The organism is Paraburkholderia franconis, from assembly GCF_009362735.1.
In the GTDB taxonomy this organism is placed as follows: Bacteria; Pseudomonadota; Gammaproteobacteria; order Burkholderiales; family Burkholderiaceae; genus Paraburkholderia; species Paraburkholderia franconis.
In genome coordinates, this window is the sequence record NZ_WHNP01000045.1 from 1 (window position 1) to 56680 (window position 56680).

55 protein-coding genes, 3 pseudogenes and 1 riboswitch (1 of these 59 cut by a window edge) are annotated in these 56680 nt (G+C 61.7%); of the genes and pseudogenes, 25 read left to right on the forward strand and 33 right to left on the reverse strand.

Going from position 1 to position 56680, the window contains the following annotated elements:
• Positions 1–249, forward strand: a 249-nt coding sequence (gene tnpA / locus GCT13_RS32705; RefSeq protein WP_152765288.1) for an IS200/IS605 family transposase, incomplete at its 5' end; no start/stop codon positions are given.
• A 117-nt stretch (positions 250–366) separates the two neighbouring features.
• On the opposite strand, the gene GCT13_RS32710 is transcribed toward tnpA, so the two are convergent.
• Positions 367–1605: a tyrosine-type recombinase/integrase gene (locus tag GCT13_RS32710; protein WP_152765290.1), complete on the reverse strand. Its 1239-nt coding sequence runs from the start codon at positions 1603–1605 to the stop codon at positions 367–369.
• A gap of 312 nt (positions 1606–1917) precedes the next feature.
• On the opposite strand from GCT13_RS32710, the gene GCT13_RS32715 reads away from it, so the two are divergent.
• The 3 genes from GCT13_RS32715 to GCT13_RS32720 are packed head-to-tail and all read left to right on the forward strand — an operon-like array spanning position 1918 to position 4134.
• Positions 1918–3006, forward strand: coding sequence for a DNA-binding protein (locus GCT13_RS32715; protein ID WP_152765293.1), 1089 nt, complete (start codon positions 1918–1920; stop codon positions 3004–3006).
• Positions 3007–3061: 55 nt separating this feature from the next.
• Entirely contained in the window at positions 3062–3208 is a 147-nt protein-coding gene (locus tag GCT13_RS48635; RefSeq protein WP_227747120.1) for a hypothetical protein, read from the forward strand.
• A gap of 23 nt (positions 3209–3231) precedes the next feature.
• Positions 3232–4134, forward strand: coding sequence for a hypothetical protein (locus tag GCT13_RS32720; RefSeq protein ID WP_227747121.1), 903 nt, complete (start codon positions 3232–3234; stop codon positions 4132–4134).
• A gap of 22 nt (positions 4135–4156) precedes the next feature.
• Here GCT13_RS32720 and GCT13_RS32725 read toward each other — a convergent pair whose 3' ends face one another.
• Positions 4157–4384, reverse strand: a complete 228-nt coding sequence (locus GCT13_RS32725) for a hypothetical protein (RefSeq protein WP_152765300.1) — start codon at positions 4382–4384, stop codon at positions 4157–4159.
• 474 nt (positions 4385–4858) lie between these two features.
• Between GCT13_RS32725 and GCT13_RS32730 the strand changes: the two genes are divergently transcribed.
• Both GCT13_RS32730 and GCT13_RS32735 read left to right on the forward strand, forming a co-directional pair.
• The gene (locus tag GCT13_RS32730) at positions 4859–5134 is read left to right on the forward strand and encodes a helix-turn-helix domain-containing protein (RefSeq protein WP_227747122.1); all 276 of its coding nucleotides are present in this window, start codon (positions 4859–4861) and stop codon (positions 5132–5134) included.
• Positions 5131–6360, forward strand: a complete 1230-nt coding sequence (locus GCT13_RS32735; RefSeq protein ID WP_152765306.1) for a type II toxin-antitoxin system HipA family toxin — start codon at positions 5131–5133, stop codon at positions 6358–6360. The genes GCT13_RS32730 and GCT13_RS32735 overlap by 4 nt, the downstream gene beginning before the upstream one ends.
• Before the next feature lie 536 nt (positions 6361–6896).
• Here GCT13_RS32735 and GCT13_RS32740 read toward each other — a convergent pair.
• The 5 genes from GCT13_RS32740 to GCT13_RS32760 all read right to left on the reverse strand — a co-directional run bounded on the left by GCT13_RS32740 (position 6897) and on the right by GCT13_RS32760 (position 11577).
• Positions 6897–7607: an ABC transporter ATP-binding protein gene (locus tag GCT13_RS32740; protein WP_152765309.1), complete on the reverse strand. Its 711-nt coding sequence runs from the start codon at positions 7605–7607 to the stop codon at positions 6897–6899.
• A complete protein-coding gene (locus GCT13_RS32745; RefSeq protein WP_152765312.1) occupies positions 7604–8353 on the reverse strand; it encodes an ABC transporter ATP-binding protein in 750 nt (249 codons plus the stop codon). Before GCT13_RS32745 ends, GCT13_RS32740 begins: the two co-directional genes overlap by 4 nt.
• The gene (locus GCT13_RS32750) at positions 8350–9315 is read right to left on the reverse strand and encodes a branched-chain amino acid ABC transporter permease (RefSeq protein ID WP_152765315.1); all 966 of its coding nucleotides are present in this window, start codon (positions 9313–9315) and stop codon (positions 8350–8352) included. The genes GCT13_RS32745 and GCT13_RS32750 overlap by 4 nt, the downstream gene beginning before the upstream one ends.
• Positions 9312–10181, reverse strand: coding sequence for a branched-chain amino acid ABC transporter permease (locus GCT13_RS32755; protein WP_152765318.1), 870 nt, complete (start codon positions 10179–10181; stop codon positions 9312–9314). The genes GCT13_RS32750 and GCT13_RS32755 overlap by 4 nt, the downstream gene beginning before the upstream one ends.
• 133 nt (positions 10182–10314) lie before the next feature.
• Positions 10315–11577 (reverse strand): ABC transporter substrate-binding protein, encoded by a 1263-nt coding sequence (locus GCT13_RS32760; protein WP_152765319.1) that lies wholly within the window; start codon positions 11575–11577, stop codon positions 10315–10317.
• 721 nt (positions 11578–12298) lie between these two features.
• Between GCT13_RS32760 and GCT13_RS32765 the strand changes: the two genes are divergently transcribed.
• A complete protein-coding gene (locus GCT13_RS32765; protein ID WP_152765322.1) occupies positions 12299–12502 on the forward strand; it encodes a cold-shock protein in 204 nt (67 codons plus the stop codon).
• Between the two features lie 272 nt (positions 12503–12774).
• Here GCT13_RS32765 and GCT13_RS32770 read toward each other — a convergent pair.
• The 14 genes and pseudogenes from GCT13_RS32770 to GCT13_RS32830 all read right to left on the reverse strand — a co-directional run.
• Positions 12775–13632, reverse strand: a pseudogene (locus GCT13_RS32770) (hypothetical protein); the annotation flags it as partial.
• A 24-nt stretch (positions 13633–13656) separates the two neighbouring features.
• Complete coding sequence (locus tag GCT13_RS51360; protein WP_407670896.1) at positions 13657–13908, reverse strand: tyrosine-type recombinase/integrase; 252 nt, start codon at positions 13906–13908, stop codon at positions 13657–13659.
• Between the two features lie 1073 nt (positions 13909–14981).
• Positions 14982–15263 (reverse strand): annotated as a pseudogene (locus tag GCT13_RS32780) (IS66 family transposase zinc-finger binding domain-containing protein); the annotation flags it as partial.
• Between the two features lie 67 nt (positions 15264–15330).
• Complete coding sequence (locus GCT13_RS32785; protein ID WP_152765324.1) at positions 15331–16116, reverse strand: fumarylacetoacetate hydrolase family protein; 786 nt, start codon at positions 16114–16116, stop codon at positions 15331–15333.
• A 72-nt stretch (positions 16117–16188) separates the two neighbouring features.
• A complete protein-coding gene (locus tag GCT13_RS32790) occupies positions 16189–16476 on the reverse strand; it encodes a DUF4148 domain-containing protein (protein ID WP_152765326.1) in 288 nt (95 codons plus the stop codon).
• A 291-nt stretch (positions 16477–16767) separates the two neighbouring features.
• A complete protein-coding gene (locus GCT13_RS32795; protein ID WP_152765328.1) occupies positions 16768–17877 on the reverse strand; it encodes an alcohol dehydrogenase catalytic domain-containing protein in 1110 nt (369 codons plus the stop codon).
• Between the two features lie 164 nt (positions 17878–18041).
• Positions 18042–18575: a carboxymuconolactone decarboxylase family protein gene (locus GCT13_RS32800; protein ID WP_152765330.1), complete on the reverse strand. Its 534-nt coding sequence runs from the start codon at positions 18573–18575 to the stop codon at positions 18042–18044.
• A 20-nt stretch (positions 18576–18595) separates the two neighbouring features.
• Positions 18596–19603 carry a VOC family protein gene (locus GCT13_RS32805; protein ID WP_152765332.1) on the reverse strand — a complete coding sequence of 336 codons (1008 nt, stop codon included), beginning with the start codon at positions 19601–19603 and terminating at the stop codon, positions 18596–18598.
• Positions 19604–19744: 141 nt separating this feature from the next.
• Complete coding sequence (gene eno, locus GCT13_RS32810) at positions 19745–21040, reverse strand: phosphopyruvate hydratase (protein WP_152765334.1); 1296 nt, start codon at positions 21038–21040, stop codon at positions 19745–19747.
• Between the two features lie 17 nt (positions 21041–21057).
• Complete coding sequence (locus tag GCT13_RS32815; RefSeq protein WP_152765337.1) at positions 21058–21645, reverse strand: cupin domain-containing protein; 588 nt, start codon at positions 21643–21645, stop codon at positions 21058–21060.
• Positions 21646–21902: 257 nt separating this feature from the next.
• Positions 21903–22845, reverse strand: a pseudogene (locus GCT13_RS50630) (methyl-accepting chemotaxis protein).
• 117 nt (positions 22846–22962) lie between these two features.
• Positions 22963–23502 (reverse strand): PAS domain-containing protein, encoded by a 540-nt coding sequence (locus tag GCT13_RS49690; protein WP_227747124.1) that lies wholly within the window; start codon positions 23500–23502, stop codon positions 22963–22965.
• A 93-nt stretch (positions 23503–23595) separates the two neighbouring features.
• The gene (locus GCT13_RS32825; protein WP_152765339.1) at positions 23596–24621 is read right to left on the reverse strand and encodes a phosphotransferase family protein; all 1026 of its coding nucleotides are present in this window, start codon (positions 24619–24621) and stop codon (positions 23596–23598) included.
• A 39-nt stretch (positions 24622–24660) separates the two neighbouring features.
• Positions 24661–25614, reverse strand: a complete 954-nt coding sequence (locus GCT13_RS32830) for a C-terminal binding protein (protein WP_152765341.1) — start codon at positions 25612–25614, stop codon at positions 24661–24663.
• Between the two features lie 452 nt (positions 25615–26066).
• Here GCT13_RS32830 and GCT13_RS32835 point away from each other — a divergent pair, with 452 nt between their 5' ends.
• The gene (locus GCT13_RS32835) at positions 26067–27236 is read left to right on the forward strand and encodes a porin (protein ID WP_152765350.1); all 1170 of its coding nucleotides are present in this window, start codon (positions 26067–26069) and stop codon (positions 27234–27236) included.
• 41 nt (positions 27237–27277) lie between these two features.
• Here GCT13_RS32835 and GCT13_RS32840 read toward each other — a convergent pair whose 3' ends face one another.
• Complete coding sequence (locus GCT13_RS32840) at positions 27278–28234, reverse strand: LysR family transcriptional regulator (RefSeq protein WP_152765352.1); 957 nt, start codon at positions 28232–28234, stop codon at positions 27278–27280.
• A 131-nt stretch (positions 28235–28365) separates the two neighbouring features.
• Here GCT13_RS32840 and GCT13_RS32845 point away from each other — a divergent pair, with 131 nt between their 5' ends.
• From GCT13_RS32845 to GCT13_RS32870, 6 genes are all read left to right on the forward strand, one after another.
• Positions 28366–29553: an acyl-CoA dehydrogenase gene (locus GCT13_RS32845; protein ID WP_152765355.1), complete on the forward strand. Its 1188-nt coding sequence runs from the start codon at positions 28366–28368 to the stop codon at positions 29551–29553.
• 6 nt (positions 29554–29559) lie between these two features.
• Entirely contained in the window at positions 29560–30798 is a 1239-nt protein-coding gene (locus GCT13_RS32850; RefSeq protein WP_152765358.1) for a CaiB/BaiF CoA transferase family protein, read from the forward strand.
• Between the two features lie 69 nt (positions 30799–30867).
• On the forward strand, positions 30868–32529 hold the full coding sequence (locus GCT13_RS32855) for an electron transfer flavoprotein-ubiquinone oxidoreductase (RefSeq protein ID WP_152765362.1): 1662 nt from the start codon (positions 30868–30870) through the stop codon (positions 32527–32529).
• Between the two features lie 12 nt (positions 32530–32541).
• Entirely contained in the window at positions 32542–33384 is an 843-nt protein-coding gene (locus GCT13_RS32860) for a 3-hydroxybutyryl-CoA dehydrogenase (protein ID WP_152765365.1), read from the forward strand.
• A gap of 83 nt (positions 33385–33467) precedes the next feature.
• On the forward strand, positions 33468–34217 hold the full coding sequence (locus tag GCT13_RS32865; RefSeq protein ID WP_152765368.1) for an electron transfer flavoprotein subunit beta/FixA family protein: 750 nt from the start codon (positions 33468–33470) through the stop codon (positions 34215–34217).
• A 27-nt stretch (positions 34218–34244) separates the two neighbouring features.
• Positions 34245–35186 carry an electron transfer flavoprotein subunit alpha/FixB family protein gene (locus GCT13_RS32870; RefSeq protein WP_152765371.1) on the forward strand — a complete coding sequence of 314 codons (942 nt, stop codon included), beginning with the start codon at positions 34245–34247 and terminating at the stop codon, positions 35184–35186.
• 51 nt (positions 35187–35237) lie between these two features.
• On the opposite strand, the gene GCT13_RS32875 is transcribed toward GCT13_RS32870, so the two are convergent.
• Positions 35238–36290 (reverse strand): LacI family DNA-binding transcriptional regulator, encoded by a 1053-nt coding sequence (locus GCT13_RS32875; RefSeq protein ID WP_152765374.1) that lies wholly within the window; start codon positions 36288–36290, stop codon positions 35238–35240.
• Between the two features lie 636 nt (positions 36291–36926).
• Here GCT13_RS32875 and GCT13_RS32885 point away from each other — a divergent pair.
• The 4 genes from GCT13_RS32885 (at position 36927) to GCT13_RS32900 (ending at position 40284) form a co-directional block, all read left to right on the forward strand.
• On the forward strand, positions 36927–38213 hold the full coding sequence (locus GCT13_RS32885) for an MFS transporter (RefSeq protein WP_152765379.1): 1287 nt from the start codon (positions 36927–36929) through the stop codon (positions 38211–38213).
• Positions 38214–38401: 188 nt separating this feature from the next.
• Entirely contained in the window at positions 38402–39226 is an 825-nt protein-coding gene (locus GCT13_RS32890) for a fumarylacetoacetate hydrolase family protein (protein WP_227747125.1), read from the forward strand.
• A 141-nt stretch (positions 39227–39367) separates the two neighbouring features.
• A complete protein-coding gene (locus GCT13_RS32895; protein WP_227747126.1) occupies positions 39368–39688 on the forward strand; it encodes a hypothetical protein in 321 nt (106 codons plus the stop codon).
• Positions 39689–39720: 32 nt separating this feature from the next.
• The gene (locus tag GCT13_RS32900; protein ID WP_152765438.1) at positions 39721–40284 is read left to right on the forward strand and encodes a cytochrome b; all 564 of its coding nucleotides are present in this window, start codon (positions 39721–39723) and stop codon (positions 40282–40284) included.
• A 1275-nt stretch (positions 40285–41559) separates the two neighbouring features.
• Here the strand turns inward: GCT13_RS32900 and GCT13_RS32905 are convergent.
• The 10 genes from GCT13_RS32905 to GCT13_RS32950 all read right to left on the reverse strand — a co-directional run bounded on the left by GCT13_RS32905 (position 41560) and on the right by GCT13_RS32950 (position 51505).
• Complete coding sequence (locus tag GCT13_RS32905; RefSeq protein WP_152765388.1) at positions 41560–42783, reverse strand: S53 family peptidase; 1224 nt, start codon at positions 42781–42783, stop codon at positions 41560–41562.
• An 825-nt stretch (positions 42784–43608) separates the two neighbouring features.
• Positions 43609–43848: a GlcG/HbpS family heme-binding protein gene (locus GCT13_RS32910; protein ID WP_321574782.1), complete on the reverse strand. Its 240-nt coding sequence runs from the start codon at positions 43846–43848 to the stop codon at positions 43609–43611.
• A 422-nt stretch (positions 43849–44270) separates the two neighbouring features.
• Positions 44271–44690: an ExbD/TolR family protein gene (locus GCT13_RS32915; RefSeq protein ID WP_152765391.1), complete on the reverse strand. Its 420-nt coding sequence runs from the start codon at positions 44688–44690 to the stop codon at positions 44271–44273.
• Between the two features lie 15 nt (positions 44691–44705).
• Positions 44706–45437, reverse strand: a complete 732-nt coding sequence (locus GCT13_RS32920) for a MotA/TolQ/ExbB proton channel family protein (protein ID WP_152765394.1) — start codon at positions 45435–45437, stop codon at positions 44706–44708.
• Between the two features lie 38 nt (positions 45438–45475).
• On the reverse strand, positions 45476–46216 hold the full coding sequence (locus GCT13_RS32925) for an energy transducer TonB (protein ID WP_152765397.1): 741 nt from the start codon (positions 46214–46216) through the stop codon (positions 45476–45478).
• An 86-nt stretch (positions 46217–46302) separates the two neighbouring features.
• The gene (locus GCT13_RS32930; RefSeq protein ID WP_152765400.1) at positions 46303–46749 is read right to left on the reverse strand and encodes a copper chaperone PCu(A)C; all 447 of its coding nucleotides are present in this window, start codon (positions 46747–46749) and stop codon (positions 46303–46305) included.
• Positions 46750–46784: 35 nt separating this feature from the next.
• Positions 46785–48275 (reverse strand): PepSY-associated TM helix domain-containing protein, encoded by a 1491-nt coding sequence (locus GCT13_RS32935; RefSeq protein WP_152765403.1) that lies wholly within the window; start codon positions 48273–48275, stop codon positions 46785–46787.
• Positions 48276–48287: 12 nt separating this feature from the next.
• Positions 48288–50627, reverse strand: coding sequence for a TonB-dependent receptor (locus GCT13_RS32940; RefSeq protein ID WP_152765441.1), 2340 nt, complete (start codon positions 50625–50627; stop codon positions 48288–48290).
• Between the two features lie 144 nt (positions 50628–50771).
• Positions 50772–51131 carry a DUF2946 domain-containing protein gene (locus tag GCT13_RS32945; RefSeq protein WP_152765406.1) on the reverse strand — a complete coding sequence of 120 codons (360 nt, stop codon included), beginning with the start codon at positions 51129–51131 and terminating at the stop codon, positions 50772–50774.
• Positions 51132–51160: 29 nt separating this feature from the next.
• Positions 51161–51505: a hypothetical protein gene (locus tag GCT13_RS32950; RefSeq protein ID WP_152765410.1), complete on the reverse strand. Its 345-nt coding sequence runs from the start codon at positions 51503–51505 to the stop codon at positions 51161–51163.
• Positions 51506–51960: 455 nt separating this feature from the next.
• Between GCT13_RS32950 and GCT13_RS48640 the strand changes: the two genes are divergently transcribed.
• The 7 genes from GCT13_RS48640 to GCT13_RS32980 all read left to right on the forward strand — a co-directional run.
• Positions 51961–52113 carry a hypothetical protein gene (locus GCT13_RS48640; RefSeq protein WP_193727813.1) on the forward strand — a complete coding sequence of 51 codons (153 nt, stop codon included), beginning with the start codon at positions 51961–51963 and terminating at the stop codon, positions 52111–52113.
• A gap of 38 nt (positions 52114–52151) precedes the next feature.
• Positions 52152–52340, forward strand: a riboswitch (cobalamin riboswitch).
• 60 nt (positions 52341–52400) lie between these two features.
• Entirely contained in the window at positions 52401–53462 is a 1062-nt protein-coding gene (locus tag GCT13_RS32955) for a HoxN/HupN/NixA family nickel/cobalt transporter (RefSeq protein WP_152765413.1), read from the forward strand.
• A 149-nt stretch (positions 53463–53611) separates the two neighbouring features.
• The gene (locus GCT13_RS32960) at positions 53612–53935 is read left to right on the forward strand and encodes a DUF2946 domain-containing protein (RefSeq protein WP_407670897.1); all 324 of its coding nucleotides are present in this window, start codon (positions 53612–53614) and stop codon (positions 53933–53935) included.
• A gap of 106 nt (positions 53936–54041) precedes the next feature.
• On the forward strand, positions 54042–54974 hold the full coding sequence (locus GCT13_RS32965; RefSeq protein WP_193727814.1) for a hypothetical protein: 933 nt from the start codon (positions 54042–54044) through the stop codon (positions 54972–54974).
• A 2-nt stretch (positions 54975–54976) separates the two neighbouring features.
• Complete coding sequence (locus GCT13_RS32970; RefSeq protein ID WP_152765419.1) at positions 54977–55351, forward strand: copper resistance CopC family protein; 375 nt, start codon at positions 54977–54979, stop codon at positions 55349–55351.
• Between the two features lie 14 nt (positions 55352–55365).
• A complete protein-coding gene (locus GCT13_RS50975; RefSeq protein ID WP_193727815.1) occupies positions 55366–56265 on the forward strand; it encodes a CopD family protein in 900 nt (299 codons plus the stop codon).
• Positions 56266–56571: 306 nt separating this feature from the next.
• On the forward strand, positions 56572–56680 hold the 5' end (the start) of the coding sequence (locus tag GCT13_RS32980; protein ID WP_152765424.1) for a BufA1 family periplasmic bufferin-type metallophore. Its footprint extends 146 nt past the window's final position; only the first 109 of its 255 coding nucleotides appear in the window; it begins with the start codon at positions 56572–56574; its stop codon lies beyond the right edge, outside the window.

The following is a 56680-nucleotide window of genomic DNA, read 5'->3' on the forward strand; positions in this document are numbered from 1 at the left end:
CACATGTGTTTGAGCATTCCGCCGAAGTATGCGGTATCGAATGTGGTCGGGTACATCAAGGGCAAAAGCGCAATTCAGATAGCCCGGAAGTACGGAGCACGGCAGCGAAATTTTACCGGCGAGCACTTTTGGGCCCGAGGCTACTTCGTTTCTACGGTGGGGCTGGATGAGCACATGGTGCGAGCGTACATCCGCAATCAGGAAGAAGAGGATGAGCGATACGACCAGATGAAGCTGGTCATGGAGTAAGCCGCCACCGGCGGCTCACGGTTTTATGGGCGCCTTTGAGGCGCTCACAATTTCAAGCCACCGGCTTTGCCGGTGGTATTTGACTGACCGGATTTCAGCCCGGGACCGTCACCGGTCTCACCAGTCGATGCGATGTTTCTCGTCGGTCTCGTGATGCCGGCGATCATCATCGGCATGCAGATAGAGACTGGTGGTGCTGAGGGACACGTGGCCGAGATTGTCGCGAACGAGCCGCAAATCGACCTGCTGGTCGGCCATGTGCGAACCCGCGGTGTGTCGCAACCAGTGCGCTGACGCCTGCTCGAGCAGCGCGGCGCGGGCCTCGAATTCCGCGCCGCGCTCGCGCAGCTGGCGGGCGGCGCCCGCAAACACGCGCTTGACGATCGTATGCAGCGCCGCCCGCGTAAGGGGCAGGGGCCGGTGTGAGGGCTTCGCATCCTGGTCCCGGGACGTTTCCGAAGTTGATCCTATCGGCAGCACGAGTGGCGTGGTTTCATGCGGGGACGGCAGCGCGGTCATCCCCAGCGACTGCCGATACCGCGCGAGCTCCGTCATCAGTTCACGCGTCGCGGGCACGAGCCGTTCCCTGTCCCCCTTGCCGTGCACGGTCAGCCACCAGCGCATCGTGCCGTCGGTGTCGCGCCGCACGAAAAACTGGCCCATCGTGTTGCTGCCGGCCTCGGCGATGCGCAGGCCGCCCAGATACAACAGCGTGAACAGCCACCGCACCCGGTGATAGTGGGCGCGCGCCCGCGCGGTGTCCTGCGGCATCGATGCAATGAAGTCCTTCACCGCCTGCCACAGGCCCGGTTCGAGATAGCGGGTGATGCGCGGCGCGGTTTTCCGGGTGCGCTGCCGCGACAGCGCGAGCGGGTTGCCGGCCAGGTAGCCTGCCTGCACGAGCCACGAGAACAGCGCGTTGAGGATCACCATCGCCTGGCGCGCGCTGGCCGCGGAGAGTGGCCCGTAGAACGGGCGCCAGCGCGCATCGCCGCGCGGATGCTTGCGGCCGCCGCCGGCCACCCAGACCGCGGCGGGCTGCGGATCGGAGAGGAAGCGCTGGTAGCGCAGGCAGTCCTCGTGGGTGAGCGACGACAGTGGTTTGCCCAGTTCGACCAGCGACCAGAGCAGCAGCCGTTCCGCTTCCTTGCGGTAGTTCTCGAAGGTCGTCGGGGTGTCGGCGAAGCGCCCGAGCCACGCGCGGATCGCGTCGAGGTCGTTCGCCGCGGCGACCTGCGCGTGGCCGTCCGTCGCGCGGTTAGTGCCGGCGTGACCGTCGAGCGCGGCGGGAATCGCGAGCGTCTCGAGCGGGGCGGGCTGCAGCGCGACGAGGCTGTTCTTCGGCGGGTTCGACATGAAGGTGAGCCTTTCCGGGGAGGGTGAGCTTTTCCGGGAGTGGGTTTGATGAATCTGCCCCTTAAATCGTTGGTTTGCATAATTTTGTTCCCGTGAGACCGCGGTGAAACAACCGCAGCGGGGGCAGCGAGAACAAAATTGCGCAGAAAACGGGAACAGCATCATGCAACCCAACGTGTCGCGCGGACAGAACCGACGATTCAGTCATTATTCGCACATTATGCGGATAATGTCAAATGATTGCCTTCGCATGGTTGGATATAGTGGGTTTTACGTTGTATTATCGACGTCTCACGCCACGTTTTCTGCTCCATGTCCGACGCTCCTGCCGACCTCCCGTCCGATGACGCGCGCCTCGCGGCCGAGATCGCCTACCTGAAGGTGGCGTTCCCGAAGACCCGTGAGCTGTACCGCGAGGTCTGTGCCCTCTTGTTCTTCCGTTTCGGGCAGACGCCGACCGCGAACCGCCTGTACCAGCTGGTGAGGCGCGGCAGCATGGGCACCCCCGCCGCGGTGCTCGGCGAGTTCTGGGCCGAGCTGCGCGAGAAGAGCCGCGTGCGCATCGAGCACCCGGACCTGCCCACCGATCTGCGTGACGCGGCCGGGGAACTGGTCGCGACGCTGTGGACGCGCGCGACGGCGTCGGCGCAGGCGGAACTCGACGCGCTGCGCGCGGACGTGGAAGGCGAGCGTACGGCCGCGGAGCAGCGCATCGCGGCGGCACGCGCCGAACTCGAACGCACGGAAACGGCGCTCGAGCAGCGCACCGCGGCGCTGCTGGCCGCGCAGGTCGAGGTCCGCGAACTGGAGAAGGCGCAGGCCGAGGGCCACGCGGCGCGGCAGGCGATGGAAGCCGAAATCGTGCGCCTGAAAAGCGAGGCGCTCGCGCGCGACCGCGAACTGGAGCAGGTGCGTGACGGCTTCTCGCGCGATCTGGAGAAGCTGCGCGAGACGGCGGCGCAGTCCGACGAGCGCCTGCGCGCGACGGAAAAGCGCGCGCTGCTCGAGATCGACCGCGAGCGGGGCGCGGCCGCCAAGCTGCAAAAGGAACTCGATGAGGCGAACCGGCGCGCTGACCGGCGCGACGCGGAGCATCGCCGCGCAGTCGAGGCGATGCAGGCACAGCTTGGTGACGCGCGCCATCAGACCGGCGTGCTGCAGGGGCGCCTGGATGCCGTGCAGGCGACAAACGTGACGCTGCAGCAGCAAGTCGCAGCCCTGCGCCGGGTGGACACGCGCGAGGCCGGGCCCGCCCGGCCGGGCCGTGCCAAGGGCGCGCCTGCCGGTACCACCCAGGTGCGCCCCGTCGCGACCCGCCCGTCGCGTGCGGCGCGCGCCGCGTCCGCGCCCGCCAGCAAGACCGCGGTGCGCCGCAAGCGGGGCAAGAGCGATGACAGGTAGCCCCCGCCCGCGCAGGAGACGCAAGGCCCCCGCCTGCCCGCCGATCGGGGCGCTGATGCGCTACGGCGAGCGGACCGTGCGCGTGATCGCCGAGGCGAGTGGCCAGCGCGTAATCATCGAATCCGTGGACGAGGACGGTCGCACCTTCCGCAGCACGGTCAAATGGGCTAGTCTGGCCGCTCTTGAAGAGCAGCTTTTCTGAGGGCGATGACGATGCGGCCGACCATGCAGCAGCTCGATATCTTTGCCGACAGCCGTGATGTGATGTTGCGCAACGATGTCCTGGAACCACTGCAGCGGCGTGAGGCGGCGGCCGCGCGCACGGCCCTCGAACGGCTGGCGGGCGACTACCCGGACGACGCTGCGTTGCCCGCGATGAGCGTGCTGGTTGGCGAACTCGAAGACGCATCGACGGCACCCTTTGCCGATCACGCTTCACTGGCCATCGCCCGCCGTCATCTGGAGGACGAGGTGGTGCCCGCAGCGAGGCGGGTGCTGCCCGCGCAGACGGTTCAGTCCTGGCTCGCCCCGAGCTGGCGCGCGCTCGCCCGGCGGGCCGCGTCACTGCCGTTTCGCGGGGCCGACGCGGGTGATCATACCGGGAGCCATGCCGCGCCGCTGTGGCTGCTGGCGGGAGACGCAGCAGCCGCGTGTACTGCGGTCGAGGGCATCGAATCGTGGTGGCGCATCCCGACGCCGCTTGCGTGGATGACCGAGGTGCGCTACCGGACGGGCGGGCTGGATGCCGCGTGGCCCCTGCTCGCGGAGCTGGCGTGGCTGGCGCCCGCACGGTTCGCGATGTTGCTGCCCGTGCTGGGGGACGCTTCGCTCGACGCGCTGCGTCGGCGCTTCGATGCCGAGTTCCCCGGCACCGGCGAAGTCGACGATTACGCCTGGTTCGCCGCGTGGTTGCTGCTTGTCAAGCCGGCGCTGGCGGGCCGGCTCGGTGATGCACGCGTGCGGCGCGACCTGGCGGCCTCGCGCGCGACGGCTCTGCTGGGCGAGATCCTGCGCCGGGAGCACGAGGGCGACCAGCATGAACTGGTGGGCCTGCGTCAGGAACTCAGCCGGTTGCATGCGGGTCTGTTCGACGCGTACATGGTGACGCGGAAGGTGCAGCACCGGTGAGGCGATCTCCACGCAAACCGGATCACGGACGCGAATACTGGTTCTGATGCGGCGAATGGCGCGTTGTATGGTGATGATGGTGCTGCTGCCTGCGGCTCGGCTCGGCCCCGGCAAGTGGCGGCGACGACGTGACGCGCCCGCGTTGCGGCGCGCCCTGGCCTTCGCCGAAGTAAAACGTCTGCGAGGTTTGCGCGTGACTGGCAGCGGACAGCAACAACGCCACCAGTGACAGACATTTCGAAAGCTTCATGTGTGCTCCTTTTTAACGGGAGCGTCAGGATAACGCAACGCGTTGCCCTCGCGTCCGAGTGGCAGTGGATTCGCGCTGCACTGGGTAACCTTTGCCGACCGGCGGGCATCGATCGACGCCGCGATCGCCTCGCTGGGCAACAGCATCCAATCGGCCCTCGCGCTTACCGCGACCGGCGCATAGCGCAGTGATCGCCGTGCTACGGTAGCCTACCTCCGATCCGGCGGATTGCGCGCCTGCGTCTTCAGTCGTCCGAGAACCGCTCTGAAATAATCCAGTGATTTTCGGAGAAGTGGCGCGAACAGGCGATGACCGGGCGATCGAAGCGGACTCAGACCTCGTCCCAATTGGTCAACGAACCGGTGCTGACCGTCGCGGATGAAAGGCTGAAAATGCGCCGAATTTTGCACAGACGAAACGCCATACTGCGCATGATTGCGCGCAAACTATCTTGATGATAGCCTAATGTGCATTATGATGCGCAAAAAGACCGATCCTCCCATCAGCAATGTCGAACGCCTTGCGGCCAATCTCCGCGCGACGCGGCGCGAGCGCAAACTGACGCAGGAGGCGCTCTCGGAGCGTGCCGGCCTCGCGCGGCGCACGGTGACCAACGCCGAGAGCGCGCAGAACGTCGGCATAAAGGAATTCTGCCACCTCGCGAACGCCCTGGGTTTTGAACTGGTGCTGCGGCCCATGGACACCGTCGTGCTGGAAGACCTGCCCAACATCTTCGGGGAAGACGAATGATTGAGCTGTCGCTGGACGTTGAGCGTCTCTACCGGCAAATACGCACGCTTGAGGTACACACGCCTCAAGGTAAGAGCGGCCTGCTGGCGAAGGAAAGCCGGTACGTCTACAACTATGGGGCGGTGCCCGACACAGCGGCAGTCTCCCTGACCATGCCGGTTCGCCATCAAAGCTACGCCAGCGGTGATCTGATGGGCGTATTCGCGATGAACCGTCCCGAAGGCTACTTGCGGTATGTCATTGAGGAGCGCCTCGCGCGCTTCGGCACGCCAAGTGACATGTTTCTGTTGTTTCTCGCGGGGCGTAACCAGATTGGCCGTCTGACATATTCTTTCCCCGGCGAGCGCGTGCCGGAGACCGAAGCGGAGCACCTCGAGGAACTCCTGTCGTCGCCGTCCGGACAGCTCTTCAGGCGTCTGGTCGACCGGTATGCGCTCGGCTCCGGCATATCCGGAGTGCAACCAAAGACGGTCGTGCCGATTGCAGACCACAGCGACGCCTCGCCCGACGAACGGGTCGCATTACCGCTGAAGACGGTAATCGTCAAAGCTGAAGGCGACGATTTTCCGGGCGTCGCCCGGAACGAGTTCTTCTGCATGACGGTTGCAAAGGAGGCCGGACTCGATGTGCCGCGATTCTGGCTGTCGGATGACGGGAAACTCTTTGTGATGGCACGCTTTGACCGGCGTGACGACGGCACGCCGGTGGGCTTCGAGGACATGAGTGTGCTCACTGGCAAGGGCAAGTACGAAGGCAGCTATGAGATGATCGCGAAGGCCGTCGATATCTACACGCGCTCCGATCATATGCAGAAGCACCGGCTCTTTGAGCGCGTCGCGCTTTCCTGCCTGCTTCGCGACGGCGACGCGCACATGAAGAACCTGGGTATCATCTACGACGACCCAACTGGTGAGCGTCGGCTCGCGCCGGTATTTGACGTTGTGTGCACGGACATTTATCCGGATCTGGACGGCAAGATGGCGTTGAATCTCAGCAGGTCCAAGACGTTCCCGGTGCTCGATGCACTCATCGCCTATGGGGCCCGTCTGGGGCTACATGCCGATGAAAGCGAGGCGATCCTGACGCGCCTTCGGCAAGCTTATGAGACCGTTGCGGGGCGGTTCGCCGAGGATCGTCGATATCAGGCTGACGACCTTCTGCGCAACATCCGGCACGCCATCGAGCGTGAGGGCGTCCGCCCGGTCTCGCGACCAAAGTTCCGGTAACGTGCTGCTGTCCCAACGCACTATTCGTCTGCAGTGCTATCGGAACCTGCCGGATGCCCGATAGAAGCAACTCGCCATAGCCGACATTGGGCGGGCTGAGGTCTACGTCAGCTATGTGGCTGCTTGCCGACAGTGGCAGTGTTGTGCAGCCGAACGGCAGCTTCCTGCATTGGCGAACTCACACTCCCGACCCACTTCGGTCTTTCACTGGGAAGCTAATTCAAGGCAGATATCTGATGCAGATTCAACCGGTGGATGAGGTGGATGCAACACACCAAGAGACTGAATGAGCAGCAGGATCAACCGTGCCCGGCTCATCTTCGGCCATCGTCCAGCTGCGTGCACCATCAGATCAGCGCAATTTCATTGGTTCGTTTGGACAAGGAACCGGCGGGTCCATGAGGCCAGTCGCGTCGCAGATTCCGCGTGTGCCGGGATCGCTCATCGTGTTCCTTCGGTCGATGCGGAATTGACGCCCTGAGACGCGACGTATGCCGCTTGTGTCGTATCCGGCATGCCAGCGACATGGGCACTTTTCAGCCCTCCGCACTGGCACCCGTCAACGCGCGAACACGGCTTTCATCGGCGGCGAGGTCGCGTGAACTGCCTGCATAGACGATGTCGCCGTCGTCGAGCACATAAGCATGATCGGCGATCTCAAGCCCCATGTGCGCGTTCTGCTCGACAAGCAGAACCGAAATCCCTTCGTCGCGCATCTGCGACACGACGCGAAACACCTCGCGCACGATCAGCGGAGCCAGGCCCTGAGAGGGTTCATCGAGAATCAGCAGCCGGGGATTGAGCAGCAGCGCGCGGGCAATTGACAGCATCTCCTGTTCGCCGCCGGAAAGCTGACGTCCGCGGCTTTCCTTGCGTTCGGCAAGCCGTGGAAACAGCTCGTAAATTCGCGCGATCGTCCAAGGCCCGCTGCGCGCAAGCGGCACGCGCAGATTTTCTTCGACACTGAGATTGGCGAAGATTCTTCGTCCTTCGGGAACATAGCCCACGCCGTTCGCGGCGATCCGGAACGTCGGCCAGCGCGTCGTATCCGCGCCGAAGATCGTCACGCGCCCCTGGCGGGCGGGTGTCAGACCCATAAGGGTGCGCAGCGTCGTGGTCTTGCCCGCGCCGTTGCGGCCAAGCAATGCTGTGATCCGACCTTCCTCGACCGCAAGGCTTACGCCGTGCAGGATGTGGCTCTTGCCGTAGTAGGTGTGAAGTTCCTCGGCGGTGAGCGCTGCGTTCATGTCACATCACCCAGGTACGCCGCCTGCACGGCCTCGTTCGCCGCGATCTCCGCTGGCGCGCCCTCGGCGAGGAGCGTGCCCCGGTCAAGCACCGTGATCCGGTCGGCCAGATGGAACACCACGCGCATGTCGTGCTCGATCAGCACGATTGTGAATTTGCCGCCGCTGCGCAGACGGCGAATGAGCTGCGTAATCTCGTCGGTCTCCTCGTCGCCCATGCCGGCGGTGGGTTCGTCGAGCAGCAGCAGACGAGGCCGCAAGGCCAGTGCCATGGCGATTTCTGCAACGCGCTGGTCGCCGTGCGAGAGCTCGCCGGTCAGTCGGTCGCGTTTCGCGGCTAGCCCGGTGAGTTCCAGCGTTTCTTCGACACGCTCGCGCACCCGTGCTTTTTCGGTGCGTCCGACCCACGGCCGCAAGCGGAATCCAGCCGTAACCTCCGCGCTGATGCGAACGTTTTCGAACACCGTGAGTGCCGGAAAGATCTCGGTAATCTGGAACGTGCGGGCGATGCCCGTCGCGACGCGCCGATGCGCCGGGAAGGCCGTGATGTCCTGCTCGTCGAACACGATCGTTCCCGTGGTCGGCGGGAAAAAGCCGCTGATGAGATTGAAGAAGGTGGTCTTGCCGGCGCCGTTCGGTCCGATGATGGCGCGCAACTCGCCTTCGTCGACGGCGAGCGAGACATCGCGTACGGCAGTGAGGCTGCCGAAGCGCTTGCTCACGCGCGCCACTTCGAGAACGCTCATGAATCGCTCCTGCGCCGGATAAAGCCGAGCAGACCCCGCGGGAAGAACAGCACGATCGCGATGAACAGCATGCCGACGAACGACATCCAGTTGACCGTGATACTCGACAGATAGTCCTGCAGCACGACGAATACCGCCGCGCCGAGAAGCGGTCCCCACAGGCTGCGCATGCCGCCCATCACAGCCATCATCACGAAGTCGCCGGACTGGCTGAAATGCAGTCCGCGAGGATCGGCGAAATTGTTCAGAAGGGCATAGAGCGCACCGGCAAACCCCATGAAAAGGCAGGAGAGCGTGAATGCGATCCAGATATGGAAGTCGACGGGAATGCCCAGATAGCGCGCGCGCCGTTCATTTTCGCGGATCGCGATCATCGTGTGCCCGAACGGCGAGCGCAGGATGAAACCCATCAGACCGACGGCCAGAGCGAGGCAAAACAGGACAAAGTAATAGAACGCATCGGCATTCGACAGGATGTCGATGGTTGCGAAGCCGAGGTGAAGCGGTACGCGCGTGAACCCGCGCAAGCCGTCATCGCCGCCCGTCAACGAGCTCCATTGGAATGCGATGTAGTAAAAGACCTGTCCGAAGGCGATGGTGACCATCGCGAAGTACACGCCTCGCCGCCTTACGCAAAACGCACCGAGCACCGCACCGGCGATCCCGCCGAGCAGCGTTCCGCACAGAAGAGCGAGCGGCGTGCTCGGCGCAAGGAATTTCAGCGCGAGGCCAGCGCCATACGCGCCCAGCCCGAAATACGCGGCATGACCGAAGGACAACACGCCGGTGAAGCCGAGCAGAAAATTCACTGACATCGCGGCGAGACCCAGCACGAGCACGCGTGTGCCGAGCGCGGTATAGCCGCCGAGCGACGGCATCCAGTACGGAGCCAGCAGCAACACGGCCCAGATCGCCGCGAGCGTCAGCAGCCTGCGGTGCCTCGGCTGTCGCGCTTCGCTCATGTCAGCATGCCCTCCTCGCCGAGCAGGCCGTGTGGGCGCAGCAGCAGCACGATGGCCATCAGCACGTAGATGATCGCTTCGCTTGCTGCGGGCAGGAACACAGCGGTGACGCCGGAGGCGACGCCGATCAGCAAGCCGCCGAGCAGCGTGCCCGTGAGGCTGCCAACTCCGCCGACGATGATCGCTATGAAGCTCGGCATCAGGAGCCCCGTTCCCATCGTCGGCTCCAGACCAAGCTGGCCGGCGGCGAGCACCCCGCTCAGACCCGCGAGAAAGGCGCCGAGGGCGAAATTGAACGAACGCAGCCTGCCCACGTTGATGCCGAGTGCCGCCACTGTTTCGAGGTCGAGGGTGCCGGCGCGGATACGGATGCCGAGCCGGCTATAGCGCAGCAGGATGAAAAGCAGCGCCACTGTCACCGCCACCGTGGCCACCATGAAGAGGCGATAGCCGGTGATGAAGAAGAACGTGTTGCTCAGAGGCTGGGCTAGCACGGATGGAATGGTCACCGGTTTGCCTTGCGCGCCCCAGATGAAACGGGTGCCGTCCTCGAAGATAAACGCAAGACCGAACGTCAGGAGCAAGCTGTAGAGCGGGTCGCGCCCGTAGACTCGCCGGATGAGCACCCGTTCAAGGACGTAGCCGATCAGCGCCGTGCCCGGCGGTGCGATCAGCAGCGCGCCCCAGAAGCCTACGTAGGGCGTGATCGTATATGCAAAGTATCCGCCAGCGACAAGGAAGCCGCCGTGAGCGAAGTTGATGACATTGCTCAGGTTGAGAATGAGCGATAACCCGAGAGCCATCAGCACGTAAAACGCGCCGATGATCAGCCCGTTGGTGACGTTGAAGAGCAGCAGTTGAGTCATCGCTCACCATTCTTGTTACGGCGCCTGTGCTTCGCTCGACGGCTGGTGCCGCAGTTCGACCACATACGGCCACATACGTTCCACTTACGCGATGAGAACGGCGCCCGGCGAACCTGCCCGGGCGTTTGCGCTATCAGGAAGGCCACTGCACCTTGCAGCCGGTTTCGCTCTCGGGCGGTGCGGTCTTGTCACCCGCGACCACGCGTTCTACGCGGAACAGGTCTTCCGGGTCGCCCGCCGGCTGGGATAACGCTTCGCCCACGAACGACGACGTCATCAGCTGGTGATCCCCCTTTCGGTAGTAGCACTTGTTCGGCTGCAGCTTGACATCGTCTGCCAATTCGAAGCCGCCGAGCGCCTCGGCGAGCTTTCTGGCGTCGAGCGTCTTCTCCTTGTTGGCGATGGCAGCAAGGGTATGCACGGATGTATAGCCGAACCAGTGACGCGCGGTGGGGACCTTGCCGCCGTTCACCTTACGGATGTCGGCAACGAACTTCTCGACTCCCGGCACGCCCGGCTGCTTCCAGTACCACTCGAACATCCAGAAGCCAACGCGCGCCTCCGGCGGCATTGCCTCGAGCGATTCGAGCTCCTGCTGCAGCCCGGCGACGTGAATAGTCTTGCCGATGCCGAACTGTGCAATCTGCTTCAGGCAGTTGACCATGTCGGAGCCTTGCGGCAGCACAAGCAGGACGTCGGGATTCGCCGCGCGCGCCTTGATCAGATAGGCGGAGAAGTCAGTCGTGCCGAGCGGGGTGAGTTCGTTGCCCGTCATCGTGCCACCGAGCTTCTGCAGATCGGCGGCCGCGGCTTTCTGCAGCGTGTGGCCGAACGCGTAGTCCGGTGTGATGAAATGCCACTTCTTGCCGTACTTGGTGAACAGCAGGTTCGCGACGGCGTTCGCCTCCATGCTGGTCGTGTTGCAGACGCGATAGACGTTCCACTTGCAGTCGACGCCCGTGATCGTATCGGTGTGGCCGCCCGAAACGACATGCAGCACCTTCTTCTCGTTGCTGACCTGAGAAATGGCCTGGGCGATGCCGGAGTTCACGTCGCCGATGAGGAACGTGACCTGATCGCGTTCGATCAGCTTGCGCGCCTTCTGCACGCCGGTGCCAACGTCGTTTGCCGAGTCTTCAACCATGAGCTCCACGGGCCGACCCAGAATGCCGCCTTGGGCATTGATTTGCTGAACGGCAAGCCTCGCGCCCGTCACTTCATTCTGTGCAACTGCAGCATAAACGCCTGTCAACGGATCGACCATGCCGATCCGCAGCGGAGCCTCGCCGCGTGCCTTGATGATGAAGGGCGGCACCAACTGCAGTGCGGCTGCCGCAGCAGTCGCCTTGAGTACGGTGCGCCGACTGAAAGCAGGGATACGACTTGGTGTTGTCATAGGGTTCTCCCTCACCGTCATGTCGAATCTTTCGAGCCGCTGGATGGTTCGTCTGCGCTTGCGAAACGCCGCAATTCGATCTTGAACGCGTTCAAGGGAATCCACAAGACCCCATTTTCGCGCTGACAGACGCGCGACGGTGCTTAGCCCATCAAGAGGCTTTGTCCGGACAACGGCAAATCGGCGAGCGATCATCGATACTGTTAGCAATGCTATATATAGCAATTCGAAGATTACGCTTGGTGTGAGCCCTTTGACGGGAAACGGGATGCGTGTACAACGAGTTCCTTAAGACGTGGCGTCCGGAAAGCGACGTGTAGGCGCCTCACCAAAGCCGGTACTCGAATGACAGCAATGGCCGATCAGCGGACTTACCGAGGGGCAGGAGAGGGCACTTCGGGCGAGTCCAGCGGAGTCGTTTGACATAAAAACCGGTGTATCTCACGTCTTTTGATGGCAGCCATGGTATCTGTTGTCGCCGTCAGTTTCTGGCGCAGTTTGCGAAACCGACGCGCCGGTTGATATGCAATCTGCATCGCGATTGACCATAACTTGGCGACGAAAGCGGGTAGAGAAAAACGACCCTGGTGGCCTGGCGCCGCGCGATATGTTCGGTGCGCCACGTTCGTGATTTTGAGCGGAGCAGAAGTCATGATAAAAGAGCCGTTCGCGTCAGGCAGAGCGCCGTTGACGCGTAACATCAAACCAGGACATTCACGAAATGGCAACAGGGATTGTGAAGTGGTTCAATGACGCAAAGGGATTTGGCTTTATCACGCCGGACGGCGGCGGGGAAGATCTGTTTGCACATTTCTCGGAAATCCAGTCGAGCGGCTTCAAGTCGCTTCAGGAAAACCAGAAGGTGTCGTTCGAAGTCAAGCAAGGCCCGAAGGGCAAGCAGGCAGCGAACATCCAGCCGCAATAAGGGCTTCAGGTTGCGCGGCGAAACAAATGGCCTGTTTAGGCCATTTGTTTTTTGAATGCCGCCGATGATCGGTACCGAAAAGGCAGTTGCAGCGACGATCCGGCTTGCAGGGGCCGGGCATGGGTCTGCGCCGCGAGTCGACGCTTCTCCGAAATGAAAGTATCAAGCGGTTCAGGGTGCGTCCTGCCCACCCAAAGAGGGCCCGGTTGCAACCCCTGAGTCCCAGGCGATTTTCGTGGCCAGTGCGCGGACCCGTGAGCGCTAACAGCTTGTCACAAGAGGACCGCTTGCTGCAGAAGCTCCAGGGCCTTGAGTTCGTCCAGTCGCCCCGTGCGTGCTTTACCTGCCAGCGTCTTGAGCAATGCTTCCGCGATCGGCCCTATGCCATGAAGATTCTCCAGGCTCGTCACGGGAGCAAAGGCAAGTGGTGCAGGCATTTGCTGAGGCATTCCTGAAACGGGAGGCGACTCAGGGTTCGCCGGTGCATCTGCCGTGGCCACGGCACCATTTGCTTCAAGTGAGTGACCAGCGTGGTCGCCGGGCATGGCATATACCGGCTGTTGCGGGCGGACGACGATCGTCTCGTTCCCGTTTGCCGTATCGGTCTGCAACGGATCATCTGGAACGCGCGGGACGTTCGCCTGTGCATCCAGCTTCGTATCGGCCGCGAGCGGCTCATCTTCCTTAGCGGGCACACGACCACGCGGAGCAGGCGCAAGCATATGCGATACCGATTCTGGAATTTCGCCTTCGGAGCGTGGTGTATCCAGCCACCCGGTCGGCAAACCGAGCCGCTGGGTGAACCGGTTTGCTTCGACAGCGTCCATGCGCTTCTTGCCATGTAGCCGATCGGCGATGTTGAACCCACTCATCTCCATGACCACGCCAAGTCGCACCTTCGATCCGTTGCGACCGGTGAGAAGGCGGAGGTTAGCGCGTCGGATGTTCTCCGCCTCGGCGCTGTCGCTCAATGCCAGCGGTTGCTGTTGCGGTGTTTTAACAGACGCTTTCAGACGCGAAGCCTTCAGCGGTTCAGGCATTTCGCTTCGACTATTCTTGACGGCTCTCGACGAACCGCCAGTTGCTTTCTTTGGCATTTGCTCTTCCTTGGACGAACTATCCGAGGGCTGGCGCGCCGGGCGCATCGCATCCGTTCACCAGTCGATGCGATGCTTCTCTCCCGTCTCACGATGCCGGCGGTCGTCGTCGACGTGCAGGTACAAGCTGGTCGTGGTCGGGGACGCGTGGCCGAGATTGTCGCGCAGGGTGCGCAGGTCGACGCCGCCGTAGGCCTGGTGGGAGCCCGCCGCGTCCCGCAGCCAGTGCGCAGACGCGCGTCCGAGTTCATCGGCGCGATCGGTGAAGGCCGGCCCCGCGCGAACGGAGCCAGTCCGCGGCGCCGGCAAAGATCGCCTTGATCGCGTCGTACACCGCGGATTGGGACAGCGTTCGTGGCCGGAACGGCAGCAGCAGCGGCAGCTCGTCGGCGCGCCCCGGCAGGGCGCTCAGGCCGTGCGCGAGCCGGTAGCGGGCGGTTCCTGCAAAAGCTCACCGGACACGGGTACCGTGCGCGCCTTGTCGCCGTGGCGCACGGGCCGTCCTCCGTTATGTGAAAGCGAAAACCGACCTGCATAGCGTCGGGCTAGTCGTACAGGCCCTACTCCGTAGCGACGAACACTTCGTTCCTAAAGCGTAGCCTGGGCCAGGCATAAGGGGACAACTTGAACGGCAATATCAAACAACCAGTTTTGCATGGCTGAGAGCTCTCCCGTGCCGTGCTCACAGCTATGCCATAGCATGACAAACCGACGACGCGTCAAGTGTTCGCTTTGCCGGGCTCGCGCCCGCGCTTGACGCGTGACACCTTAGTGGAGAATCACACCCGCACAGGTTTTGCGAAGATTCTCAAAGCGATGACGAAATAGGTTGAACCAGCACTCTGAAGCCTGTCTTTCGTGCCGGCTGCCGTTTCCGGCAAGCCGGGATTTTGCTAAGGACGGGGTGGGCGGATCTCATCGAGGCTGCGGGCGTGCGTTCGGCAAGCGCCCACGGGCAAGCCGGGGATACATGCGTGCAGACCGTTTCGACATCACGAACACGAAGCTTGCAAAAAGGTGTCGAGTCCATACAAGCACCAAAAAGACGATTACCCTTGCTCTGACCACGCTTATTGAAAGTCACACGTCCGTCGGTGACACACTGAAACTTGCTCGACAGCGCAACATCGCCAGCCATCGAAAAGGACATCGCGGATCGTGTTCGCAAAAGCCGAATTCGTGCTCGCCAGTGCTTATTTTGGAGCGCAATCCGGGAGGGTTGATGGCAACTCGGTTACGCGCCGAGTGCTAACCAGTTCGAAACCTCTATTGCCGGCGCAATGGATGCATACCCACGAACGATTCGCTGATCATATGAGGGCGAGAGGAGGCAGGTCCCAACCCGCAACGGGCATCTGGTTCTGGGAGACCGACTGCCGCTAAAGCGGCACGTGATCTGCGAACTTCGAGACCAGCACGGGCGCCAGCAGTCCCGGACCGGCGAGGGCGCGTTCGATGGGGCGGCTCGGTACAGGCGCCCGGGAGATGTGGTCGCAACACACGAACGCAAACTTCGGGCGCACATGACAAATCGCCCGGAAGCTGGCCGGTACGTAGTCAAGTTGTTCGGCGACGTCTTCGCCCAGCGACTTCATCAGGCCACCGCACTGCGTGCACTTCCCGTCGGATTCGGGTATGTGCCTTGGGATCTCGCGTGGCAGATGAATCGCTTTCGTGATCGAGCCCAGATCGAGTCGCATCACCGTCGTCCTCCTTTAGAGGAAACGATCGTCAGGGCGTTACGTCTGTGGCTGAGAGCACTTTGTTGCGAAGCACGCCAATACCTTCGATCTCGACCTCGATCGTGTCGCCGGGTTTGATGGGGCCGACTCCCGCTGGCGTTCCCGTCATGATGTGGTCGCCGGGAAGCAGCGTCATGTACTTGCTGAGATAGGCGATCAGCGCGGATACGCCATACACCAGGTCTGCCGTGTTTCCGTTCTGGCGCACTTCGCCGTTGACGCGCGTGATCAGATGAAGGTTGGATGGATCGAGTTCCGTCTCGACCACGGGCCCGATGGGCGCAAACGTATCGTAGCCCTTGCCGACGAGCAGGCAGCCGAACTCGCTTTCACGACGCTGAAACACCCGGTCGCTGACGTCGTTTCCGCACGTGTAGCCGAACACGTAATCGAGTGCATCGGCTTCGGAAACATGACGCGCCTCCTTGCCGATGATCACGGTGAGCTCTCCTTCGAAGTGAACATTCTCCCCGTCGGGCGGATAGACAATGCTTTCCTCGTGGCCGATCACCGTAGTGCTGGGCTTCATGAAGAGCACGGGAAGCGTCGGCGTGCTCTTGCCGACTTCCTGTGAGTGCGCGCGGTAGTTGTACCCGAGGCCGAACACACGCGGCCGGTACAACGGGCTTAGAACGCGAGCAGAGCCGAGATGGTCGACGTAGCCGGCAGGCTGAAGTCCTTCGAGTGGCGAGCCCTTGAGCCTTTCGATATTGCCGTCGCGTCCAAGGATGCCGTAATAAGAACTTCCGTTGATTGAATATCGGAGGATCTTCATGGGATTGAACCAGTAAGAAATCGTCGTATTGCAAACGTTAGCATTACGCAGCTGATGAGTCAATTGCGATGCTTATCGCGCTCCTGAATTTGACGTTCCGGTGATCGTGCTGCCGTAGCCCGATTGCACCGCGCGGCGCCTCGCGGTCGCATCCTGCTGGGCGGCGAGTTTGGCTTCGGCCGACTTGAGATTGCCCGGATAGTCCAGATCGCTGCCTGCGATGTCGTAGCCGGCTTTCTCCAGTTCTGACAGGTCCGATTTCACCTGAGCGCGGGTGACAGATGTAGCCTGCTGCGCGAACGAGACGATGGGAAGTGCGGCGACAGAAGCGATGATCACAGTGTTAGCAAGCATTTTCATGGGAAGCCTCGACTCGACATTGATTAGAAAAACTTGATTGCTGCATCGCAATCGTCGAGTCGATTATATGCCGTCAATTGCACTAAGGGAATACGCTAATTGACAAAAATGATCATCAAAATACCGTTTCGTTATGCCAGGCAATTGATCTAAGAAGAATGCGATTAACGTCTAACGCATCGTTAACTGCAATGACGCGCAACCGGCCAGAAAGCCGGACGCGTCCCAGTTCCGCGTGGACGGGATTGCTACCGTGATGCAAATGCAATCCCGCGCACACAGCGCTGCTAATCAGGGAAGGACGACATAGTTGCTAAATCCTCCGTCGCGATCTTTCAGCCCGGAAATGGCTTCGTTGACGCGTTCAAGCGGGAACCTGCGATGCTCCAGATATGAAAGATCAATCGCGCCGGTACTTACCATATCGGCCATTTCCTGGCCCTGCGCAGTCGTGAACCAGTTCGAGCCGATGATCTGCACCTGTTCGTCCATCAACCACTTCACGTCGATGGGCAGGTCTTCCGCCACGCCGCCCACGTTGACCACCCGCCCGCCGCGTCGAACTCCCTTCATCGAATCCAGCATCGTTGCGGCAGGTGCTTTCGCGCCGAGGGCGCTGATCACGAAGTCCGCACCTTCACCACCTGTCAGGGATTTCGCCCATTCGCCGGCCGATCCCTCGCCCAATTGCATGACTTCGATGCGCTCCGGAGCGAGCGCCTTGACGCGTTTGAGCAGCGCCTCGTCGCGCCCCGTGCCGAGAATGCGCGAAAGGCCCATTGCAAGGCCAAGCACCGTTGCGGCCACGCCGAGCGTGCCCGTGATACCGTCGATCAGCGCCACCTGGCCGGGACCCGCGGCGGCATTTTTCAGGGCGCCGTATGACGTACCCATGTATCCGAACCGTCCTGCCTGTTCGAAGGTCATGTTCGCGGGGAGATTGACGATGGCATACTCGGGGGCGGTCATGTATTCGCTAAAGCCGCCATAGGGGTACAGATCGAAGATGCGTTGACCGTCTCGGCTCGTGCTGAAGTAGCCGTTCAGCGTGTAGTAGCGGCATTCGCTGCGCCGGCCGGCCCGGCATGCCTTGCATGATCCGCATGAGCGCAAGGGGCTCACGTAGACGCGATCGCCTGGCTTCACGTTGATCACCGCTTCGCCGACTTCTTCCACGACGCCAGCGGGATCGAGACCAAAAATGGCGGGGAACTTCGGCAGCGGTTGATGCGGAAACCAGCTCGGCCAGTTGTTGATGACGTTTGCCATGTTCGGCACGATGCCGCATGCCTTGACCCGCACGAGAACATCGGTCGGCCTCGGCTTCGGAACCGGGATCGTATCGAGCGTCATTGGGGTGTGGAGAGCATGCAGCCGTGCTGCAACCATCGTTCGTTCCATACATTCCTCTTTCTCGGTGAAAACCTTCCGCCGTTACCCGCCAGGTAACGGCGAAGGTCATGCGCATTGCAAGCATTGCATTTGCAAGCAGCCAGGCGGTGTTCGCCAGGCCTGTTCGTCAAGATCGATCCGGAACGCAGTCGTCGATCCGGATGGGCGGTTCATCAGCGATAGCTCTCCTCGAGTTCAATTCCGAGTGCGCCCATGATGCGCACGCCGGAGTTGTACCAGGCGATGTTGAGCGCCAGTTCGACCCGTTGCTGATCATTCAGGAACGGGATGATCCTGTTCCAGGTTGCATCACTCACATCGACCTTCAGGGTCGACTCTTTGGCAACGGCCATCACCGCACGTTCCTCTTCGTCGAAGAGCGGCGACAGTTCGAAGTTGGGAATGGCTTTCAGCTGTTCCGGACTGATGCCCGCCTTCAAACCATGCGACTGATGATGGGCGATTTCGTATTCGGAGCCGGTGCAATGCCCAACCGTCAGGATCGCGAGTTCACGCAGTTTCGGGCTCATCGACGAAGCCCTGATCGCATTGGCGTAGGACAGGAACTGCTCGAGGATGTCCGGTGCGTGCGCGAGCGCGCGGAAGATGTTGGCGGTGGGTACCTTGCGTTCACGTTCGAGCCGGTCGAACAGCGCGTCGTTTGCGCGCGCGACGTCGGAACGTTGAAGATATTTGACGCGTGCCATATGCGTTATTCCTTCCGTTATCAGCTTTTTGAAAGCCGGTTCTGAATGTAGGTTTCGAGTGTGGTGGGGCGCGGCTTGTTGGCGGTCTCGGTCAGTTCAGCGCCTTCGAACCGCGAGGCCTCGAAGTACCAGCGGTGCTCCGCCGGCAGTCCCCAACGCACGCTCGTATTGAGCGAGGCGGCATCCCAGCGGACGGGTTCGATCTCGATGTCGATGGTCTGATAGTGGCCATCGCACAACTCGACGCGGTGACCATCGGGGTCGCGCAGATAGACGAACAGCATGCCGCCCGGGCCGTGGCGGCCTGGGCCGCGCTCGACTTCGTGCGCGTAGCCGTAGATGCCGGCGAGGTCGCACGCGGTGAATATGTTGTGCGATTCGGGCACGATGTACGCGAAGTGGTGCATGCACGGGCCGTCGTTTTCAACGATAGCCAGATCGAGGCATGTGCCTTTGCGATACATGAATGCGCCGAGCAGCCGATCGCCATGCGCGAGGTATTCGGAGTTGCGGAAACCAAGTCTGCTGTAGAACACGCACGATTGAAACGTGTCCGGCGAGAAGATCTGAAAGTGATCGATTCGCTGCGCGTGCGCGCCCTTGAACAGGTTTCGCTCCAGATAGAGGCGAGGGCGCGTTTCCATTTGCGCGCACAATTCGATCTTCGTGCCGAATGGATCGGATACGTGCAGGGTTCTTCCCTGATGCGCAACTTCTGCCCATTCAGCGGGAAGCCCTTCCTCCTTGAAGAACTGGTATGCGAGATCCAGATCTTCTTCGAGGAAGACCCGGAAGCCAATGCGTTTGCAGGCGGCAGCGCCCTTGTCGGCCTGCACCAGAACCAGGCTATGGTGGCATGCTTCGGACAGACCGCGCAGATAGCAGGTGTCGGCGGTTTCTTCCGTTACGACGAGGCCGACGATGTCGACATAGAACGCGCGGCTTTTCGCCAGGTCGGCGACGGTCAGGACGATGTGGCTCGCGCGTGTGATGTTGAAGGGCGGCCGGTGATTGACAGCAGGCAACATGATTACCTCTCGATTGTAGGTGGCGAGCAAGCGGGCATGCCAGTTCGAACGTTGCGGCGTGCATCGGGGCGGCACGCACAACTCAGCCGGTCTTGCTCGGGGAAAGTCATTCGATATCCTTTTGCGGCGACGCGTGACGGCCTACCAAGGCTGATGGGTGAACGGCAGCGCTGACCACCCGCTGAATTGCGCCCGCGATCCCAGCGCTTCTTCGATTCGCAATACTTCGTTCCACTTGGCCATTCGCTCGGAGCGCGAGAACGAACCGACCTTGAGCTGACCCGCGTCCCAGCCAACGGACAGATGGGCGATGGTGACGTCTTCCGTCTCGCCGGATCGTGCCGACACGATCGTGCCGAATCCGGCCGCCTTGCCTGCCTGAAGCGCCGCATGAGCTTCCGTCACCGTGCCGGCCTGGTTGGGCTTGATGAGCACCGCGTTCAACGTGCGTTGCGATGCCGCTGCTCTCACGCGGTCCGCGTTGGTGACGAGGAAATCGTCGCCGATGACCTGGCAGCGCGCGCCATACAATTGCGTGAAGTGCCTGAAGCCTTCCACGTCGTCCTCAGCAAGCGGATCTTCAATCGACAGGATCGGGTAGGTGTCGAGCCAGCGTCCCAGCATGCCGATCATCTGATCGGTGTCGAGCGTCTGGCCATCGAGCGCCAGCATGTAGCGCCCGTCGCGGCCGAATTCGGACGCGGCGATATCGAGCGAAATGCCGACCTGCTTGCCCGGCTGCAGTCCCGTATCGATGATGGCCTGCATCAAGGTGTCGAGCGCGTCCTCGTTGCAGTCGAAGGCGGGCCAGTAGCCGCCTTCGTCCGCCACACCCTGGAGCTTGCCCGCGTTCTTCATCAACGAGCCCGCCGCGCGATATACCTCTGCCGTCCACTCGAGTGCTTCAGTGAAACTGCCTGCGGCTGGGCACATGATCATGAAGTCCTGCACATCGACGCGGCGCGCGGCATGCGCTCCACCTCCGAAGATCTGGATCTCCGGCAACGGCAGACGCACGGCACGGTCCCCTGCGAGATAGCGCCATAGCGGCTGCCGGCTGGCCGCCGCGGCGGCGTGCAGGACCGCCATCGATGTTGCGACGATCGCGTTGCCGCCAAGACGGCTGCGGTTGGGCGTTCCGTCGAGAGCGACCAGGCTCGCGTCGATGGCGGCCTGATCGTTTGCATCGCGTCTTTCGAGCGCACGCGCGATTTCGCCATTGACCTTCGACAGTGCCTTGGTCACGTCGAGACCGCCGAATGCGGTCCCGCTGTCGCGCAGATCCAGTGCTTCCCCGCTGCCCGTCGAAGCGCCGGCGGGTGCGATGGCGCGGCCGCTCATGCCGCCGTGCAACGTGACCTCGACTTCCACCGTCGGTCGGCCGCGCGAGTCCCAGACGCGTCGGCCGCGTATCTGGGCGATCGTTGAATCAGTCATATCGATTGTCTACCTTGTCATTGGGTAATGGATGCCGGAGCCTTGCGTGCTCCGATCAGCACGAAGGCCAGCGTCGCTGGTTGGTTGCTCTTGTTTCGCCACGCGTGGCGGGTTCCGTTCTGCACGACGACGTCGTGTTTGTGCAGGAGCTCAGCGCGTCCTTCATCGAGCTCCAGCCAGATTTCACCTTCGAGCACGATGCCGTAATCGACGGTCGGCGTAGCGTGCATGCCGTCGGCCTCGAAGAGTTCGGCGAGGCCCGGACTGATCGCGAAGTTTTCGGCGACCGCCGCCTGCGAATCGAAACCGGGCGAACAGAAAACGCTGTCGGGCGGAAACGTCACGACGAGAAAGCGCGTGCCTGAAACGGGAGGGACAAAGCTCGTGACGCCCGGGGTCGGGTCTTTGCCGTCAAAAGGAACGGCTTGCGCGGGTTCCGTCGACCACACCAGGCGGGACACCATGCCCGGGATGTGCTGGTACGCGTCGGAGCGGGGCGGTGAGGAATCGAAGGCGACTGTCGAGACGCCGCTCGCGTCCTGGCCGGTGACGATGCGGCGAAGCGCGACGGGCACCTCGCCTGTGACCGAAGTATCAGAGGCCATGCTCAATGTCTCCTGCAGGATTGAACAGGCGCCGTGCAGTGTCGTCTGCTTTCATGATGCCTCCTGTTTTGCTAACGTTCGCATAGATTGTGGCAAACGCTGATCTTTGTTGTCAATAGCGGATTTACGGAAGATTTGTCGTTCTCAAAGTGGCTGCTCTCCGCGTGCGGCTGCTGTTAGATGCCTAGAAAGGGCGAACGTTAGCAGGCCTGCGAGGAGAGGGCGCCGATGCGCGACGGCGGCGGCCGTGGTTGAAGCTACCGTTCGTCCAACGCGTCTCGCGCCTGCCAGCTGGCGTTCAAAAGCCGAAATGACCCGACGAGCTCTGCGAGCTTGAGCGTCTGAGTGCGCATCACGCGCGACTCGTTTTCGGCATGTTCAGCAAGACACGCATTCTGAGTCGTCATTGCTTCCATTTGCTTCACTGCATCATTGACCTGCCCTATCCCGAGGCTTTGCTCCTGGCTCGCCATCGAAATATCGCGCATAAACGCGATGACACGCTCGACCGATGCGACGATGTCCGTAATCGTCGTGCTGGCAGCGTCGACGAGCTTGCCGCCCGCCTCAACGCTGGCCACGGAATTGCCGATGAGCGTCGCGATTTCCTTCGGCGTTTGCGGAACGGCGCGCGAGATTGCGCACCTCGCTGGCGACGACTGCGAATCCACGTCCCTGTTCGCCTGCGCGTGCCGCTTCCACTGCCGCGTTAAGCGCCAGAATATTGGTCTGGAACGCGATACTGTCGATCACGGCGATGATGTTGACGATCTTGCAGGAACTGTCCTTGATCGAGCGCATCGTGCCAATGACTTCGCTGACGGCACGCCTGCCGTCGCTGGCGATTTCGGAGGCCGCCGTCGAAAGCGCGTTTGCCTGCCGGGCGTTTTCCGCGTTTGCCGTGACCGCGTCGATCAGTTCGCGCATGGATGCCGTGACCTGTTCGAGCGATGCGGCTTGCGCTTCGGTGCGCGCGAAAAGGTCCGCGTTGCCTGTGGCGATCGTCGTCGCGCCGTCTTTGACAAGATCGGTGGTTTCCTGAATCTGCGACACCAGAAGCTTGAGGTTGATCTGAAGAATACGTAGTGCGTGCAGTACCTGAGTGACTTCACCGCTGCGATGCGTCTCGATGATGTTGGACAGGTTGCCTTCACCCATGTCGTCGATATGACGTTTGAGTTGCGCGAGCGGCTTCGTCATTCCGCGATGCAGCACCAAAGGGAAAGTCAGGGAGACTGCGATGCCGATTGCGCAAGACGCGGGCTCGCAGATGCGAGGCGGGCCGCTGCCGAACGCGAATGTGGCAAGATTGGCTGCTTAGATTGAAATGGCGAGCGCCGCCAGCGCATGCATTCTCGCTGTGTACGAGAGCTTCGTGAAAACCTTCAATACCCGAAAGGCGGGCCGTTTCACGATTCGCCCTTCGTCGAGTTCGAGGTCCTTGCGGCCGTCGCGCATCGCCGCATACGCCTGCTCCGCTTCGCCGATCATCTCGGGCGTTGCCTTGCTGCGTATCGTGATGAATCCGGCAATTCTGTGTTCCTTGAAGATCGGTGCAGCGGTCATGTGCACCCAGAAGTAATCGCCGTTCTTGCGGCGACCCTTGGTAACGCCAGTCCATGTGCGGTTTCCTTTGACTGTCCGAAGGAAGTCCTCGAATACCTCGCTGGGTGTTTGACCATCGGCGAGGATGCTTTGCGGCGCGCCAAGCACCTCGTCCTCGTTGTATCCGCTCACCTTGACGAAATCCCGGTTGACGTAGGTGATCTTGCCGTCGAGATCGCCCTTCGAAATCATTGCAATGGAATCGTCGAGTACATATTCGACATTGGTGGTGATCCGCCGCTCTGGCCACATCGTTGCCGGTCTCCATGACTTTATTGTTCGCCGCCGTCACCAATGGCCCGCCGTGCACCGGTGACGGCGTGCGGAGTCGCGACCCGCTATGCGTCAGCCCTGTCGCGACGAGATCTGCTGCCTGAATGCCTCTGCCACCTGATACAGGTACTCGACCGGCTGCAGCAGCAATCGGCTGGCGACCGCGCGAACGTGATCGCGTTGCGCCTCGTCGGTCAGATACTCCACCGGTGATTTACCGTCGACCCGCGCGAGGAGCAACGCGGGCAAGAGTTCTGCCGTGCGCGCTTCGAGCGTGGCGCGCAACTCCCAGTCCGCTTTGTCGAAATAGGCTTCCGTCAACGCCTTGAATGATGCGATGAGCGCGTCCTGCCGGTCCGGACGAACCAGGCATTTGAGCAGCAAATGATTGAGGCAGAATGCCAGGTCGAAAGCGGGATCGCCGAACCATACGCATTCGGCATCGAGCAATACGGGTCCCTTCGGACCGGCCAGGATGTTCTTCGGGCTGACGTCGCCGTGCACGAGTGCAGTCCGTATGATTGCCGTTCGCTGCGCCAGATGCTGAAGCCTCGATGCGAGCACCGGATGGCGTTTCGACGTGGCGATCAGATAGGGCTCGAGACGTAAAGCCTGAAAGTTCTCGAGCGTGTCGAAGCGCTCCCTAAGCTCCCCGTCATCGGCGCTGACTGCGTGCAGATGGCCGATCAGGCGTCCTACTGCGCGAGCCGTTTCGGGCTCGACATGGCCGGCCATCAGTTGCTGCTTCCATACGGGGTGCGCGGCCGGCGCAAGAAACGACATCGCGAATACGCCGAGCCTGTCGTCGTGTGCGAGAGGAGCCGGCACGTTGTCGGGGCAGTGCCGTGCCGCGAATTCCATCCAGGCCCATTCATCTGCGTTGCGTGATATGGGCGCCTCCCAACATGCCGATACCCTGAGCGTGGACAGTGCGCGCTTCACGCATAGCGAGCCTGCTGAAAGATCGACGCGCCAGATGTCGGACGAAACGCCGCCCGTCAGTGGATGCCAGGTGACTATTTCGTCCCTGCGCGCGAGATCGTGGTCAACGAGAAATGCGTCGAGTTGCGGGTCAGGGCTATTTGATTGCGTCATCATGGGTGCTTTGAAGTAGAACAGTTGAATCCGGTTACGCTGTCACAGGTTGCAGGGATTGCGTGGTGCTTCGCCGCGCAATACCCGCACCACTTCTTCAGCCGCCCGCCTGCGAAGCTCCAGCAACGATGCGTCTGAAGAGAATGCGACGTGCGGCGTCAACATGGCGCCTCGCTCACGCAGCAGTTCAGCCGGCACCAGGGGCTCGGATTCAAGTACATCCAGTGCTGCCGCCGACAGCTGGCCGCTTTGCAGCGCCTCGATGACGGCAAGGGTATCGACGATGCCGCCGCGGCTGACGTTGATCAGCAGGCTGCCGTGACGCATGCGCGCGATCCGCTCGCGGTTGATCAGATGTTGCGTTCCTTTCGTGAGTGGCGCGTGCACGATCACGATGTCGCTATTCGTCAGAAGTTCATCAAGTTCAACGGCGTGCACGCCTGGCACGTCCGCTTGCAGGAAGGGATCGTAAGCGAGGAGCCGGCAGCCGAAGGCGCCGAGCTTGCGGGCCGTTGCGCGAGCAATGCGACCGAAACCGACGAGCCCGCAAGTTAGCGTGCCCAGGCGGCGCAGTCTGGCATCGGCGGGAGACCAGCATCCAGCGCGCACCTCACGATCAAAAAGCACCAGCCCGCGTGTCCATGCGAGCGCAAAACCGACGGCATGATCGGAGACTTCTTCGACACAGTAGTCCGGCACGTTCGTGACGAGGATACCGCATGCGGTGGCGGCGTCCACGGCGATGTTATCCAGGCCCACGCCAAGCCTTGCAACGATCCGCAGCCGCGATGAGGCCTCGATGGCTTTGGCCGACACGGGCGCCCAGCAGGTGAGGATGGCAGAAGGGCGATGCTCTTGCACCATCGCTTCGATGTCGGACGCGGGCAGAGGTGCAGCCGGCCCGCTTATTAGCCGCATGCCGGCGCTCTCGATGATCTCTCGCTCAACGCTGTCGTCGGGCCATGCGTAGTCGGTCAGGAAGACGGTATCGATCATTGGATTGAACCTGATGTTGGAAGGAAGTGCTGCTGCTACGTGCGCAATCGCGTGCCGTATTTGCACTAACGTTAGCACGACATATGCGCAATGCCAAGCTGACGATCGCCCGGGATTTCCCGGTTGATATGAAGTGACCTCACTAAGACGCCTGATTGATGGGCCGAAAACCTGATTGACACGTAAAAAATCGGCAACTAGACTCCGCATCGTCAATGCTAACGTTCGCGCTAAAAGAAATCGTGTCAGGGCTTGATTTGCCCGCCGGGAAGAGTCCTGTGGCGAGACTCGAACGATTGGTACGACAGGAACGGAAGGGAAGCAGCAGCGGACCAGAGAAATATCCGTTGAACGTCATGTGTCGTTGCTGTGCGGTGCTCGATGCCGCGCCCCGAAGGTGTAGCGCGATGTAAGAACAAACCTGAATATGACGACTGGCAGGAGACAAAGGAATGAAGAGGCTTCTTGTACCCGCGATTTGTGGCTGCATCGGCGTAGCGGCGCACGCGCAGAGTTCGGTCACCCTTTATGGGCTGATCGATAACGGCGTGTCATACGTGAGCAATCAGCGCACGGCAACTGGCGCGGGTCACAGCAATGTATTTGCTTCGTCGGGCAACATCGTTGGCAATCGTTGGGGGGTGACGGGTAGCGAGGATCTGGGCGGCGGGCTGCAGGCGATCTTCAAGCTCGAGAACGGCTTTACCGGTACCAACGGTGGTCTTCAGCAAGGCGGGCGTCTGTTTGGCCGCCAGGCATGGGTCGGCATGTCCAGTTCATATGGCGCGGTCACGCTGGGTCGACAGTACGATTCGGTCGTCGACTATCTTGCGCCGCGAAGTCTCGCGCAAAGCTTTGTCGGTGGGCTCGAATTCATGCATCCGATGGACAACGATAACTTCGGCGATTTCTTCCGGCTCGACAATGCCGTCAAATATGCGAGCGCCGATATCGATGGGCTCAAGTTCGGCGGCTTGTACGCCTTCTCGAACAAGGCGGGCGATTTCGCGGACAATCGCGCGTTCAGTGCGGGGGCGACCTATAACCACGGTCCCTTCACGCTGAGCGCGGCGTATATGCGCATCGACAATCCGGGGGACGGCGCAGCGGGCGCGCTCGACGGCTCATCGACCTCGGGAGATGCGACGTTTCATGCGGCGCGCCAGCAGGTGTGGGGCGTCGGCGCCGCGTATGTGATCGGTCCGGCGACGCTAGGGCTGGTGTGGAGTCACTCGCGTTACGACGATACGACAGCCGTGTATCGCGGCAGCACGCTTGCTCCGGCGCCCACTGGATCGCCCACTGACCTGACCTTCGACAACTACGAAGCGAACGTTCGCTATCTGATCACGCCTGCGTGGGTAGTGGCCGCGTCGTACACCTTCACGGACGGCTCGTATTCGAACGCCTCGCTGCATGCGAAGCCGCGCTGGAACCAGTTCAATCTGATGACATCGTATTCGTTGTCCAAACGCACGGACGTCTATCTGATGGCTGAATATCAGCATGTGACAGGGGCGGCGGGGACGATTTTCAGCGGCGCGTTTATCGGCGGCAGCGGCGGTCCGTCGTCGACCAGCAAGCAGTTCCTGACAAGCGCCGGCTTGCGCGTGAAGTTCTGACGTCGTGAACGCGGGCGGGTGGTGTTCTTGCTTTGCATGACTCACCCGTCGCGGAAACCGTCGACCTGAAAGGCTGGCGCAACCGCTCCGCCGAGTCCCATGGGCGGGCAGTATTGCTGCGCCTGGGCGGTGATCCAGGCCCGGAATACCGTCAATGCCGCATTATCGGCCTTGCGCTCCGGATAGATGAGGTAGTAGGACCGATTGCTCGGACACTCGTGAGCCGCCGCCTGGATCAATGCGCCGCGCTGCAGTTCGTCCTCGATAAGCAGGCGCGGAATAAGCGCGATGCCCATACCGTGAATCGCCGCCTCGGCGAGCATCGAAAACAGTTCCAATCTCGGCCCCGACATATCGCCTTCAACCTGCATGTCGCGCGACGCAAACCAGTCCCGCCATGCATATGGGCGCGTACTCTGTTGCAGGAGCGGGTAGCGCCGCCAGTCCGCCGCAGTCAGCCTGACGCGTGGTGCGATCAGCTTTGGGCTGCATACGGCGATCAGGCTTTCACGCATCAGGAAGGTGCCTTCCGTTCCCGGCCATATCGTCGCGCCAGCGTGAATCGCCGCGTCGAACTCCGTGTCCTCGAACAGGAATGGCCGCGTGCGAACCGTAAGATTGATGTTGATGTCCGGACATGTTGCATTGAGATCGGGGATTCGCGGCAACAGCCACTTTGTCGCGAACGTCGGGACGACGGCGAGTTCCAGCGATCCGCCATGGCCGCCCTTGGCCATGAGCTCCAGCGTGTCGCGTTCCACTTCGTCCAGTCGCGATGCGACCTTGCGGCTATAGATCACACCCGCCTCCGTGAGGCTGACGCCGCGCCGGTCGCGCCTGAACAGCTTCACGCCGAGAAAATCCTCCAGCGAGCCGATCTGGCGGCATATCGCGCTTTGGGTCACAGCGAGTTCGTCCGCCGCCTTGGTGAAACTCTGATGGCGAGCGGCCGTTTCGAATGCCGATAGCGCCGCCGTCGAAGGAATCTTTCTGCGCATGCTCGTTACTCGCATGGTGATGGATTGACTGACCTGTGCGATTTTCGCACAGGTCAGTGCGAACAAATCGTTTGAGATCGCGAAAACATGCCTGTAAATTCACTTCGACCCAATCTTGTATAGAGTACGAAATGAGTGCACAGCAAAAATCGTCGTCGTTTCAATGGGACGATCCGTTGCTGCTGGATCAGCAGTTGACGGAGGAGGAGCGCCTCGTGCGCGAATCGGCTCATGCGTATTGTCAGGAGCGTCTTGCGCCGCGCGTGCTCGAGGCCTTCCGACGTGAACACATCGACATCGACATCTTTCGCGAGATGGGGGAGCTTGGCCTGCTGGGCGCAACGATCCCCGAGAGCTACGGCGGTGCAGGTCTGAACTACGTTTGCTACGGCCTCGTCGCGCGCGAAGTTGAACGGGTCGATTCCGGATACCGCTCGATGATGAGCGTGCAGTCGTCTCTCGTCATGGTGCCGATCAACGCGTTCGGCAATGAAGCGACGCGGCAGAAGTATCTGCCCCGACTCGCACGAGGTGAATGGATCGGCTGCTTTGGCTTGACCGAACCGAATCACGGTTCCGATCCGGGCGGCATGATCACGCGTGCAAAGAGGGTCGATGGCGGCTATCTGCTGGCGGGCAACAAGATGTGGATCACGAACAGTCCGATCGCCGATGTGTTCGTCGTCTGGGCCAAGGACGACGAAGGCGCGATCCGGGGTTTCGTACTCGAGAAGGGATGGAAGGGACTTTCCGTGCCCGCGATACATGGCAAGGTCGGCTTGCGCGCGTCGATCACGGGTGAGATCGTGATGGATGATGTGTTCTGCCCGGAAGAGAACGCGTTTCCGGATATCCGTGGTTTGAAGGGGCCCTTTACCTGTCTGAACAGTGCGCGGTATGGGATCGCTTGGGGCGCATTGGGTGCGGCGGAAGACTGCTGGCATCGGGCGCGTCAGTATGTTCTCGATCGCAAGCAGTTCGGCAAGCCGCTCGCGGCGAACCAGCTGATCCAGAAGAAGCTGGCCGACATGCAGACGGAAATCGCGCTTGGGCTGCAGGGCTGTCTGCGGCTCGGGCGCATGAAGGACGAGGGCACGGCCGCCGTCGAGATTACATCGATCATGAAACGCAACTCGTGCGGCAAGGCACTCGATATCGCCCGTGTTGCGCGCGACATGCTCGGCGGCAACGGGATCAGCGACGAGTTCGGCATTGCGCGGCATCTGGTGAATCTGGAAGTGGTCAACACATACGAAGGCACACACGATGTTCACGCGCTCATTCTTGGCCGGGCGATCACCGGCATTGCAGCGTTCTGATCGGCCATGAACGCAACTTCGAATCAAGGGGCGCTCGACGGTCTGCGCGTACTCGATCTTTCGCGCGTGCTGGCCGGTCCGTGGGCCAGCCAGTTGCTGGCCGATCTCGGCGCCGATGTCGTCAAGATCGAACGGCCTGGTGCCGGCGACGACACGCGTGCATGGGGACCGCCGTGGCTGAACGATGCCGATGGCGAGCCGACTGGCGAGTCCGCTTACTATCTGTGCGCCAACCGCAACAAGCGGTCGGTGGCGATCGATCTGAGCCAGCCGGATGGGCAACGCCTCGTGAAAGAACTGGTCAGCAAGGCAGACGTGCTGATCGAGAATTTCAAGGTCGGCGGACTCAGTCAGTATGGACTCGATTACGCGAGCCTCAAGGAACTGAATCCGCGCCTTGTCTACTGCTCGATTACGGGATTCGGACAGACCGGTCCTTATGCTTCACGCGCCGGCTACGACTTCCTGATTCAGGGCATGGGCGGGCTCATGAGTGTGACGGGTCGCGCGGATGGCACGGAAGGAGAAGGTCCGTTGAAGGCCGGTGTTGCGCTGACGGACATCACGACAGGACTGTATGCGACAGTGGCGATCCTCGCCGCACTCGCTCGTCGCGAGCGCTCGGGCGTGGGGCAGCACATCGATCTCGCATTGCTTGACGTGCAGGTTGCCTGTCTTGCCAATCAGGCGACGAATTATCTCGTGGGCGGCGTGGTGCCGCGTCGTATCGGGAATGCGCATCCGAATATCGTGCCCTATCAGGACTTTCCGACCGCCGATGGCCACATGATCATCGCGGTCGGCAACGACGGTCAGTTCGCAAGTCTCTGCATGGCACTGGGTGAGCCGGAATGGACCAGGGACGCACGCTTTGCCGGCAACGCGCAGCGCGTGAAGTACCGGGACGAGCTGATCGCGATGATTCGCAGCGTTACGGTATCGCGCGCGACGGGTGAATGGATCGCCTTGATGGAGGCGGCGGGCGTGCCGTGTGGCCCGATCAACGATCTGAGCCAGGTGTTCGAGGACCCGCAGGTGCGGTCGCGCAACGTGCGCATCGAGATGCAGCACCCGTTGGCCACGCATGTGGCGCTGGTTGCAAATCCGATCCGTATGTCGGAGTCGCCGGTGCAATACCGTCATTCGCCGCCGACGTTGGGTCAGCATATGACGGAGGTCCTTCGGGACTGGCTCGATATGGATGCGGCGGACGCTGACGAATCGCGAGTTAAAGAACGGCTGTAGACGGTCGCGTATCGCGACGTTGCACGATGTTGAATGCGCATGCGCTGTATCAGACTGGAATCCTGATAGATGAATTTCCCCGAAACTGGTGGCCCGCGCGAGTCGATGGAATATGACGTGGTGATCGTCGGCGGCGGCCCGGCGGGCCTGTCGGCGGCCATTCGCCTGAAGCAGCGTGCCGCGGAACAAGGCGTCGAAATCGGCGTCTGCGTGCTCGAAAAAGGCTCGGAAATCGGGGCGCATATCCTCTCGGGCGCGGTGATGGACCCGCGCGCGCTCAATGAGCTGATCCCGGACTGGAAAGAAAAGGGCGCGCCTTTAAATGTCGAGGTCACGGAAGACCGCTTCCTGTTTTTGAACGAAACGGGCGCGAAATCGGTGCCGAACTGGGCATTGCCCGACAACTTCAAGAATCACGGCAACTACGTGATCAGCCTCGCGAACGTCACGCGCTGGCTCGGCGAGCAGGCCGAGGCGCTGGGCGTGGAGATTTTCCCGGGCTTTCCGGCGGCTGAAGTGCTGTACAACGACGACGGCTCGGTCAAGGGCGTCGCCACGGGCAACCTCGGCATCGGCAAGGACGGCGAGCCGACCGGGAACTTCCAGCTCGGCATGGAACTGCACGCGAAGTACACGCTGTTCTGCGAAGGCACGCGCGGGCATCTGGGCCGTCAGCTGTCGGACAGGTTCAGGCTGCGCGACGGCGCCGATCCGCAGGTGTACGGCATCGGCATCAAGGAGCTGTGGGAGATCGATCCGTCGAAGCACAAGCCGGGTCTGGTGATCCACACCGCCGGCTGGCCACTCGATACGCAGACCTACGGCGGCTCGTTTCTCTATCACACGGACAACAACCAGGTGATGGTGGGCTTTGTCGTTGGCCTTGGCTATTCGAATCCGTATCTGTCGCCGTTCGAAGAGTTTCAGCGCTACAAGACGCACCTAGAAATCCGCAAGTTCCTCGAAGGCGGCAAGCGTGTGTCATATGGCGCGCGCGCGATCACGGCGGGCGGGCTGATGTCGCTGCCGAAGCTCGTGTTTCCGGGCGGCGCGCTCGTCGGCGACGATGCGGGCTTCCTGAACGCCTCGCGGATCAAGGGTTCGCACGCGGCGATCAAGACGGGCATGCTCGCCGCCGACGCCGCATTCGATGCCGTCCAGACTGGCCGCCAAAACGATGAACTCACCGCCTACCCGGAGTCGTTCAAGACGTCGTGGCTGCACAACGAACTGTACCGGGCACGCAATTTCAAGCAGTGGATGAGCAAGGGCCTGTACCTGGGCACGCTGATGGTCGGCATCGAGCAGAAGCTGCTGGGCGGCAACGTGCCGTGGACGCTGCATCACCAGCACTGGGATCACGAGATGCTCAGGCCCGCATCGCAGTGCACGCCGATCGAGTATCCGAACCCGGACGGCAAGCTGACGTTCGATCGTCTTTCATCGGTGTTCATTTCGAACACGAACCACGAAGAGAACCAGCCTGCGCACCTGACGCTGAAAGACACGTCGTTGCCGGTGAAGGTGAATCTGCAGACCTACGCTGGCCCGGAAGCACGTTTCTGTCCGGCCGGCGTGTATGAATTCGTCAGGGAAAACGAGGAAGACCGCCTGCAGATCAACGCGCAGAACTGCGTGCACTGCAAGACGTGCGACATCAAGGACCCGACGCAGAACATCGTGTGGGTCACGCCGGAAGGCGGCGGCGGTCCGAACTATCCGAACATGTGATTCAAGGCTGATATGAAAACGATTGGAATCATTGGGGCAGGGCAGATGGGCCGCGGCATCGCGTTGGTTTGCGCTGTGGCCGACTTGAACGTGATTCTCATTGACCTCGATGAGCAAGCGGCCGCGCGCGGTATCGAAAGCATCGCGGGGAATCTTGCGCGGATGGTGTCGAAAGGAAAATCGACTTCGGACGAAGCAAAGGCCGCGCTGCAAAGAATACGGGCGAGCGCAGTGCTGGCTGAACTCGTTGAAGCGGATGTAGTGATCGAAGCAGCGACCGAAAACGTTCAGATCAAGGAAGATCTTCTGAGGAAGCTGGATGACATCGTCCGCCCGGGAGCGGTCATCGCAACCAACACATCGTCGGTGTCCGTGACCCGATTGGGTGCAACGCTCGCGGACCCGACACGCTTCATCGGGATGCACTTCTTCAATCCCGTTCCTGTGATGGCATTGGTTGAAGTCATCCGCGGTCTTCGCACCAGCGATGCCACGTTCGATGCAACCGTCGACCTTGCGAAACGCATCGGCAAACAGCCCATTTGCGTGAAGAACTCGCCGGGATTCGTGGTCAATCGCATCCTGATACCGATGATCAACGAAGCGATCTTCGTTCTTGAGCAGGATCTCGCGAGCGCCGCGGAGATCGATGCGGGCATGAAGCTCGGCGCGAATCATCCGATCGGGCCGTTGGCGTTGGCGGACCTGATCGGACTCGATACGATGCTCGCGATCATGAACGTGCTGTATCGCGATTTCAACGATTCAAAGTATCGCCCGGCGCCGTTGCTCAGGGAAATGGTGGACGCTGGCTATCTCGGGCGAAAGAGTGGTCAAGGTTTTTTCAGCTATTGACCGCTTCGGTGCGGAGCCGATTGCGTGGTCATCCCGAGGCCATGTTCTATCGATGAAGAGTTCAATATTGAGGAAGAGACAGCTTGAAGATCATTGTTCCAGTCAAAAGAGTGGTTGACTACAACGTGAAGGTCCGCGTGAAGTCGGACAACACGGGCGTCGATCTCGCGAACGTGAAGATGTCGATGAATCCGTTCGACGAGATTGCTGTTGAAGAGGCCGTGCGTTTGAAGGAAGCGGGCGTGGCTAGCGAAGTGATCGCGGTGTCGGCAGGCGTCACGCAGTGCCAGGAAACGCTGCGCACGGCGCTGGCGATCGGCGCGGACCGCGCGATCCTGATCGAATCGAATGAAGACCTGCAGCCGCTGGCTGTCGCCAAGCTGCTGAAGGCGCTGGTCGACAAGGAACAGCCTTCGCTGGTGATCCTGGGCAAGCAGGCGATCGACGACGATTCCAACCAGACGGGCCAGATGCTCGCCGCGCTGGCGGGCCTGCCGCAGGCTACTTTCGCATCGAAGGTCGTCGTGGCTGATGGCAAGGCGACGGTGTCGCGGGAAGTGGATGGTGGTGCGGAAACGCTGTCGCTGAAACTGCCCGCTGTCATAACGACCGATCTGCGCCTGAACGAGCCGCGCTATGTGACGCTGCCCAACATCATGAAGGCGAAGAAAAAGCCGCTTGAAACCGTGAAGCCCGAAGAGCTGGGCGTCGATGTGACGCCGCGTCTGAAGACGCTGAAAGTCAGCGAGCCGCCGAAGCGCTCGGCTGGCGTCAAGGTGCCGGACGTGAAGACGCTGGTCGACAAGCTCAAGACCGAAGCGAAGGTGCCTTGATCGACGGACATTGCGGAGACGAATGAAATGACGATTCTGGTAATTGCTGAACACGACAATGCGTCGATCAAGGCCGCGACGCTGAACACGGTGGCCGCTGCACAGAAGATCGGCGGCGACATTCACGTGCTGGTCGCAGGACACAACGCACAGGCGGCTGCGGATGCGGCTGCGAAGATTGCGAGCGTCGCAAAGGTACTGCTCGCCGATGCGCCCCAACTGGCGGAAGGCCTCGCGGAAAACGTCGAGACGACGGTACTGAACATCGCGAAGGACTATTCGCACATCCTCGCGCCCGCGACGGCTTACGGCAAGAACATCGCGCCGCGCATCGCCGCGAAACTCGACGTCGCGCAGATCAGCGACATTACGGCCGTCGATAGCGCGGACACGTTCGAGCGGCCGATCTACGCAGGCAATGCGATTGCGATCGTGCAATCGGCCGATCCGATCAAGGTCATCACGGTGCGTGCGACGGGTTTCGACCCGGTGGCGGCGGAAGGCGGCGGCGCCTCGGTCGAGAAGATCGAAGCTGCAGCCGATGCCGGCATCTCGCAGTTCGTGAGCCGCGAAGTGACGAAGCTGGACCGTCCGGAACTGACGTCGGCGAACATCATCGTATCGGGCGGCCGGGGTCTGGGCAGCGGCGAGAACTACACGAAAGTGCTTGAACCACTCGCCGACAAACTCGGCGCCGCGATGGGCGCATCGCGCGCAGCCGTCGATGCGGGCTACGTGCCGAACGACTATCAGGTCGGCCAGACGGGCAAGATCGTCGCGCCGCAGCTGTACATCGCGGTCGGCATCTCGGGGGCGATTCAGCACCTTGCGGGCATGAAGGACTCGAAGGTGATCGTCGCGATCAACAAGGACGAAGAGGCGCCGATTTTCAGCGTCGCGGATTACGGTCTTGTTGGCGATCTGTTCAGTGTCGTGCCCGAACTCGTCGAACATCTGGCCGACGACTAGCGTTAGATGCATGAAGGTGCTGCCGGCACAACGACGACACAGGATGACGCCTTAAACCGTTGCTCCACGTACCGAAGCGCGCACCGAGGTCTTTGCGGCCGGTCCGTGCTTGCGGGTACTGCCTCGCAAGATGAGTGTGGCGGGCGAGATCGACGTATACGGTGCGGCGCTGGCCGAACGCTGGCGGATTTGATGTACGAACCAGAGCCCGCACGCGGTGGCTAGCTCGTGGACGGGAAGTCCGACCGTAGTCAGTCCCGGGCCCCACCAGCGGAATCCAAGCTCATCGCCGAATCCGACGACCGATAGGTCATCTGGAGCCCGCATGCCTTGTGCCGTCAGTTCTTCGAGGATGCCCTGAGTCATCTGGACCGAACCGGCGACGATGGCCGTCGGACGTTTCGGCAGTGCAAGCAGTCGGCGCGTTGCATTGAGGCCGAAGTCCGCATCGCCCGGCGCACCGAGCTGAACGAGGGCGGGGTCCGCCGATTCCCCTCCCGGCAGTGCCTTGTGATAACCCTTCAAACGTGCCGAACCCGTAGGCAGATCGTCGGTGCCACCGATATAGCCGATCCTTCGATGGCCCAATTGCACGAGATGACTGGTCGCCTCGAAGATTGCCTGTGTATCGTCAATGCCGAACCACTGGTCGCCGATCGCGGCATGTTTGCGCAGCAACTGGACATGCGGCGACAGCTTGAGCAACCGGACTGTTTCACGGTGAGGCTTTGCGGTCGGCACGATGATGATTCCCGCGACATTCGCGCTGGCGAGTTCACGGATGCTCTGCAACTCGACCATCCGGTCGTCGTCGGTTTCCGACAGGGCCAGCTGATATCTCGCGCCCTGCAGGCACTTCGACAGCGCATGGGCGATGGTCGCGTAAAAACCATTGCGGATGTCCGGCAGAACGAGGCCGATGAGGTTGCTCGACACGCCTCTCATCATGCGCGCGGCCAGGTTGGCCACATAACCCATCTCTTCCGCCACCTCGCTCACCTTCTGTTTCGTGGCTGCGCTGATGCGAGGGTCGTCCGCAAGCGCACGTCCTACTGTGGAAGGCGAAACCTGCAGACGCGCGGCGATGTCTTTGATCGTGACCATAAGATGTCCATGGAAGGCTTTTTTATAACGATAGCACAACGCTTCCGGGTATTGCCGGCCCCGGTACTGGCTCGCTTTGATAGACGAATGCGCCGCCGCGGCTTCGGGCGGGCAGTTGTCGGCAGGGAGCGCTGCAGCCAACTTTGTCGGTCGAATAGCTCCCCGAAATTCTCCACCTTCAAATGCTAACGTATGCGCTAATAGATAGCCATATTAATTTGACTGTCCTTGTTTCTGCGATTAACATAGTGCTAACGTTAGCGCATGAAAAACGCGAGCGCCGCGGCGATCCGGCGGGTTGCCTGCCGAGAGGAGACGAAGCGATGGTTGACGAAGGTTCCTTGCGGTTCCATGTCGAGAAGTGGTTTGGACGAAATGCCATTTCCTCGCTGGAGGTCAGTCGCGTATGGCCGGCGAGGCTCGGACGGAGCCGGTGTGTGCGGGTCGTATCGCCGGCGTCGGTTTGCCCCTTCACGATTTTCTTCTTTCAGCACGGCGACGGCAGATGGAGCGTTTCGCCACCGGAAATCAGACACGCGAAATCGACGCTTTCCAATCGGTAGCGTCGAGGGTGGTCGCCTCGACAGCGTCGCCCTGAACCACGACTCAATAGATGCAATACAAGGAGACAGCACAATGAATGCCCCTCGACACGACGTCGGCTACGAGCGCAGAACACTCGCGCTCCTCGGTATAGGGTTTGGACTGGTGGGCTTTGATCGATGGCTGCTCGCGCCGCTTTTCCCTCATATCATGCGCGATCTGGGGCTGAACTATTCGCAGCTGGGCAGCCTCGTGGGAATACTCGGCGTCGCCTGGGGGCTGTGGTCGATCGCGATGGGGCCGCTTGCGGACCGCATCGGTCGCAAGAAGATACTGGTGACGACGATGATCGCGTTCTCTCTGTTGTCGAGTCTTTCCGGGTTCGCGACGGGCTTTATCAGTCTGCTGCTGTTGCGGGCGGCGATGGGAATTGCCGAAGGCGCATTTACGCCAGCGAGTATCGCCGCGAACAGCGAGGCGTCGCTGCCCGCCCGCCGCGGACTGAATCAGGGCATTCAGATCAGCATGATTCCGCTGATGGGTCTCGGCTTTGCGCCTATCGTCGCCACGCAGCTGCTTCAGATCGTACCTAACTGGCATTGGGTGTTCACGCTGTCGGCGGTGCCTGGTCTGATCGTTGCGGCATTGATCTGGCGTTGCGTGCGCGATCGCGATGCGTCCGCGATCAGCATTTCGCGCGAACCCGTCGAACGTCCGCGCTGGACTGCGCTCTTTGCCAGCCGCAACGTCACCATCGCAACCGTCGCGATTCTGTGCGCGATGAGCGGGATCTTCGTGATCGGCGCGATGGTGCCGACCTATCTGGTTTCCGTCGTTCATCTCGACATGCGGAGCATGGGATTTGTCGCATCGGCGGTCGGTTTCGGCGGTTTCATCGGGTGCTTCGCGCTTGCGGGCTTGTCGGACTTCATCGGTCGCCGGCCGACGGCCTTGATCGGATTCGTCTGTGCAGCGGTCCTTCTCTATCTGTTTTCGTGTACGGGTCCCAATCCGGTTCTGCTGTTCGTTTTGCTGTTTGGTGTCGCGCTGTTTTCGATGGGGCTGTTGAGTCTGTTGAGCGGCCCTGTCGCGACAGAGGCGGCGCCCGCCGGGCTCATCGCTTCGACGATCGGTTTCGTGTCCGGCGTGGGTGAGACGTTTGGCGGCGGGGTCGCGCCCGTCATCGCCGGGTTCATCGCGCAGCATTTCGGACTTGCGTGCACGCTCGATTTCGCGCTGTATAGCCTGGCCGCAGGCGCTGCCGTTGCGTTCTTCCTCATTGAAACCGCACCGCGCAAGCGCCGCGATGAGGCGCAGGCGCAGGTACAGTCCACGCCGGACCGTGTCGGTACCGTCATCGCGCGCAACGGCGACGCATGATCCGATCCAGCGAAACGACCACTGCCATGCTGCCCGTTCTCGTCAACGTTTCAATTGCGCATTGCCGTCCGTTCCCCGCACTGTCGATCGACACGCGTGCACTTGCGTTGACCCACTGGGCGCAGCTGGGCTTGCGCGGGGCGGATTGCATCGAGCGCTTCATGCGCGAGTGGGAGGCGAACTCGGCTTTGCTCAAGGCGATCTGCACCGACCCTGCGACCGCCGATGCAATTGGGACGCAGGGTGTGCCGCTCGCGAGCTTTCGAATGCACGCGCCCGTCGCGCCGCGACAGGTGTATTGCACGATCGGCAACTACCGAAGCCAGCTTCTGCAAGCCGCCCTCGATGCCGACGATGGTCCGCAGGGTCCGGGCGCCGCCGCGCGCCGGGACGCATTGCTAAACGCCATCGAGGCGCGGCGTCGCGATGGTGCGCCTTACATCTGCCTCAAAGGTCCGGCGTGCGTATCGGGTCCTGACGATCCGCTGGTGATTTCGCCCGACGTCAAGACACTCGACTGGGAAGTGGAGATCGGGGTCGTGATCGGCAAGAGTGTGGCGCATGTCGCGCCAGAAGATGCGCTCGATTGCATTGCGGGCTATTGCATTGTCAACGACCTCACGCTGCGCGATCGCGTCTTTCGACAGGATGTCCCCGCGCTCGCTACCGACTGGCTGCAATCGAAATCGCGTCCTGGGTGGCTTCCGGTCGGACCCCGGATGGTCCCCGCATGGGGGATCGCCGACGTGTCGGCCCTCGGGTTATGGCTGCGTCTGAACGGCGCCGTGATGCAGGACGGGGTTGCCGGCGACATGATTTTTACCATCGGCGAGCAGATTGCCTGGCTCTCGAACTCGATACGGCTGGAGCCCGGGGACCTGATATGCACCGGCACGCCGGCCGGGCTCGGCAGCCACTACGGGCGCTACCTGTGTCCGGGCGACGTTGTGGAAGCGGGCATCGACGGATTGGGCGTCCAGCGTGTGAAATGCGTTGCGCCATCAGGCGGCTGATTGCCGTGTGGTTGAAGGAACAGGCTCGGCGTTATCACGGGTCTGGAATTTGTAGTGGGCAGAAATCTACAACATTTCACAGAGGAGATCATGGTGCAGAAAGGTTCACGACGTTGGGTCGCAGCATTGCTCGTATCCGTCATGCCGTTCGCGGCGCAGGCGCAGGCTGAGCTCGCAAGCGCGCCTGTGCAACGCACGCCGGATACCGCGGCGGTAGCGGCGTCTGCGAGCAAGGCCGAGAGCAAAGCCGACAGCAAGGCCCAGAAGCAGGCACTCAAGGCGCAGAGACAGGCCGAGCGAAAGCAGGCCCGGCAGGTCAGGAACACCGAACTGAAGAAACTGCAGCGAAATGGCTATGGGCCACAGGCAGCGCCTGAGCAGTATCCCGAGAATCTCCTCAATGCCGAGCGCAAGTCCGCGCCTCAGAAAGCGACTCCCGCAGTGCCTGCGTCGTCGAATTGAATCACGCCCGGTTGAACCATCAAGGAGTAGAAATGGAAAGGAGACAATACACGTCCATTGCGAAGGCGCTTCACTGGACGATGGCCGTCGTGATTATCTGCGCATGGATCGCGGGGTACTATTCCAGCACCCTGAGCCTGCCGCAGAAGATCCGGAGTGACAGCATCATGCTGCACAAGTCGATCGCGACGATCACGCTGTTTTTGCTGGCCGCGCGGATTCCGTGGCGGCTTGTGCACGGCGCGCCCGAGGCGTCGTGCGGTGTTCCAACGCTGGAGCGTGCCGCGGCACGTTTTGGACACTTGTTGCTTTATGTCTGCATGCTTGCACTACCGTTGTCGGGATGGCTCTGGAGTTCGGCGGCCGGGTTCAAGATTCCCGTTGCCGGACTGTTCTTCTTGCCGCCATTGATGGACAAGACCCCCGCGCTTGCGCCAATCTTCAAGCAGATGCATATCTATCTGGCTTATGCGATTGCCATTCTGGTCTGCGGCCACGTGTTGATGGCGCTCAAGCATTACTTCATCGACCGTAGCGACTCCCTTGAATCGATGTTGCCTTCGGGGCGAGGGGGACGCAGGGCGGACGAACGGTAGTAGCTGTCTTCCACGGGTTGGTCTGCATCCACAAGCTGTTGCCCGTGCGAGATCAAAATATCAGTGCTCCATCCGTTCGCGCGCCGCGAGCTTTCGCCTGGCATTCGCTGGGCGTTTTTTCTTTTGCCGGATAATGCATAACACTCTTTTACCGTGAGAGCGCTGTAAGTGTCTTCGCATGCGTCCCGAAATGTTGAAGTCTATGCGGTTGACTTGACATAGAGCGAAACTAGCAACGTTCTGACCTAATACTAAGTAGTGCATATCGTGCGCTGACGGGTTTCGAAAGTCTACGAGCGTGAAATTACAAGCTGGTGTCGCGCTACGGGCCCATCGGCAATCAGAATCCGGTCACACGTTGGTGTTTTGGACTCCCTGACGGAACCCGGCCCCGCCGCTGTGTCGATCGTGGTGAGGTTCTTGCCAAAAATTGTCTGTTGAGGAGTATTCCTCACGTCGCAATCGTGCTTGCCGACATGCACCGCAATTGCGTTGCGTTGCGCGTCTTCGAATCAGTGATTCCCCTTCAGACGTGAAGCATATCGAAGCCGTTGCCCCCTTAAACGGGTGTGCCCATCTCGTCTGCAACTAACCGTCAGCCGCATGCTTCTTCGTACCCGGCTGCGCCAGCAATACGTCGGCAGAGAATGCGGACTACGACGGAACCACCATCCAAACTTTTTACCTGGCGGGGTCAATCGCGGCAACTGCGGGGCGATCGTCAGTGCCTGCGACGCGACGCACGGTTTCGGATCGCTATGGGACAGTTAGGTGAGGAACCCCCGCTGTGGCGATCAAAAGCGTAGTTCAATAACAGCGTTACAAGACCATTCGCCGCCGTCCAAGCCTTCGTTCACCGAGGAGCAAGCCGACACAACGCTTTACGGGCAGTGCGACAGACGCGTGACGACCCCAAAGCTGACCGTCAACGCGTCACGCGGGAGATGACGGCTATCAAAGGCAAAGCGGCCGTTACCTGGGATCGGAACAGCGGCTTTACGCCATACAGCGTCGACGCGGCCGACCGTCTCGACGGTCGTGCCAGTCGATGCCTCACTTCAGGGGCGAGACCGAGAGGGATACCGCGTCGAACCGAGGCGAATTGGTGAATAACGCTTCGCCTCGTTCTCGCGTGATGGCAGCGAAACTCGCCCGAATGGCGCATCCCGCCCGGAAGTGGTTGGCTGGTCACGGAGCCCCGAGAGGTTCGCGCCCAGGTTTCGGGGGGCACCTCAATGTGACGGGAACCAGATTGATAGACACGGCGCAGACGGATCACGGTTGGTTAGCGAGTGCCTGAACCAAATTCAGTGCTTGTGAAGAGCCCAGGCCCGTCACATAGTCGTATCCGCCACTAGCGTTGCAGACCGCACCGCAGGTGCCGTTGTTGCCAGTCGTCACGTCGTGGTAGTCGCCCCCATACTCCGATTGTCCGGCCGTATAGAGCCGGTTGTACGTACTGTCGAGGTGCGATTTGCCCGCCGCCGCACGCATCGAATTGGCGATGGCGAACAGTGCTGCCCATTGCGGTGCGCCGGCACTGGTGCCACCGAGCTGGAACCAGCCTGATTGACCTTGATAGGTGACCGAGTCGTAAACCGCAAATCCCGAATACGGATTGCCGTTGTAGCTCACGTCGGGAATGCCACGGTGGCCCGCATACGGAACAGGCCATGCTGCCTGCCCGGACGGCTCCGGCTCGTAGGCGCTCACCCCGCCACCACTGCCACTCCAGGCGGTTTCACCGACGTAGTTGCCATACGCGTCGGAGGATAGTGTTGTGCCGCCAACTGACACGACGTACGGCGACGCCGCCGGGTATTCCACACCATTGCCGCTGTCGCCCGACGATGCGACGAAGGTGACGCCTGAACTCGCGCTGAAATGGCCGTCGAAGCTCCCTTCCGAGCTGAACTCAACGCCGCCGAAGCTCATCGAGACAACGGACGCACCATTTTTGACGGCAACGTCGACGGCCTTCATCAAGTCGCTGAAACTGTTCGATGCGGCCTCGACCAGGATGATCTTCGCGTTCGGCGCGATCGCGTGCGCCCATTCGACATCGAGCGATATTTCAAGCGACCAGCCCGAATCGGTTCTAAGCCTGCTGCTGCTCGCGTAGATCTTCTTGAAGCAGCCGTTCGCGGTGGTACAGGGAGGCAGTGAGAAGGTCGAGTTGAATACACCCAGATCCGACTCGATCTTCGGGTCGTCGTACGCGTCGACAATCGCGATCACCATGCCGTCGCCCTGGTTCGCGATAGTGTCGAAGCCGTACGCGTGCCGTATCGACGTCGGCGTCATTCCAACAACGGACGTGGCGGAGGCACGATGTGCCTTGTTGACGTGAAAAGGCGGGCGCGCAAAGCCCTTCGGCACACGGGTGCCTTCGACGTACGATGAAGATTGTCCGTCGCCCTGGGCGAGCGCAAAAGTGGACACGAAGGCGGGTATGCACACGGTCGTTATCAACATCGACGACAACAAACGGTTCTTCATCCTTTGATCTCCTCGCTAATCAAGTCGTCAACGCAGCACCATCAGTTATAACGGCTTTTGCCGCTCCAACTTTAGAGCCGGCCACCTGAGGGCAGCGGTGGTGAGAACGGGGTTGTCATCAGCCGCCGCACTCACAGAAGTCGCAAAGTTGTCACCGTCCTCGCGTAGTCCCTTGTGATGTCGATCCTCCTGCGATCGAATCCGTGCAGTGGCAATCTTACGGATGACGGTGCGCTCGAGGGTGTGTGATAGCGCGCACTTCGCGCCCGTGACTCGTCCCGCCTTGTCCAAACGGGAGAGACGCGGTGCATGTGTCGACAGAAATAAGTAGGCACCCAAGTCCGCGTTGCCTTTCAAAGGCTCGCCTGGCAAGGCTGGCTCAAACGCGTGTGGTACTTGGAAATTGACGGGTGCGGCGTTTGCAGGATCCGTTGTCACTTGCATGACCGCGTACGAAGTTCGTCAGTGTTGCTTTGAGCCCGACCAGATTCCTGGTACGGCACAATCACTTTCATATCGGTTTGCGGGTTACCTGACCGATGAGCGCATCGGGATGGCGCTCGTCAGAACAGCGGAGTGACCGGCGCGCGAACGACGGCCTGCAGCCGGGCAGCCAACATTCCCACTCATCATGTTGCGGCATAGAGCCCCCGCTTTGACGCGGTTTCAATAAACAGCGGCCCATCCGGCTGGATGGGCCGACGCATCCGAGGTTCCACAAATGCGAATGCGACCCTGAACCGCCGCTTGAGCCGCCACAGCTTCAACGGCAGGTATCGAAGTGATCCGGTCATCCGCGCCGGCGCCTCATGGGTAGCACACGGTTTATTGCAGAAACCCTGCGTTACGCAGTGCTTCCTCAGCGGCCTCATGATCTTGAACGGATGTTCCGCCGGAAACACCGATGCCCCCGACCAGACGCCCTTCGTGAAAGATGGGTACGCCGCCGCCGACCGGCATCAGCCGCGGATGGTGCGCCAGCGGGGCAACGGTAGGTTCGGCCATGTACTGATTCCATTGGTGCGTGGCCATGCCGAATGACGCGGCAGTCCATGCCTTGTCGATGGCGACGTCGGGGTGCCGTCAATAAAAGGATTTTTTCGTACGCTAGGCGCTCAGGGCGTGGGCCGCGAGCGTCGCTGATCGACCCATCTCTGTCACTCACGCCGCGACAGAGAATGACTGGTCTGGGTTCAATATCGGGCAGTCGATATTCGATGTGTGCGAATGGCGCAATGCACGCGCGTTACGACAGGTACACGAGGCCCGTACATCGAAACGACGAAAGCGCGCTCGTCGAGAGGATGGTGCAGCCTACGTACCGTGATTCGAGTTTGGAGCGGAGCGCGCGTCTCGGGATATCGATGACTTCGATAAAGCGATATTGACGACCCTTCTCGCCATAAGTCCGCCCGCTCCCAGCACAACATTTTTCAAGCCTGTTCACGCGACGTGCTAGAGGACGACTAGTCCACATTTCGTAGCGGTCATCTCTGCATGGGGACGGTGACGAAGCCCATTTTCGTCAGACCGCCCGCCTGGGCCGCCGACATCACGTCCGCCACCTTCTCGTATGCAACCTTGCGGTCCGCGCTCAGATGCAGCTCCGGCTGCGGATTCTGCTGCGCAGCCGCGGCGATCTTCGCCTGCAGCGCGTCGTCGGAGATTTTCTGGTCGTCCCACAGCACGTTGCCGTCGGCGTCGATCGACACCGTCACCTGCGCCGGCTTCGTGTCTTCCTTCTGGCTGCTCGCGTGCGGCAGGTCGATCTTCACCGCGTGGCGGATCACCGGGATCGTCACCATGAAGACGATCAGGAGAACCAACATGACGTCGACGAGCGGCGTCATGTTGATTTCGTTCATGAGGCCGTCGTCATCGTCGCCGGCGAAGGGGCTCATTGCCATCGCTATGCCTCCTGCTTAGTTGGCGCGGGACGCGAGCCGAAGACCGTCTCCGCGCTTCGTCGACGACAGGCGCGCGCCCGTCACGAAGAACGCATGAAGGCCGTGAGCGAAGCGGCTCAGCTTGCTGACGAGTGCCTTGTTGGCGCGCGTGAGCGCGTTGTAGCCGAGCACGGCGGGAATCGCGACGAAGAGACCGAAGGCCGTCATGATGAGCGCCTCACCGACGGGGCCCGCGACCTGATCGATCGACGACTGGCCCGTCGCGCCGATGGTCAGGAGCGCGTGATAGATGCCCCACACCGTGCCGAACAGGCCGACGAACGGCGCGGTGCTGCCGATCGACGCGAGAATCGCGAGGCCGCTCTGCATGCGCGCGATGCTGTCGTCCATCGTGTCCTTCAGGCAGCGCGTGACCCAGTCCGACACATCCATGCGGTCGTGCAGATGCGGTTGCGTCTGATGATGATGGTCGGCGGCTTCCTGGCCCGACAGCGCGAGCGCGAGGAATGGGTTTTCAGCCGGCGACAACGTATCGCTGCCGAGCTTCTTCACGCCGTCATTGAAGTCGTCCGAATGCCAGAACGCCTGTTCGGCGTCTTTCGTCAGGCGCTTGAGACGCATGACGTTCCAGCTCTTGATGACGATCACGCTCCACGACAGCACCGACATGATCAGCAGTGCCATCGCGATGCCGCGCGTGACGAAATCCCCTTGTGCCCAGACATGGGCAATACCGTAGGTCTGCATGGCAATTCCTTGTCTTCGTTGAAACCCGTCGCAGCCGATCAGTTCAGGTTGAAGTTGAACGGCTGCGTGTATGCGGCCCGGATCGGCTCGCCGTTTTCGAGATACGGCTTGCACGAGCTGGAATGCATTGCGTCGAGCGCGGCCTGGTCGAGGCGATCGTAGCCGCTGCTCCTTTTCAGTTCGATGTTCTCGATCCTGCCCGTCAGCCCAACGACGAAGTGGATCATGGCCGTCCCCGTCTCGCCGCGTCGGCGCGAAAGGGGGGGATAGTCGGGCTGGACGATGCTGCAGTCGAGGTGCGACACGTCCTTCGGTGCGGACAGCGCCATCGTCGGCTTGCCGACGGCAGGCGCGCCGGGTTCCTCAGGAGCGGGTGCAGCCGGCGCTGGAGGAGCTGGTGGCGCGGGTTGGGGCGCGGCGATCGCGCGCTGCGGCGACGCCTGCGCAACAGGCAAAGGCGTCGGCAGGGGCTTCGGCGTTGGGCGCGGCTGCACCTTCGGCTTGACCTTCTGCGCGGGCACGGGCTTCGGCGGAAGCGGCGTCGGAATCGACTGGATCGCGGCGGGCACGGCGACGGGCGCGGGTCTGATGAGTTCGGCGGTAATCGTGCGCGATTCGATAGGCCGCACGGGCACGTCCTCGTGCATCGTGAACGCGACGGCGAGTGCGACAACATGGCTTACCGCGACGAGCGCAGCGACGACCGCAATCCGTCGTTTCACACGCGAAGCATTATCAATGTTGCGCCAGTACGGTATTGCACTCACTACGATCCCCATCGATTGCCTGCAACCGTGCGACATGAAGCGGATTCGACAGCACGTCTCAAACAGGTGCCTCGATGCCGCGTCGTTCTGAGTTGCATTCAGTGCCCCATCGCGGTCGCACTCTTTGTCTCGCATTCGGCACTGACCTGCTCGCCGTCGCTGAACACAAATGTGAACGGAATCGACATCCCGACCTTGAGCGGCGTTTTCGGCTGTTCGAGCATCACGTGATATCCGCCGGGCGTAAACGCCAGCGTGCCGTGCGCCGGCACGGTCACCTTGTCGACCATCACCATGTTCGACGTGCTGCCGTTGCTCCGGGTCTGGTGAAGCATCGCCGTACCGTAAGCGTCAGTTCGGACGCCGGTCAGATCGACGGGTTGTGCACCCATGTTCATCACGCTGAAATAGCCGCCCGATGGAAGATTGCCCGGCAACAGCCGGATCCAGCAGCCGGACACCTTCACGGATGCGGGCGCCGCCGCAGTGGTTCCCGCGCAACCGCATAGCACGGCTAGCAGAATTGCTCTGAGAGGAGTCTTCATGTTGGTTTCTCCTGAAAAGGAAATGGGCGGTGGCGTCAGGATGCGACCGTCTGCGACGGGCGGCCGAAGATCATCCGGTCGGCGCACCAGACCGCGATGAGCGTGACGCCCATCAGTGGAAAGATCAGACCGAGCAGCACGAGGCCGAGCTTCCAGCCGCGCATCGGTGGACCGGTACGTTCGCGGGCGGGTGCGCCGAGTGCGCCGGCCGGCCGGCGTTTCCACCACATCACGCAGCCGGTGACGGCAAGCGCAGCGAGTCCGAGCGAAAGCGCCGTGCAGACCAGCTGGTTCGCGAGGCCGAAGTAACGGCCCATGTGCAGCGACGTGCCATACGACACGGCCTTTCCTATAGCGCCGTAATCCCCGTAGCGGATGTCTTTCAGAACTGAGCCGCTGTACTGGTCGATGTAGAGCGTGCGTTCGAGCTTCGGGTCCGGCGGGAAATACGACACGGTGTAGACGCCGTCCGGAGAAGCCGGCAACGCGACGTCATAGCCGTCTGTGGGGCCCAGTGCGTGCATCTGCGCGACGACGCGGCCAAGTGGCAACGCTGAAGGCCCGGCATCGTGCGACTGCGGCACCGGTGCGGCGCCGACGGCCCACGGTACCTGCGGCAGCGGCAGATCATCCATCGTCATGCCTGGCATCGCATCCATGCCCGACTCATGAGTCTCATGCGATCCATGCCGGGTTTGCCCATCAGTCGGATGAGATCGGTTGGCCGGCGTTTGCGCGCCCGGCCGTATCGAGTGCAACGGTAACCCGCCCCATGCGCCCGGCGGCGCACCGAGTGCTGCACTCGCCGACAGCGATTTGAACTGCTTGCCCCACGAACTGGTCCACGGCAAACCGGTAATGACGAACGCGAGCGCGCCCACGGCAAGCCAGATGCCGAGCGCCGCGTGCACGCTTTTCCACAGCGGCCGGCCACGCAGCGAAAAGTGCGGCACGAGCGCGCCGCGCAGCGTCGTGCCCGCGCGTGGCCACCATAGTGCGATGCCCGTGCCGATCATGACAAGCGTCCAGCACGCGACCAGTTCCATCAGCAGCTCGCCCGGCTTCCCGAGCAACAGCTTGCGGTGAATCATCCGGTCGACCTGCATCAGGCGGCTCTCGACACTTAGCGTGCCGAGCACCGCGCCGTCGTACGGATTCACGTAGACGCTCTGCCTGTCCCCATCCGGCAACCGGAAGATGAACTCCGCGCTGCGGTCCGCCCGCGACGAGATACGTACCGTCGTCGCGACCGAACCCGACGGCAGCGCGCGACGCGCATTCGCGAGCAACGTGTTCTCGTCAAGGCGCGGCACGTCGCGCGGTTCGACAACGAGCCGGTGCCGATACAGCAGTGGCTCGATCTGCGGCTGGAAGCAGTACAGCGTGCCCGTCAATGCGAGCACGACGAGAAATGGCATGACAAAGAGGCCGGCATAGAAATGCCAGCGCCACAGCGTGCGGTAACCCCGGCCCGTGGTGGTGACGGCGGCCGGTGGCGGGCGCCGGTCGATTGCGGCAGTGGACATGCGATCCCTCCGTTACAGGTGCAGCCGACCCTCGACGTAGAAGGTCCGGCCTGGGTACGGGTGATAGACGAAATAACGCGCATCGAAAATGTTGTCGACGCCTATGCCGATTTCGCTCTGCTTCGTCGGCCGGAATGTGAGCTTCGCATCGGCAACCACGTAAGTGCTGGTGCCGCCGAACACGTCGGGATTCGAATCGGTATTCGTGAGCGTGTTGTACTGGCGCCCGGAATACCGCGCGGCGAGCGTCAGCGCGGCGCGCGCGTCGAAATGGTAGATCGCGGCGACGTTCGCGCGCCACAACGGAATCCGGTAGAAGTACTTGCCCACCGTCGCGGGATTCTGCGCGTTCTCAAGAATCTTCGACTGCGTATAGGCGGCGTTTGCAATCAGGTCGAGGCCGCGCACGAACACGTCCTGCCCTTCATAGCTCGTCTCAACGCCGCGCGAGCGCACCTTGCCGATGTTCTGGAAGCTCGTCACATTCGGAATGACGGTCGTATCGGTCTGGCTGAAGATCGTGTTCTTCACGTCGTCCTGGAACAGCGTCAGGCGGAACACGCCGTTCCAGTGAGCCCATTCCGCAGACAGCTCCTTCGAGAGGTCGTCCTCGGGCTGCAGGTTCGGATTGTTGTTGATAATCGTCGAACCGTTGATCTTCCCCTGGAACAGTTCCCCGACTGTCGGAAAGCGATAGGCGCGCGCGATCGACGCGCGCAGCGTCAGATCGTCGGTGACATCGAACGACAGCGACGCCTTCGGCGAAAAGTGATGCTGGTCCGCGCCCGGATACGGCAAGGTCGTCGCTCCGAGTGCCTGGAACCCGTCGTACGCGCGCCAGTCTTCGTAGCGCAGGCCGTAGACGAACTTCCAGCGCGGCAGGAAGCGCCACGCGTCCTGCGCATAGGCGGCCTGGGTCTGCGTGCGGCCCCTGAATGCATTGGCGAAGCTGCCGGACGCGCCATCGCGCCACGCCGCGGTATTGTAGGTTTCGTTGTCGAGGAAGTAGTTGTCGTAGTGATAGCCGAAGGTCAGCGCGTGGTTTGTCAGGCCCGCCTGAGGCGAAGCCGGGGTGTACGTGGTTTTCAGGTCGAGCGTCTTCCAGCCGGTGCCGTCGCCGAACGTGACGACACCTGGCCCGTTGCCGGGTCCGCCCGCGTTGGCGGTGCGCGCCACGCTGTTCGACACGTCGTAGTAGGACGCGATCGCTTCCGCGTTCCAGCCGGTTGCGTTGTGCGTCTTGAGCCACGCGCCGTACAGCCAGTTTTCGCTGTTGCCGAGGCTCGGCGCCATCGCGGCGGCCGGGATGTTGTACTCGAGGCCGTTGATCGCGACCCTGCCGCTGTACACCGGATTGCCGTTCGCGTCGCGCAGGAACGTCGAGGTTTCGCTGTTGTACGTCTGATGCCAGTAACCGAGGGTGAAGCCGGCCTGCACCGTCGGCGTGAAGTCGTACTGCATCTTCACTTTCAGCTGGTCCTGGATGGTGCGCTCGATCCCTTCGCCGTTCACGCCGAGCACGGCAGTCGGCGCATTGGTCTGGTTGTTGTAGAAGTACGCGCCTGTGACGGGCGTGTCGCCGGGCCTGGCGGGCGTCGTCGATTGCGCGAGCGTCGCGAACTGCAGCGGCTGGCTGGTGTTCTCCAGATGATTGGCGCCGATGAACCATGAAAACCTGCCGATGCGATCGCCGATCGTCGCGCTCGCTTCGGTGCCGTTGAAGTTCTGGTTGACCCCGTACAGATCGAAGTGCTGCGTGAACGCCTTGACGTCGGCAGTCGCTTCGAATTTCGTCGGCATGCGCGTGGTGATCAGCACCGTCGCACCCAGCGAATTGCCGGGATAGAGCGCGGAGTAAGGGCCATAGATCACATCGACCTGCTGGATCTCGTCCGGAAACACCATTGACCAGCGCGGCGGGAACGAATAGCTGTTGCCAAGCAGATTCGACAGCAGCAGCCCATCCGCATAGACGAGGCCGCGCGCGCTTTGCACATTGCTTGTACCGCGCACCGCGATGATCGAGTTCAGGTCGCCGATGAAGCGTTTGCGCACCGCGAGGTTCGGCAGATATTTGAGCGCGTCTTCGGTATTGACCACGTTCCGGTTGTCGAGCTGCTCGCGCGTGACCGTTTCGGTCGTCGCGGGCAGGTTCGGATCGACGACCGGGCGATAGCTCCCGGCACTGCTCGCGGTAATGGAGACAGCCGGCAGCTCGTTGTCGGCAGGCTGCGTGTCAGCTGTTGCGGCGGATGAAGCTCCAGTAGGGGCGGCGCTCACACTGGGCGTCTGTGCGGCGGCGGGAGGCACGGCGAGCGTAAGCGGCAAGAGCCCGAAGGCGGCGTGGCGCATCCGCGCACGCGTGCTACGGCGAAGACTTCGCAAGGCGAAGTACAGCATGAGATTTTTTCCTGTGCGTATTGGTGAACAGCCGCAGCGAACGGCGACGCGCGCCTTCAACAGGCGCGTGCCAGTTCGGCGTGCAGCGAACGACGATCAGGAAAAAACAGGTGGGGCCCGTGGGCGGCCAGATGGGAAGGCACCGAGTGGCGTAAAGCGCGTAGATAGCGCAGCGATCGCGGTCACGACCGGCAGCAGAAGGACGGGGGCTACGGTCGGCGGAACCGGCGGCGGCGCCGCGTGGGTCGCGAGCAGATCGCAATAGCCGCACGCGGAGAGCAGATCGCCCGCGTGATGGCTGCCACTGTCCGTCTGTGTAGCGGAACAGAGCACCGCGACGGGTTCAGTGGCGCGTGCTGACGTCACCAGCTGGCTCACGACCGGCACGAACGTGACGAGGCACATGGCAAGTATGCCAAGCCATGTGCTGAGTCGTCGACGGGCGTGAAAGGTCATGAGGCGATGAATCCGTGAGTGGGCGAAGTTTAGCACTGGTTTTGTAAGGGAGTTGAACACTCCCTGCTGGCTTCCGGCTCCGTGCACCGCGAGGCGCGGGCAGGCGAGTCATCAATACGGGCAAGCGGGGCCAGCGCCAGGGTCAGTAGTGTCGCAAGCAGGATGGCGGCGATGTCCAGGACTGGCACGGATGGGACTGCGATCGCCTGCTGCGCCACGATGTCGCAGTAATCGCATACGCGGAAGCTGTCGGGAAACGTGTACTGCCTGGCACCTTCGCCTTTGACGGCAGAGCAGTTGGCCGCGACCGGTTCGGGCGACTCCGCCAGTTCGAGCAGTTGACTCGCGAGCAGCGCGAACACCATCAGCCACATGGCAATGATGCCAGGCCATGCGACGGAGTGTCTGCGAGCGCGAATAGTCATGATCGCCCCACGAGCATGCTCGTTAATCGATAACCCCGGTCGCGCAACACACATTACCCAGCGCAACGCTGAAAGACAGGCTTTCTGCGTACATGCGTGCGCACAAGGGCTCAGGCAGGGCTCTGGCGTTAGCCACAGAAGTACGTGTGCCGTGCCAGTGTGCGCAGCCCGGTCAGTTGGGCTAACGCTCACGCCCTGCGCTCTCGGGGTGTACGGCCATTCTAGGTTGATCGGGGAAGCCCGAGAATGTGGGCATGCCCGCGACAGGTATGGGTGGAGTTCCCCAATGTGTGCAGCCGCCAAAGGGATCGCGTTCGCGGACAAATGACGGATCGCACACGAACGCAGGCAAACGGCGACATGCACACGACATGAACGGAAAGCAACGACTGGGCGAGTAGTGGATGCGTCACCGCGCGCAGATCAACCTCGGCACACTGATCGCGCCGGGCATCCGGGCTGGCTGGATGGCGTGGCTCACACGTCCGGCCGAACACGTCGCGCCGGCCACGTCCGCCATGCCCGTCACGTCCACAGTCTGCCGGGTACGCGCGTGACGTCAGGCCGACGGACGCTTCGGCGTCTTTTTTTCGGGCGATAATCGTCCGGCGTGGGTTGCCGCAAGGCATTGATAGGGAATATGGTGAGGCGCGAGTCGAGTCCATAGCTGTGCCCGCAACTGTAAGCGCGAAGTCCAGCATCCGTATGCCACTGTATCGTTCGGGAAGGCGATGCCAGACGTCGACGCGCAAGCCAGGAGACCTGCCCGCGCCCGGAATGCTGCGAGGTGTTCCGGCCGGCGCCGCCCTCATCGGGCGGCATAACCAGCATGCGAGGACAATTCATGCAACGGCCTGCTTTCTCCCATCTTTTCGACGACGGTCCGCACACGCTACGCGGCAAGATCTCCACTATTTTTTCTCTGCTGATCGCAGCCAACATCGGTGTCTGGATCTGGGCACTGACTGCGCTGCACGGACGCTCCGCACTGATCGGCACCGCGCTGCTCGCCTATGCCTTCGGCCTGCGTCACGCGGTCGACGCCGACCACATTGCGGCCATCGACAACACGACGCGCAAGCTCATGCAGGGCGGCAAACGGCCTGTTGCCGTCGGCTGTTTCTTTTCGCTGGGGCACTCGACGATCGTCCTCGCCCTGTCGGTCGCGGTCGCATTTGCAGCCGTTACGCTGAATGCGCGCTTCGAGGCCCTCAAGTCCGTTGGCGGCGTCATCAGCACATCGGTTTCAGCGAGCTTCCTGCTCGTGCTGGCCATCGTGAATGTGATGATCCTCGTCTCGGTCGTGAAGACGTTCCGGCGCGTGCAACGTGGCGAGCGTCTCGTCGAGGAAGATCTCGACATGCTGCTTAACAGGCGCGGCCTTCTGTCGCGGATCTTTCGCCCGCTGTTCAGGCTGGTGTCGCGCAGCTGGCACATGTATCCGGTCGGCTTCCTGTTCGGCCTCGGGTTCGATACCGCGACCGAGGTTGCGCTGTTCGGCATGTCGGCCGCACAGGCAGCCGACGGCATGTCGCTCGGGACCATCCTGATCTTCCCGGCGCTGTTCACCGCGGGCATGTGTCTCGTCGATACGGCCGACGGCGTGCTGATGCTCGGCGCCTACGGATGGGCGTTCATGAAGCCGGTGCGCAAGCTGTACTACAACATCACCATCACCCTCGTATCGGTCGTCGTGGCCGTCCTCATTGGCGGCATCGAAGCGCTGGCACTGGTTGGCGACAAGCTCGATCTCAAGGGCGGCTTCTGGGATCTGGTTGGCGCCGCGTCGGACAACTTCGGTCTGCTCGGCTATGCCGTGATCGGCATTTTCGTGTTGAGCTGGCTGGCATCGGTCGCAGTCTACAAACTCAAGCGATATGACGAAATGCCCGTCAATTTGGGCTAAGGGTTATCGCCGCGTTATGGCCACGGGCGAACGTGCGCCCGTGGCATAATCGCGTGCATTCGAGATCCGCAATGACATAACCCCACAGGCCAATGCGAAGCCGCTTTTTCCGGATAACCGGCAGCTTCCTTGGATTGCTTGCAATCCTGATGGCCACGCTCGCACCAACGGTTTCGCAAAGCCTGTCGTCCGGGCGACAGCTGGACGCCGTATCGGGTGTGTTCTGCTCCGCGCAGAACCGCTCCGACCTTGCGGGTTCCGACCATTCGTCGCTGCCCGAGCATGCAGTCCACTCGCAGGCATGCGCGTATTGCGGGCTGCTCGCCCACATGCCGGTGTTACCGAGCGGGACCTCGGCGTTTGTGCCGACGGATTGGACCACTCAGTCTGCGGGAACGCCCCTTTTCCAGACGCCTCGCAGCGTTTCGCCCTTTACTGCGGCACAGCCGCGCGCGCCTCCACGTTCATCCTGATTGAGCCTGCCAGGCGGCGACGCAAGTGCCATTGCATCGCCGCGTCCTCGCGAGGCCTTTCACAGGCCCGCGAGCACGTACACGCGACCCTTACAAGGATTGAACCATGTGCGCCATTCCTGCACGCGGCCGCATGCCGCTGCTTGCGGCTCTGATTGCCCCTGCCGCCGCAGTATTTCCGCTTCTTTTGCCCGCGATTGCGACAGCCCACTCCGTGGCCGGTAACCGTGTTTTTCCGTCAACGATGGCGGTCGATGACCCCGGCGTCGGGGACGAAGTCAATTTCGAATTCGGCCACGCGAAGTCGCAGACCGACGACGGCGACGATCTCAACACCAATACGACGTCGCTCGAATGGGACAAGCTGATCACCCCCAATTTCGCCGTTTCCGTGCTGGGGACCTATGTCAACATCAACGCGCCGAACGGCGGCTCGGCGCGAGGCTTCGATAACTTCGCGGTCGGTGTCAAATACCGCTTCTACGTGAATGACGCGCACGAATTCATGGCATCCATCGGCGCGACGGCAGAGCTGGGCGGTACGGGCGCAAAGTCGATCGCCAATCCGCACTCGGCAATCACGCCGACGCTCTATCTCGGCAAGGGATTTGGGGACCTGCCGGAGAGCCTGAAGTATCTGAGGCCAGTCGCCATCACGGGGACCATTGGCCCGCGCCTGACGATGAACAGCGCCGATCCCAATTCACTGGAATGGGGCGTTACGGTGCAATACAGCCTGCCTTACCTGCAGAATTTCGTTCACGACGTCGGGCTCAAGGCCCCGTTCAGCAACCTGGTCCCGGTCGTCGAGTTTCCGATGAGCACCTGTACCGCCGGCCCCTGTTCGGGGCATACGACCGGGAGCATCAATCCCGGCGTGATCTGGCTCAACAGGTGGGGGCAACTGGGCGCAGAAGCAGTGATTCCAGTCAACCACGCAAGCGGCAAGGGCGTAGGTGTCCTGTTCCAGGCCCACCTGTTTCTGGATGACGTGCTACCCAACTCTCTGGGCAAGCCGATTTTCGGCAAGGGGGAATAGCGATGCGCGCATTGCACCGGCTTCGGCGCGGCTCACGCATGGCCGTCGTCGCGATGGGTATCCTGATGGCGTCGGCGGCATTCGCCCATGTGTTCCCGCAGAAACAGTCGCCGTCGGCGGGCGCCGAAGTGGCGTCGCCGGCAGGCGTCACCATCGTGTTCGATGGACCGCTCGAACCCGCTTTCAGTTCGCTGAACGTCAGCAATTCGACGGGCAAGCAGGTGAGCACCGCCAGGGCGGAGATCGACCCGAACGACAGGACGTCAATCCATCTCGTATTACCGCCGTTGCCGCCTGACACGTACACGGTGCATTGGGTGGCCGTCGCATCGGACGGGCATCGCACGCACGGCGATTATTCGTTCAAGGTGAAGTAATGGACGCGGCGACAGTGTCCGCATCGATCGTGATCGCTGCCGTCGCTGACGTGTCGTTTGCGTGCTCTGTGGGCACCTGTCTCGCTGTGCTGATGCTGGACAAGGCGGCGCCGCTCATGCGTCACCGGCTGCAGTGCATCGCCGCTGGCTGTGTCGTGACGCTGATCGTTGCCGACGCCGTCAACCTGCTGCTGGAAGCCGCATTGATGAGCGGGGCGCCGCCGCGTGCCGCTTTCACGGTGCTGAAGCCGGTTCTGACCCAATCGCATTTCGGCGCGGTGTGGTCAGGCGGGTTTGCGGCCTTGATCGTCTGGGCGGGGTCGCTTGTCAGGGCGCGGGAAAGCGGATGGGCGATGCAGATGGGGGTCGCGCTGTTTGCCGCAGCTGCCTTTGCGTTCAGTAAAGCAGCCTCCAGTCATGCAGCCGACGCGGGCGACTTTGCGTTACCGGAGTGGGTCCACTGGGTGCATCTGTGCGCGACCGCGACATGGGCGGGGCTCGTAATCGCGAGCGGCCTGTATGTGTTGCCGATGCTGCGCGACCACGCGGATGCCCAGACCGTCGCCCACTTCGCCGGCCATCTGTCCGCGACTGCCACCCTTGCCTTGGCGGCAGTCCTGATGAGCGGCGCCTACAACGCTGATCGCGGGCTCGGCGGCTCATTGATGCGGCTCACGCACAGCGACTGGGGATTCATCCTGGACGCAAAGCTGGTGCTAGTTGGAGCGGCAATGGTATTGGGCGGCATTAACCGGATTGTCTATTTGCCGCACGTTCGGCGCGATGCGTCGGGCAGCGCCGTGAACACATTCCAGGTCATCCTGAGGATTGAGGCCATTACCATGCTCGGTGTGCTGTCTGCCGCCGCCATACTCGCGCACACTGCACCAGGTTTGAGCATGTTTCTGGACTGAAGACACTACGCGTGAACTGGCAGTCACGCGTCGCGGTCACCACAGGCGAGCGTCGGAACGGACCGAGCCGTTGACAGATTTATTTCGCACCGCCCAAACCCTTGCTCAGCGAGGTTCTAACCCCCGGGGTAAGCGCTGTGATTGCCAATTGACACATATATCGTCGGAACAGTGTCACTTTTAATACGGTCTACGGCAGATGCGGCCGGAAATTGAAGCTACGATGTATCCGGACAGGGGAGGCCGTTCACTGCATCGTATCGACGGCCTCGAAAAATGCCTGTCGGGCAGACGGGAGATCGAAACATGAAACAGGATATTGCACGCCAGGCACTCGTCGCCACCGCCCTGGCAAGCCTTGCAGTCGTGGCGCCTCAAGCTGTGCATGCCGAGAAGAAAGTGCAATGCTATGGCG

Excerpts from the sequence above, each read along its gene's own strand:
- GCT13_RS32935 (WP_152765403.1), bottom strand. The coding sequence starts at position 48,275 with ATGTCCACTGCCGCAATCGACCGGCGCCCGCCACCGGCCGCCGTCACC.
- GCT13_RS32755 (WP_152765318.1), bottom strand. The coding sequence starts at position 10,181 with ATGACTCAACTGCTGCTCTTCAACGTCACCAACGGGCTGATCATCGGC.
- GCT13_RS32815 (WP_152765337.1), bottom strand. The coding sequence starts at position 21,645 with ATGGCCTCTGATACTTCGGTCACAGGCGAGGTGCCCGTCGCGCTTCGC.
- GCT13_RS32860 (WP_152765365.1), top strand. The coding sequence starts at position 32,542 with ATGAAAACGATTGGAATCATTGGGGCAGGGCAGATGGGCCGCGGCATC.
- GCT13_RS32825 (WP_152765339.1), bottom strand. The coding sequence starts at position 24,621 with ATGATGACGCAATCAAATAGCCCTGACCCGCAACTCGACGCATTTCTC.
- GCT13_RS48635 (WP_227747120.1), top strand. The coding sequence starts at position 3,062 with ATGCGCTACGGCGAGCGGACCGTGCGCGTGATCGCCGAGGCGAGTGGC.
- GCT13_RS32925 (WP_152765397.1), bottom strand. The coding sequence starts at position 46,216 with ATGGGGATCGTAGTGAGTGCAATACCGTACTGGCGCAACATTGATAAT.
- GCT13_RS32940 (WP_152765441.1), bottom strand. The coding sequence starts at position 50,627 with ATGCGCCACGCCGCCTTCGGGCTCTTGCCGCTTACGCTCGCCGTGCCT.
- GCT13_RS32745 (WP_152765312.1), bottom strand. The coding sequence starts at position 8,353 with ATGAGCGTTCTCGAAGTGGCGCGCGTGAGCAAGCGCTTCGGCAGCCTC.
- GCT13_RS49690 (WP_227747124.1), bottom strand. The coding sequence starts at position 23,502 with ATGTGGCCAGAGCGGCGGATCACCACCAATGTCGAATATGTACTCGAC.
- GCT13_RS32850 (WP_152765358.1), top strand. The coding sequence starts at position 29,560 with ATGAACGCAACTTCGAATCAAGGGGCGCTCGACGGTCTGCGCGTACTC.
- GCT13_RS32870 (WP_152765371.1), top strand. The coding sequence starts at position 34,245 with ATGACGATTCTGGTAATTGCTGAACACGACAATGCGTCGATCAAGGCC.
- GCT13_RS32895 (WP_227747126.1), top strand. The coding sequence starts at position 39,368 with ATGCCGTTCGCGGCGCAGGCGCAGGCTGAGCTCGCAAGCGCGCCTGTG.
- GCT13_RS32950 (WP_152765410.1), bottom strand. The coding sequence starts at position 51,505 with ATGTGGCTGATGGTGTTCGCGCTGCTCGCGAGTCAACTGCTCGAACTG.
- GCT13_RS32725 (WP_152765300.1), bottom strand. The coding sequence starts at position 4,384 with ATGAAGCTTTCGAAATGTCTGTCACTGGTGGCGTTGTTGCTGTCCGCT.
- GCT13_RS32830 (WP_152765341.1), bottom strand. The coding sequence starts at position 25,614 with ATGATCGATACCGTCTTCCTGACCGACTACGCATGGCCCGACGACAGC.
- GCT13_RS32905 (WP_152765388.1), bottom strand. The coding sequence starts at position 42,783 with ATGAAGAACCGTTTGTTGTCGTCGATGTTGATAACGACCGTGTGCATA.
- GCT13_RS32765 (WP_152765322.1), top strand. The coding sequence starts at position 12,299 with ATGGCAACAGGGATTGTGAAGTGGTTCAATGACGCAAAGGGATTTGGC.
- GCT13_RS32920 (WP_152765394.1), bottom strand. The coding sequence starts at position 45,437 with ATGCAGACCTACGGTATTGCCCATGTCTGGGCACAAGGGGATTTCGTC.
- eno (WP_152765334.1), bottom strand. The coding sequence starts at position 21,040 with ATGACTGATTCAACGATCGCCCAGATACGCGGCCGACGCGTCTGGGAC.
- GCT13_RS32720 (WP_227747121.1), top strand. The coding sequence starts at position 3,232 with ATGCAGCAGCTCGATATCTTTGCCGACAGCCGTGATGTGATGTTGCGC.
- GCT13_RS32840 (WP_152765352.1), bottom strand. The coding sequence starts at position 28,234 with ATGCGCAGAAAGATTCCTTCGACGGCGGCGCTATCGGCATTCGAAACG.
- GCT13_RS32750 (WP_152765315.1), bottom strand. The coding sequence starts at position 9,315 with ATGAGCGAAGCGCGACAGCCGAGGCACCGCAGGCTGCTGACGCTCGCG.
- GCT13_RS32740 (WP_152765309.1), bottom strand. The coding sequence starts at position 7,607 with ATGAACGCAGCGCTCACCGCCGAGGAACTTCACACCTACTACGGCAAG.
- GCT13_RS32790 (WP_152765326.1), bottom strand. The coding sequence starts at position 16,476 with ATGAAAATGCTTGCTAACACTGTGATCATCGCTTCTGTCGCCGCACTT.
- GCT13_RS32960 (WP_407670897.1), top strand. The coding sequence starts at position 53,612 with ATGGCCACGCTCGCACCAACGGTTTCGCAAAGCCTGTCGTCCGGGCGA.
- GCT13_RS32965 (WP_193727814.1), top strand. The coding sequence starts at position 54,042 with ATGTGCGCCATTCCTGCACGCGGCCGCATGCCGCTGCTTGCGGCTCTG.
- GCT13_RS32760 (WP_152765319.1), bottom strand. The coding sequence starts at position 11,577 with ATGACAACACCAAGTCGTATCCCTGCTTTCAGTCGGCGCACCGTACTC.
- GCT13_RS32945 (WP_152765406.1), bottom strand. The coding sequence starts at position 51,131 with ATGACCTTTCACGCCCGTCGACGACTCAGCACATGGCTTGGCATACTT.
- GCT13_RS32785 (WP_152765324.1), bottom strand. The coding sequence starts at position 16,116 with ATGAAGATCCTCCGATATTCAATCAACGGAAGTTCTTATTACGGCATC.
- GCT13_RS32930 (WP_152765400.1), bottom strand. The coding sequence starts at position 46,749 with ATGAAGACTCCTCTCAGAGCAATTCTGCTAGCCGTGCTATGCGGTTGC.
- GCT13_RS32875 (WP_152765374.1), bottom strand. The coding sequence starts at position 36,290 with ATGGTCACGATCAAAGACATCGCCGCGCGTCTGCAGGTTTCGCCTTCC.
- GCT13_RS32805 (WP_152765332.1), bottom strand. The coding sequence starts at position 19,603 with ATGTTGCCTGCTGTCAATCACCGGCCGCCCTTCAACATCACACGCGCG.
- GCT13_RS32730 (WP_227747122.1), top strand. The coding sequence starts at position 4,859 with ATGATGCGCAAAAAGACCGATCCTCCCATCAGCAATGTCGAACGCCTT.
- GCT13_RS48640 (WP_193727813.1), top strand. The coding sequence starts at position 51,961 with ATGCGTCACCGCGCGCAGATCAACCTCGGCACACTGATCGCGCCGGGC.
- GCT13_RS32715 (WP_152765293.1), top strand. The coding sequence starts at position 1,918 with ATGTCCGACGCTCCTGCCGACCTCCCGTCCGATGACGCGCGCCTCGCG.
- GCT13_RS32800 (WP_152765330.1), bottom strand. The coding sequence starts at position 18,575 with ATGGCACGCGTCAAATATCTTCAACGTTCCGACGTCGCGCGCGCAAAC.
- GCT13_RS32885 (WP_152765379.1), top strand. The coding sequence starts at position 36,927 with ATGAATGCCCCTCGACACGACGTCGGCTACGAGCGCAGAACACTCGCG.
- GCT13_RS32710 (WP_152765290.1), bottom strand. The coding sequence starts at position 1,605 with ATGTCGAACCCGCCGAAGAACAGCCTCGTCGCGCTGCAGCCCGCCCCG.
- GCT13_RS32915 (WP_152765391.1), bottom strand. The coding sequence starts at position 44,690 with ATGGCAATGAGCCCCTTCGCCGGCGACGATGACGACGGCCTCATGAAC.
- GCT13_RS32835 (WP_152765350.1), top strand. The coding sequence starts at position 26,067 with ATGAAGAGGCTTCTTGTACCCGCGATTTGTGGCTGCATCGGCGTAGCG.
- GCT13_RS32955 (WP_152765413.1), top strand. The coding sequence starts at position 52,401 with ATGCAACGGCCTGCTTTCTCCCATCTTTTCGACGACGGTCCGCACACG.
- GCT13_RS32735 (WP_152765306.1), top strand. The coding sequence starts at position 5,131 with ATGATTGAGCTGTCGCTGGACGTTGAGCGTCTCTACCGGCAAATACGC.
- GCT13_RS32900 (WP_152765438.1), top strand. The coding sequence starts at position 39,721 with ATGGAAAGGAGACAATACACGTCCATTGCGAAGGCGCTTCACTGGACG.
- GCT13_RS32795 (WP_152765328.1), bottom strand. The coding sequence starts at position 17,877 with ATGGAACGAACGATGGTTGCAGCACGGCTGCATGCTCTCCACACCCCA.
- GCT13_RS32845 (WP_152765355.1), top strand. The coding sequence starts at position 28,366 with ATGAGTGCACAGCAAAAATCGTCGTCGTTTCAATGGGACGATCCGTTG.
- GCT13_RS32970 (WP_152765419.1), top strand. The coding sequence starts at position 54,977 with ATGCGCGCATTGCACCGGCTTCGGCGCGGCTCACGCATGGCCGTCGTC.
- GCT13_RS32855 (WP_152765362.1), top strand. The coding sequence starts at position 30,868 with ATGAATTTCCCCGAAACTGGTGGCCCGCGCGAGTCGATGGAATATGAC.